This window comes from Croceivirga thetidis (assembly GCF_012272815.1).
GTDB lineage: Bacteria > Bacteroidota > Bacteroidia > Flavobacteriales > Flavobacteriaceae > Croceivirga > Croceivirga thetidis.
Genome location: NZ_JAAWWL010000001.1, coordinates 885,496 through 942,816, shown reverse-complemented (window position 1 = coordinate 942,816; position 57,321 = coordinate 885,496). Strand labels below are relative to the sequence as shown.

60 protein-coding genes (2 of these 60 cut by a window edge) are annotated in these 57,321 nt (G+C 39.1%); 36 read left to right on the top strand and 24 right to left on the bottom strand.

Going from position 1 to position 57,321, the window contains the following annotated elements:
* Positions 1-885: the 3' portion of a murein hydrolase activator EnvC family protein gene (locus HCU67_RS04300; RefSeq protein WP_168551345.1), read on the top strand. Its footprint begins 342 nt before the window's first position; 885 of the gene's 1,227 nt are visible here — the last part of the coding sequence; its start codon lies beyond the left edge, outside the window; the stop codon is at positions 883-885.
* 72 nt (positions 886-957) lie between these two features.
* Positions 958-1,794, top strand: coding sequence for an aldo/keto reductase (locus HCU67_RS04295; protein WP_168551344.1), 837 nt, complete (start codon positions 958-960; stop codon positions 1,792-1,794).
* Here HCU67_RS04295 and HCU67_RS04290 read toward each other — a convergent pair.
* A complete protein-coding gene (locus tag HCU67_RS04290; RefSeq protein ID WP_168551343.1) occupies positions 1,791-2,303 on the bottom strand; it encodes an acyl-CoA thioesterase in 513 nt (170 codons plus the stop codon). The genes HCU67_RS04295 and HCU67_RS04290 overlap by 4 nt on opposite strands.
* Positions 2,304-2,361: 58 nt before the next feature.
* Positions 2,362-3,309: an HU domain-containing protein gene (locus HCU67_RS04285; protein WP_168551342.1), complete on the bottom strand. Its 948-nt coding sequence runs from the start codon at positions 3,307-3,309 to the stop codon at positions 2,362-2,364.
* A gap of 102 nt (positions 3,310-3,411) precedes the next feature.
* Here HCU67_RS04285 and dprA point away from each other — a divergent pair, with 102 nt between their 5' ends.
* On the top strand, positions 3,412-4,515 hold the full coding sequence (gene dprA, locus HCU67_RS04280) for a DNA-processing protein DprA (protein ID WP_168551341.1): 1,104 nt from the start codon (positions 3,412-3,414) through the stop codon (positions 4,513-4,515).
* Here dprA and trpS read toward each other — a convergent pair.
* Both trpS and HCU67_RS04270 read right to left on the bottom strand, forming a co-directional pair.
* The gene (trpS, locus tag HCU67_RS04275; RefSeq protein WP_168551340.1) at positions 4,512-5,480 is read right to left on the bottom strand and encodes a tryptophan--tRNA ligase; all 969 of its coding nucleotides are present in this window, start codon (positions 5,478-5,480) and stop codon (positions 4,512-4,514) included. The two genes, dprA and trpS, sit on opposite strands and share 4 nt — an antisense overlap.
* A gap of 88 nt (positions 5,481-5,568) precedes the next feature.
* Positions 5,569-5,814, bottom strand: coding sequence for a GlsB/YeaQ/YmgE family stress response membrane protein (locus tag HCU67_RS04270; RefSeq protein ID WP_210423620.1), 246 nt, complete (start codon positions 5,812-5,814; stop codon positions 5,569-5,571).
* Positions 5,815-6,052: 238 nt separating this feature from the next.
* Here HCU67_RS04270 and HCU67_RS04265 point away from each other — a divergent pair, with 238 nt between their 5' ends.
* On the top strand, positions 6,053-6,622 hold the full coding sequence (locus tag HCU67_RS04265) for a lysophospholipid acyltransferase family protein (protein ID WP_345890688.1): 570 nt from the start codon (positions 6,053-6,055) through the stop codon (positions 6,620-6,622).
* Positions 6,623-6,672: 50 nt separating this feature from the next.
* Here the strand turns inward: HCU67_RS04265 and HCU67_RS04260 are convergent, their stop codons facing one another.
* The 4 genes from HCU67_RS04260 to recA all read right to left on the bottom strand — a co-directional run bounded on the left by HCU67_RS04260 (position 6,673) and on the right by recA (position 10,240).
* Positions 6,673-8,145: a midas domain-containing protein gene (locus HCU67_RS04260; RefSeq protein WP_168551338.1), complete on the bottom strand. Its 1,473-nt coding sequence runs from the start codon at positions 8,143-8,145 to the stop codon at positions 6,673-6,675.
* A gap of 10 nt (positions 8,146-8,155) precedes the next feature.
* Positions 8,156-8,686: an RNA polymerase sigma factor gene (locus tag HCU67_RS04255; RefSeq protein ID WP_168551337.1), complete on the bottom strand. Its 531-nt coding sequence runs from the start codon at positions 8,684-8,686 to the stop codon at positions 8,156-8,158.
* Between the two features lie 27 nt (positions 8,687-8,713).
* Positions 8,714-9,145: a hypothetical protein gene (locus HCU67_RS04250; protein WP_168551336.1), complete on the bottom strand. Its 432-nt coding sequence runs from the start codon at positions 9,143-9,145 to the stop codon at positions 8,714-8,716.
* Positions 9,146-9,232: 87 nt separating this feature from the next.
* Complete coding sequence (gene recA, locus HCU67_RS04245; protein WP_168551335.1) at positions 9,233-10,240, bottom strand: recombinase RecA; 1,008 nt, start codon at positions 10,238-10,240, stop codon at positions 9,233-9,235.
* Between the two features lie 236 nt (positions 10,241-10,476).
* Here recA and trhO point away from each other — a divergent pair, with 236 nt between their 5' ends.
* The 8 genes from trhO to HCU67_RS04205 all read left to right on the top strand — a co-directional run bounded on the left by trhO (position 10,477) and on the right by HCU67_RS04205 (position 19,206).
* The gene (gene trhO, locus HCU67_RS04240; protein WP_168551334.1) at positions 10,477-11,508 is read left to right on the top strand and encodes an oxygen-dependent tRNA uridine(34) hydroxylase TrhO; all 1,032 of its coding nucleotides are present in this window, start codon (positions 10,477-10,479) and stop codon (positions 11,506-11,508) included.
* A gap of 98 nt (positions 11,509-11,606) precedes the next feature.
* Complete coding sequence (locus HCU67_RS04235) at positions 11,607-12,779, top strand: PSP1 domain-containing protein (RefSeq protein WP_168551333.1); 1,173 nt, start codon at positions 11,607-11,609, stop codon at positions 12,777-12,779.
* Positions 12,772-13,260 carry a gliding motility lipoprotein GldH gene (locus HCU67_RS04230; protein ID WP_168551332.1) on the top strand — a complete coding sequence of 163 codons (489 nt, stop codon included), beginning with the start codon at positions 12,772-12,774 and terminating at the stop codon, positions 13,258-13,260. The genes HCU67_RS04235 and HCU67_RS04230 overlap by 8 nt, the downstream gene beginning before the upstream one ends.
* Before the next feature lies 1 nt (position 13,261).
* Positions 13,262-15,595 carry a penicillin-binding protein 1A gene (locus HCU67_RS04225; RefSeq protein ID WP_168551331.1) on the top strand — a complete coding sequence of 778 codons (2,334 nt, stop codon included), beginning with the start codon at positions 13,262-13,264 and terminating at the stop codon, positions 15,593-15,595.
* 17 nt (positions 15,596-15,612) lie between these two features.
* Positions 15,613-16,320, top strand: coding sequence for a CoA transferase subunit A (locus tag HCU67_RS04220; protein WP_168551330.1), 708 nt, complete (start codon positions 15,613-15,615; stop codon positions 16,318-16,320).
* Positions 16,313-16,966 carry a 3-oxoacid CoA-transferase subunit B gene (locus HCU67_RS04215; RefSeq protein ID WP_168551329.1) on the top strand — a complete coding sequence of 218 codons (654 nt, stop codon included), beginning with the start codon at positions 16,313-16,315 and terminating at the stop codon, positions 16,964-16,966. The genes HCU67_RS04220 and HCU67_RS04215 overlap by 8 nt, the downstream gene beginning before the upstream one ends.
* A 564-nt stretch (positions 16,967-17,530) precedes the next feature.
* Entirely contained in the window at positions 17,531-18,046 is a 516-nt protein-coding gene (locus HCU67_RS04210; RefSeq protein ID WP_168551328.1) for a GNAT family N-acetyltransferase, read from the top strand.
* Complete coding sequence (locus HCU67_RS04205) at positions 18,043-19,206, top strand: serine hydrolase domain-containing protein (protein WP_168551327.1); 1,164 nt, start codon at positions 18,043-18,045, stop codon at positions 19,204-19,206. Before HCU67_RS04210 ends, HCU67_RS04205 begins: the two co-directional genes overlap by 4 nt.
* Here HCU67_RS04205 and HCU67_RS04200 read toward each other — a convergent pair.
* From HCU67_RS04200 to HCU67_RS04180, 5 genes are all read right to left on the bottom strand, one after another.
* A complete protein-coding gene (locus HCU67_RS04200) occupies positions 19,203-20,336 on the bottom strand; it encodes a methionine aminotransferase (RefSeq protein ID WP_168551326.1) in 1,134 nt (377 codons plus the stop codon). The genes HCU67_RS04205 and HCU67_RS04200 overlap by 4 nt on opposite strands.
* A complete protein-coding gene (locus HCU67_RS04195) occupies positions 20,333-20,803 on the bottom strand; it encodes a very short patch repair endonuclease (protein ID WP_168551325.1) in 471 nt (156 codons plus the stop codon). Before HCU67_RS04195 ends, HCU67_RS04200 begins: the two co-directional genes overlap by 4 nt.
* Before the next feature lie 77 nt (positions 20,804-20,880).
* A complete protein-coding gene (locus tag HCU67_RS04190) occupies positions 20,881-21,627 on the bottom strand; it encodes a succinate dehydrogenase/fumarate reductase iron-sulfur subunit (RefSeq protein ID WP_168551324.1) in 747 nt (248 codons plus the stop codon).
* Between the two features lie 8 nt (positions 21,628-21,635).
* Positions 21,636-23,639 carry a fumarate reductase/succinate dehydrogenase flavoprotein subunit gene (locus HCU67_RS04185; RefSeq protein WP_168551323.1) on the bottom strand — a complete coding sequence of 668 codons (2,004 nt, stop codon included), beginning with the start codon at positions 23,637-23,639 and terminating at the stop codon, positions 21,636-21,638.
* Between the two features lie 3 nt (positions 23,640-23,642).
* Positions 23,643-24,311, bottom strand: a complete 669-nt coding sequence (locus tag HCU67_RS04180; RefSeq protein WP_168551322.1) for a succinate dehydrogenase cytochrome b subunit — start codon at positions 24,309-24,311, stop codon at positions 23,643-23,645.
* A gap of 225 nt (positions 24,312-24,536) precedes the next feature.
* Here HCU67_RS04180 and HCU67_RS04175 point away from each other — a divergent pair, with 225 nt between their 5' ends.
* Together HCU67_RS04175 and HCU67_RS04170 are read left to right on the top strand one after the other, a co-directional pair.
* Complete coding sequence (locus HCU67_RS04175) at positions 24,537-25,427, top strand: RimK family alpha-L-glutamate ligase (RefSeq protein WP_168551321.1); 891 nt, start codon at positions 24,537-24,539, stop codon at positions 25,425-25,427.
* Positions 25,405-26,361: a succinylglutamate desuccinylase/aspartoacylase family protein gene (locus HCU67_RS04170; protein ID WP_168551320.1), complete on the top strand. Its 957-nt coding sequence runs from the start codon at positions 25,405-25,407 to the stop codon at positions 26,359-26,361. The genes HCU67_RS04175 and HCU67_RS04170 overlap by 23 nt, the downstream gene beginning before the upstream one ends.
* Here HCU67_RS04170 and HCU67_RS04165 read toward each other — a convergent pair.
* The 4 genes from HCU67_RS04165 to HCU67_RS04150 form a co-directional block, all read right to left on the bottom strand.
* Positions 26,341-26,799: a hypothetical protein gene (locus HCU67_RS04165; protein ID WP_168551319.1), complete on the bottom strand. Its 459-nt coding sequence runs from the start codon at positions 26,797-26,799 to the stop codon at positions 26,341-26,343. The two genes, HCU67_RS04170 and HCU67_RS04165, sit on opposite strands and share 21 nt — an antisense overlap.
* A 92-nt stretch (positions 26,800-26,891) precedes the next feature.
* Complete coding sequence (locus tag HCU67_RS04160; protein WP_168551318.1) at positions 26,892-27,230, bottom strand: cupin domain-containing protein; 339 nt, start codon at positions 27,228-27,230, stop codon at positions 26,892-26,894.
* A complete protein-coding gene (locus tag HCU67_RS04155; protein WP_168551317.1) occupies positions 27,227-27,616 on the bottom strand; it encodes a DUF2721 domain-containing protein in 390 nt (129 codons plus the stop codon). The genes HCU67_RS04160 and HCU67_RS04155 overlap by 4 nt, the downstream gene beginning before the upstream one ends.
* Entirely contained in the window at positions 27,616-30,456 is a 2,841-nt protein-coding gene (locus HCU67_RS04150; RefSeq protein WP_168551316.1) for a glycosyl hydrolase, read from the bottom strand. Before HCU67_RS04150 ends, HCU67_RS04155 begins: the two co-directional genes overlap by 1 nt.
* A gap of 376 nt (positions 30,457-30,832) precedes the next feature.
* On the opposite strand from HCU67_RS04150, the gene HCU67_RS04145 reads away from it, so the two are divergent.
* A complete protein-coding gene (locus tag HCU67_RS04145; protein ID WP_168551315.1) occupies positions 30,833-31,114 on the top strand; it encodes a hypothetical protein in 282 nt (93 codons plus the stop codon).
* Positions 31,115-31,202: 88 nt separating this feature from the next.
* Positions 31,203-32,495 (top strand): aminopeptidase P family protein, encoded by a 1,293-nt coding sequence (locus HCU67_RS04140; RefSeq protein ID WP_168551314.1) that lies wholly within the window; start codon positions 31,203-31,205, stop codon positions 32,493-32,495.
* Positions 32,496-32,589: 94 nt separating this feature from the next.
* Here the strand turns inward: HCU67_RS04140 and HCU67_RS04135 are convergent, their stop codons facing one another.
* Positions 32,590-33,228, bottom strand: a complete 639-nt coding sequence (locus tag HCU67_RS04135; protein WP_168551313.1) for a fasciclin domain-containing protein — start codon at positions 33,226-33,228, stop codon at positions 32,590-32,592.
* A gap of 105 nt (positions 33,229-33,333) precedes the next feature.
* On the bottom strand, positions 33,334-34,620 hold the full coding sequence (gene brnQ, locus HCU67_RS04130; RefSeq protein ID WP_168551312.1) for a branched-chain amino acid transport system II carrier protein: 1,287 nt from the start codon (positions 34,618-34,620) through the stop codon (positions 33,334-33,336).
* A 223-nt stretch (positions 34,621-34,843) separates the two neighbouring features.
* Here brnQ and HCU67_RS04125 point away from each other — a divergent pair, with 223 nt between their 5' ends.
* Complete coding sequence (locus HCU67_RS04125; protein ID WP_168551311.1) at positions 34,844-35,101, top strand: hypothetical protein; 258 nt, start codon at positions 34,844-34,846, stop codon at positions 35,099-35,101.
* Here HCU67_RS04125 and thiL read toward each other — a convergent pair.
* A complete protein-coding gene (gene thiL, locus HCU67_RS04120) occupies positions 35,098-36,147 on the bottom strand; it encodes a thiamine-phosphate kinase (protein WP_168551310.1) in 1,050 nt (349 codons plus the stop codon). The two genes, HCU67_RS04125 and thiL, sit on opposite strands and share 4 nt — an antisense overlap.
* 54 nt (positions 36,148-36,201) lie before the next feature.
* On the opposite strand from thiL, the gene HCU67_RS04115 reads away from it, so the two are divergent.
* From HCU67_RS04115 to HCU67_RS04045, 15 genes are all read left to right on the top strand, one after another.
* Entirely contained in the window at positions 36,202-37,482 is a 1,281-nt protein-coding gene (locus HCU67_RS04115; RefSeq protein ID WP_246865698.1) for a choice-of-anchor B family protein, read from the top strand.
* A gap of 4 nt (positions 37,483-37,486) precedes the next feature.
* Entirely contained in the window at positions 37,487-38,833 is a 1,347-nt protein-coding gene (locus HCU67_RS04110) for a hypothetical protein (RefSeq protein WP_168551309.1), read from the top strand.
* A gap of 111 nt (positions 38,834-38,944) precedes the next feature.
* On the top strand, positions 38,945-39,274 hold the full coding sequence (locus HCU67_RS04105; protein ID WP_168551308.1) for a HesB/IscA family protein: 330 nt from the start codon (positions 38,945-38,947) through the stop codon (positions 39,272-39,274).
* A gap of 14 nt (positions 39,275-39,288) precedes the next feature.
* Positions 39,289-40,734, top strand: a complete 1,446-nt coding sequence (gene sufB, locus HCU67_RS04100; protein WP_168551307.1) for a Fe-S cluster assembly protein SufB — start codon at positions 39,289-39,291, stop codon at positions 40,732-40,734.
* Between the two features lie 14 nt (positions 40,735-40,748).
* Positions 40,749-41,501 carry a Fe-S cluster assembly ATPase SufC gene (gene sufC, locus HCU67_RS04095; protein WP_168551306.1) on the top strand — a complete coding sequence of 251 codons (753 nt, stop codon included), beginning with the start codon at positions 40,749-40,751 and terminating at the stop codon, positions 41,499-41,501.
* Position 41,502: 1 nt separating this feature from the next.
* The gene (sufD, locus tag HCU67_RS04090) at positions 41,503-42,819 is read left to right on the top strand and encodes a Fe-S cluster assembly protein SufD (RefSeq protein WP_168551305.1); all 1,317 of its coding nucleotides are present in this window, start codon (positions 41,503-41,505) and stop codon (positions 42,817-42,819) included.
* A gap of 34 nt (positions 42,820-42,853) precedes the next feature.
* Positions 42,854-43,498: a porin family protein gene (locus tag HCU67_RS04085; RefSeq protein WP_168551304.1), complete on the top strand. Its 645-nt coding sequence runs from the start codon at positions 42,854-42,856 to the stop codon at positions 43,496-43,498.
* Between the two features lie 109 nt (positions 43,499-43,607).
* A complete protein-coding gene (locus HCU67_RS04080) occupies positions 43,608-44,198 on the top strand; it encodes an outer membrane protein (protein ID WP_168551303.1) in 591 nt (196 codons plus the stop codon).
* Positions 44,199-44,259: 61 nt separating this feature from the next.
* Complete coding sequence (locus HCU67_RS04075) at positions 44,260-45,474, top strand: aminotransferase class V-fold PLP-dependent enzyme (RefSeq protein ID WP_168551302.1); 1,215 nt, start codon at positions 44,260-44,262, stop codon at positions 45,472-45,474.
* A gap of 60 nt (positions 45,475-45,534) precedes the next feature.
* On the top strand, positions 45,535-46,464 hold the full coding sequence (locus tag HCU67_RS04070) for a PorP/SprF family type IX secretion system membrane protein (RefSeq protein WP_168551301.1): 930 nt from the start codon (positions 45,535-45,537) through the stop codon (positions 46,462-46,464).
* Positions 46,465-46,574: 110 nt separating this feature from the next.
* Positions 46,575-46,997 (top strand): SufE family protein, encoded by a 423-nt coding sequence (locus HCU67_RS04065; protein ID WP_168551300.1) that lies wholly within the window; start codon positions 46,575-46,577, stop codon positions 46,995-46,997.
* A gap of 1 nt (position 46,998) precedes the next feature.
* Positions 46,999-47,328 (top strand): iron-sulfur cluster assembly protein, encoded by a 330-nt coding sequence (locus HCU67_RS04060; RefSeq protein WP_168551299.1) that lies wholly within the window; start codon positions 46,999-47,001, stop codon positions 47,326-47,328.
* Positions 47,329-47,352: 24 nt separating this feature from the next.
* On the top strand, positions 47,353-47,721 hold the full coding sequence (locus HCU67_RS04055; RefSeq protein ID WP_168551298.1) for a four helix bundle protein: 369 nt from the start codon (positions 47,353-47,355) through the stop codon (positions 47,719-47,721).
* A 20-nt stretch (positions 47,722-47,741) separates the two neighbouring features.
* Positions 47,742-48,245, top strand: coding sequence for a DUF2480 family protein (locus HCU67_RS04050; RefSeq protein WP_168551297.1), 504 nt, complete (start codon positions 47,742-47,744; stop codon positions 48,243-48,245).
* 63 nt (positions 48,246-48,308) lie between these two features.
* Positions 48,309-49,235: a DUF3078 domain-containing protein gene (locus HCU67_RS04045; protein ID WP_168551296.1), complete on the top strand. Its 927-nt coding sequence runs from the start codon at positions 48,309-48,311 to the stop codon at positions 49,233-49,235.
* A 230-nt stretch (positions 49,236-49,465) separates the two neighbouring features.
* On the opposite strand, the gene hflX is transcribed toward HCU67_RS04045, so the two are convergent.
* Entirely contained in the window at positions 49,466-50,680 is a 1,215-nt protein-coding gene (hflX, locus tag HCU67_RS04040; RefSeq protein WP_168551295.1) for a GTPase HflX, read from the bottom strand.
* Positions 50,681-50,768: 88 nt separating this feature from the next.
* Here hflX and HCU67_RS04035 point away from each other — a divergent pair, with 88 nt between their 5' ends.
* The 3 genes from HCU67_RS04035 to HCU67_RS04025 all read left to right on the top strand — a co-directional run bounded on the left by HCU67_RS04035 (position 50,769) and on the right by HCU67_RS04025 (position 54,840).
* Positions 50,769-51,545 (top strand): TMEM175 family protein, encoded by a 777-nt coding sequence (locus tag HCU67_RS04035; protein ID WP_168551294.1) that lies wholly within the window; start codon positions 50,769-50,771, stop codon positions 51,543-51,545.
* A gap of 29 nt (positions 51,546-51,574) precedes the next feature.
* Positions 51,575-52,519, top strand: coding sequence for an endonuclease/exonuclease/phosphatase family protein (locus HCU67_RS04030; RefSeq protein WP_168551293.1), 945 nt, complete (start codon positions 51,575-51,577; stop codon positions 52,517-52,519).
* A gap of 140 nt (positions 52,520-52,659) precedes the next feature.
* Positions 52,660-54,840, top strand: a complete 2,181-nt coding sequence (locus HCU67_RS04025; protein ID WP_168551292.1) for a S8 family serine peptidase — start codon at positions 52,660-52,662, stop codon at positions 54,838-54,840.
* Here HCU67_RS04025 and HCU67_RS04020 read toward each other — a convergent pair.
* Both HCU67_RS04020 and HCU67_RS04015 read right to left on the bottom strand, forming a co-directional pair.
* Positions 54,837-55,196: a VOC family protein gene (locus HCU67_RS04020; protein ID WP_168551291.1), complete on the bottom strand. Its 360-nt coding sequence runs from the start codon at positions 55,194-55,196 to the stop codon at positions 54,837-54,839. The two genes, HCU67_RS04025 and HCU67_RS04020, sit on opposite strands and share 4 nt — an antisense overlap.
* Positions 55,197-55,910 (bottom strand): 3'-5' exonuclease, encoded by a 714-nt coding sequence (locus tag HCU67_RS04015; protein WP_168551290.1) that lies wholly within the window; start codon positions 55,908-55,910, stop codon positions 55,197-55,199.
* A gap of 52 nt (positions 55,911-55,962) precedes the next feature.
* On the opposite strand from HCU67_RS04015, the gene HCU67_RS04010 reads away from it, so the two are divergent.
* Positions 55,963-57,069 carry a hypothetical protein gene (locus tag HCU67_RS04010; RefSeq protein ID WP_168551289.1) on the top strand — a complete coding sequence of 369 codons (1,107 nt, stop codon included), beginning with the start codon at positions 55,963-55,965 and terminating at the stop codon, positions 57,067-57,069.
* Positions 57,070-57,236: 167 nt separating this feature from the next.
* On the opposite strand, the gene HCU67_RS04005 is transcribed toward HCU67_RS04010, so the two are convergent.
* Positions 57,237-57,321, bottom strand: the 3' end of a protein-coding gene (locus HCU67_RS04005) for a 3-keto-alpha-glucoside-1,2-lyase-like domain-containing protein (RefSeq protein WP_168551288.1). The gene runs 554 nt beyond the window's last position; the window shows 85 of its 639 coding nt (coding positions 555-639); its start codon lies beyond the right edge, outside the window; its stop codon occupies positions 57,237-57,239.

Here is a 57,321-nt window from a genome sequence, read left to right as displayed (position 1 = left end):
GCCCAGATTATCAAAAAGTCATATCAAAATAAAAATGAGCAAAACCGTTTGATGTTCCTTTTATCATCCGATGGGTTTTGGCAAGCTTATAAGCGAATGCAATACCTTCAACAATATGCCAATTATAGAAAGCAACAAGGAGAAGATATTGTACAGAAAACAGCTTCTTTGACGCAACTCAACAAAGATTTAGTTGACCAGCGCAAAGTAAAAGAGCAACTTTTAACAGAAAATAGGGCACAGAAAAACTCTTTGGATAAGGAAATCAACTCGCAAAAAGATCTGTTATCCAGTATTCGGAAAAACGAAAGCAAATATGCGGCCCAAATTAGTGAGCGCAAGAAAGAAGAACGTAGAATAGATCGTGAAATTGAAAGGTTGATTAGAAGTGCCATAGCAAGTTCAAATAAGGCTTCAGGAAGCAGCAGCACCTCTTCTTTTGAATTGACACCAGAGGCCAAGGCCTTAGCCTCTGATTTTGTATCTAATAGAGGTAAATTAATATGGCCTGTAGAGAAGGGGATAAAAAGCCAAGGTTTTGGGGTATATACTGATAAAGTCTATCCGACAATAAAACATCGGAATAATGGAGTAACCATAACAACCGAAAAAGGAGCAAAAGCAAGAGCTGTATTCAAGGGTGAAGTGGCTGCGATAATCACCAATAAATTAGGAAAAAAAGGAGTTTTGGTTAGACATGGTAATTATGTTAGCATGTATTATAACCTTTCTCAAATCTATGTTCAAAAAGGCGATCAGGTAGCAGCAAAGGAGGAACTTGGCGAAATTTATACCAATCAGTTTAGTAATTCCACGAAGCTCAAATTTTACCTTTATCAAGACACCAAGAAGTTAAACCCTGAAGATTGGATTTTTCAATTATAAAATCAATTTTGGGTTAATACTTTTAGACCTACTTTTTAGAATCGCCAAGAGTGACACTATAAATTTTTAAGCATGAAAAAGATTACAGATATACAGGGAACATTTACGCTCAATAACGGTGTTGAAATGCCCTATTTTGGGCTAGGGGTATATCTCTCAAAAGATGGTCAAGAAGTTGTTAATGCCGTAAAATGGGCAATAGAAACGGGATATCGGCATATCGATACCGCATCTATTTATAATAATGAAGAAGGGGTAGGTGAAGGAATACGACAAAGTGGTGTTCCTCGAGAAGAACTGTTTGTAGTGAGCAAGGTTTGGAATAGTGATCAAGGCTATGACGAAACTTTAAAGGCTTATGATGCTAGTTTAAAGCGATTGAAGCTGGAATATCTTGATCTTTATCTTGTACACTGGCCAGTTGCTGGTAAATATAAAGACACATGGAAAGCTTTAGAAAAGATATATGCTGAAGGAAGGGTAAAGGCTATAGGTGTAAGTAATTTTCTGCAACATCATCTCGAAGATTTACTTTCGGTTTCTAAAGTAGTGCCCGCTGTGAATCAAATGGAATTTCATCCATATTTGGTGCAGCAAGAACTTATTGATTTTTGTGTGGCAAATCAAATTCAATATGAGGCATGGTCCCCAATGATGCAGGGTAAGATATTCGATATGGACGAATTCAAAAGTTTGGCTGAAAAGTATCAAAAAACCATAGCGCAAATTGTTTTGCGATGGGATTTGCAAAAGGGAGTTGTCACGATTCCGAAGTCTTCGAAGAAGGACCGTATAATTGGCAATGCCGATATATTTGATTTTGAATTATCAGATGAAGACACGAAAATGCTCGATGCACTTCACCAGGGTAAGCGTTTTGGTCCTGACCCAGACAATTTTGACTTTTAATTCATAAATAGTGCCCGGAGTTCAGTTGCCTCATTGGGCTTAAGCTTACCTGCAAGGACCAAACTGAGTTGTTTTCTTCGCAATGCCGCTTCGAATCGTTCTTTTTCTAGGTCCGATTCTGGTTCTAATTTTGGTACGTCGGTTGGAGTACCGGTATCATCTACCGCAACAAAGGTATAAATAGCCTCATTTGCTTTAACCCTTTCACCGCTAATGCGGTCTTCAATCCAAACATCAATAAAGATTTCCATCGAAGTTTTAAAAGCTCTTGAAACAGCCGCTTCAACTGTAACAACACTTCCCAAAGGCACGGAACGGTTAAAGGCGACATGATTCACTGAAGCGGTGACCGTAATTCGGCGGCTATGTCTTCTTGCTGCAATACTGGCTGCACGATCCATACGAGCCAATAATTCGCCGCCAAATAAATTATTTAAAGGATTGGTTTCGCTAGGTAGAACCATATCGGTCATAATGGTTCTCGAATCGCTAGGGGTCTTGCTCTGCATTTTCAATATTTTGGCAAAGATATTTAAGAATGCATGGCTTTATCTAAAAGCTTGCTTCTTATTTCTTGATAAGTATCCAAGCATCGGAAGCAATATTCTTGCGAATCTCTCGAAGCTTGTTTAGGGCCAACGATTTATCGTTAGAAGATTCGAAGGATACTTGATGCAGGCCGAAAGAATTCGTGCCAATGTACGAAGCATCGAAACCAGCTTCCTGAAGCATTTGCACTTTCTTATCAGCATTGGCTTTTGAACGAAAAGCCCCAGCTATTATAAAGTATTTTGGGCCTTGGGTTACCCTCTTAACTTTCAAGTGCAAGGGTGGCAATTCCAATGGTGAAGTATCAAAAAATGTTGCCTGCTGTAATTGGTTGGTTACCTGAACAGCAGCTTTTTGTTCTAAGGCAATTTTGTTTTGGCCATATTCTTTGTATCCCAAATATCCCGAGGTACCCATAGAAACCATTAGCAGTAGTATGGCGGCATATTTCATCCACGGTCTAAGAGTAGATTCTTTTCGTTTTTCAGGGGTGATTTTTAATGGAACGGAAGCTTCCAATTGCACAACCTCCTTCTTCAACGATTCCCTTTTGATTGGAATGGCCGCAACAGTTGATAAGCCAAAAGAAGATGCTAGATAATTGGTATCGTTTTTTGGCGTAAAGACTAATGCCTTGTCTTGACTCATTTGCAACACACCTAAATTCACCAACCTTAATTTTTCACCTGCATTTAATTTCTGCTTCCATTCTTTTATGGTCAATTGTACTTTAGTAAGGGCCTCATTGTATTCCAATTTTTTTGCCTTTGCAATGTGATTGACCAAAAGACCGTCGTTTGAAGATAAATGTTCATTAAACGAAATAGATTTGGAAGGGGGCAGAAGAAGGTTTGATTCCTTCTCAAATTGTGCGTGGGTGGTGTTGGCTAAAAACCCTCCAAAATCAGGCAAAATCACACAGTTATGATGGTACAGTAATTCAGTGATGTATTGTTCTACACGCATAACTACAAATATTGGAAAAAAATAAGGCGCTCCAAAAGGATAACCCCAACTTTTTTCAACTAGTGGCAAATATGTACATTGTAAGACCAATGAAACCTAACCATGCAGGAACAAGAATTACTGGCACTTTTAAGACTCCAAAATATACCAAAGGTTGGCAGTGTCAATGCAAAAAAGTTATTGGATAGATGTGGTTCTGCAACTGCGGTATTTAAGGAGAGAAAGTCTGCGCTTCGAAAGATTGATGGCATTGGAGAAGTTGTAATTAGTGGGTTATGGGACAAACAACATCTAGAAGAGGCAGAAGATGAACTAAAGGTCATACAAAAACAAGAAATTGAAGTACTCGGTTTCCACGAAGATGAATATCCACATCATTTAAAGCATTGTATTGATGGTCCAATTTTATTATTCAAAAGAGGGGATATTGATTTAAAGGGAAAAAGAATATTAAGTATTGTCGGTACCCGAAATATGACCAGTTATGGGCAAGCGTTTATTGAAGATTTTATTTCTCAATTAAGCCCGCTCGATCCAGTTATTGTAAGTGGTTTTGCATACGGGGTAGATATTTTTGCTCAGCGAATAGCCCTCGAGAACAAGTTGCAAACTATTGGATGTTTGGCACATGGCTTAAACCAAATTTATCCTAAAGTTCATAAAAAGTACGTAAAACAAGTAGAGTCAAACGGTGGTTTCTTTACCGAATTCTGGAGTACCAGTAATCCTGACAGGGAGAATTTTTTAAAACGCAATCGGATAATTGCAGGAATGAGCGAAGCCACGATTGTAATTGAGTCTGCTGAAAAAGGAGGTAGTCTTGTAACGGCCAATATCGCACATAGTTATAACAGAGATGTTTTTGCGGTTCCGGGCAGGAACTCAGATAAGTTCAGCAAGGGATGCAATAATCTTATAAAACAACAAAAAGCTCAAATGCTAACCTCCGCAGCTGATTTGGTTTATAATTTAGGATGGAAACTTGAAGAAGCTAAAAAGGTAGCAACTCAAAAGCAACTGTTTGTCGAACTAAACGATACCGAAAAAAGCATTTATAAATTTCTTCAGAGCAATGGTAAAGAACAGCTTGACATTATAGCCTTGGAATGTCAAATGCCGATTTTTCAAGTTTCTTCAACGCTGTTGAACATGGAAATGAAAGGAGTAATACGCCCTTTGCCCGGAAAATTATTTGAAGCTATTTAATACCCTATCTTTTCACGTACCCTATTTAATACGCCATCGGCAACTTTAGCCGCTTTTTCGGCACCAATAGCTAAAGCCTCATCAACCAAATTCAAATTATTCATGTAGTAATCGAACTTTTCACGTGGTTCTTCAAACTTTTGAAGTAGTAGTTCGTACAAGGCTTGTTTTGCGTGGCCGTAGCCATAATTTCCGGCCAAATAATTTGCGGTCATATCTTCTAAAAGTTCCTGTGAACCAAGTAGTTTATAGAGTGCAAATACATTGTCCTTAGATGGGTCTTTTGGATCTTCCATCGGAGTGCTATCAGTTACGATACCCATTACTTGCTTCCGTAATTTCTTGTCTGGTTGAAAGATGTCAATGATGTTGCCCTTACTCTTACTCATTTTCTCGCCATCAGTACCCGGAACATACATGGTGCTTTCCTGCAGTTTGGTCTCTGGCAATACAAAAGTTTCACCGAATTTGTTATGGAAACGGGAGGCTACGTCTCTGGTCATTTCTAAATGTTGAGACTGATCTTTACCAACAGGAACTATATCAGCATCGTATAACAAAATATCAGCGGCCATCAACATTGGATAGGTGAATAGACCTGAATTCACATCTTCTAACCGATCGGATTTATCTTTAAATGAATGGGCCAATGTCAATCGTTGATACGGAAAGAAACAACTGAGATACCATGCCAATTCCGTCACTTGAGGGACATCGCTTTGTCTATAAAACACAGTTTTTTCAACATCTAATCCAAATGCCAGCCAAGTTGCTGCAGTGGCGTAGGTATTATTTCTTAGTTCCGAACCATTTTTGATTTGGGTAAGGGAATGCATATCCGCAATAAAAAGAAAAGAGTCATTCTCTGGATTTTCGGCCATTTCAATTGCCGGAAGAATAGCCCCAAGAATATTTCCTAAATGCGGGGTGCCTGTGCTCTGGATTCCTGTTAAAATTCGCGCCATTCAAAAAAAATTAAGTCGTAAATGTACCATTCCCCTCAAAATAAAAAAAGCGGCAGAGGCCGCTTTGGATTTACTTTTTAAAATGAACCTATTTTTTAAATAGTCCTGCAACAAATAGCACCACAATGGCACCAATGACACCTGTAATCAGGTCACCAACAATACCCGACCCAATATGTAATCCGAGTACTCCAAAAAGCCAATTGCCAACAGCGCCACCTACAATACCTAAAATAATATTGATTAGGGCGCCAAAACCTCCTCCTTTCATGATTTTACCGGCTAGCCAACCTGCAATAGCGCCAATAAGTAAGGCATAAATTAAACCTCCCATAATTTTAGTTTTAAATTGGTTACTGATTAAAGATAGCTAAAAATTCTACTTTTGCCGGGTGTTGAAAGTACTTAAAAACATTGGCCACGCACTGTATAGAATCTGGTTTTTTATCCTGGTTGCTGTACCAATGATTACATTTTCATTACCCTTATTTTTAGCCACAATCAACCCTAAAACGTATCGACAGTTTTTTTGGATGGCCCGTAATCTTTGGGCGAAGCCAATCTTGTTTGGTATGGGACTAATTCCCAAAATAACTTGGGCTGAAAAAATAGATCGTGATAAAAGTTACATGCTTATTTCAAACCATACGAGCATGATAGATATTATGTTGATGCTTTATGTCAGCAAAAATCCATTTGTATTCGTGGGTAAAAAGGAATTGGAAAAGCTACCGATTTTTGGATTCTTCTATAAGCGCGTCTGCATTTTGGTTGATAGGAAAAGTCCTCGAAGCAGGGCTGAGGTTTTTAAAAGTGTTAGAAAAAGACTGGATGACGGATTAAGTATTTGCATTTTTCCTGAGGGAGGTGTTCCTGAGAAAAACATCCTCTTGGATCATTTTAAGGACGGAGCCTTTAGAATGGCCATCGAACATAAGATACCAGTAGTGCCAATGACTTTTTACGATTGTAAGGAGCATTTTCCATGGGAGTTTTTTAGCGGATATCCCGGCAGGCTAAGGGTAAAAGTGCATCAATTGATTGAAACGGGTATACTTGAGCTCGAAGACACTAGAACTTTACGCAATGAATCTCGAAACACCATTTTGAATGAATTGAATAAAAAAAGCGTTCCTGTTTAAAGAACGCTTTTTTTGGTTGCAACAAGTGTTGCAAAACCTAACCAACTTCATTAAAATTTAAAACTCAACCCACTGTAAACGCCTACTGAATAAGGATTAAAATTACCCGCACTTTCTGTAAAAGTATTCAGTTGATATTTAAAGATAGGTTCAACATTTAATTGAATTTTATCGGTGAATTGATAATTAAGTCCGAACCCAACATTCGTACTGAAATTGACCGAATTCACATTATTAGCTTCGCCCATTTCGGTTATAAGTCCGTCTTGAGATTCAAGTGAAACGGAATTATCCACCAAAAAAAGTGAACTGATACCACCAATTAAATTGACACCAAACTTTTTGTCAACCAAGGCGTAGTTCAATTCCATAGGAACTTCAAAATAACCCAATTGCTGTACCATACTACCATTAAGGGCTGGATTGGTATTTGCTGCTAACTCCGCATTTGCTGTTGGGCCATCACTTAAACTTTCGGTTCCAGAACTTTTTCTGCTTTGTACGACCAATGATCTAGATGTGCTGTTGTAATCGATATTATCAATCATGGCATTCGTTGAGCCTTCTACAGATGATGAAAATTGTATGTCTTCTGTGCCATAGCCCATATTTACGCGATGAACACCAGACCTAATCTTTAAGCGCTTCCCAACTTCATAACCAACAGCAACACCATAGCTTAAATTCACTTTACCAGCCTTTCCATTTTCGCTGAAATTGGAATGAATTGGTGAGCCTTGCCCGATAGCGTTGAAATAAACCGGCGCCACAGAAGGACTTATGCTCCATTTTCCAGGAATAATTTCTGCTACTTCAGTCTCGTCACTGTTCTTTAGTTGCTCCTCAATCGCTTCATAAATTGATTTTTTTTCTGATTTTTCATCAGAATCAGTAATGGCCTCTTCCGTTTTACTTTCTTGGAATTTTGCTTGTTGCTTTTGGTTTTCTTGAACGGCAACGGCATTGTCTGACATTAAATCGTCTGTAGGTTTCTCAAAGTTCAATTCAGGTGAATGTTCCTTTTTCCCTTGCTCTTTTTGACGTTCTTCAACCTGCTGTTCTGCACCTACTTCTGAACTTGCTAGTCCATCATTTTTGTTAGTGGTCAAAAATTGATTACTCGGTGCTAAAGGTGTGTTTTGATTTTCAGAATCCTTAGTCGATTCTTCAATCTGAGAATCTTTTTCGGTTTCTACCAACTCATCGGATATGTCATTCACAGAAGCAGGATTCACTTCATTTGTAGGTAATTCTACTTCATCCTCTTGCTTTTGGGAATTGACCTCTGTGTTGGTGACCGGATTTTGATTTAAGTTTTCATCTACTTCAAAAGGATTGAAAAGCAATACGGCAAAAATCAAAATGGCCGCAGCAGTACCGACGCCCCACCAAATGGGGATTACCCGTTTCTTTTGCTTTTTGTTCAGAGAAGCTTCGATTCTGCCCCATACCTGTTCATCAGGGGTAGGGGAAAAGTCCTCGAGCTTTTTTTGAAACAATTTGTCTAAGTTGTTTTGATCCATTTCAATGCAATTAAGCAATGTTTATATTTTCCTTTTCCAATTTTTCTTTCAAAATCATTCTAGCTCTTGCCAAGTTTGATTTTGATGTACCTGTTGAGGTGCCCAACATTTCCCCTATTTCCTTGTGGGTGTACCCATCAAGAACATAGAGATTAAAGGTGAGCCGGTATTTATTGGGTAACTCTTGAATGTAATTCAAAAGCGTTGATAAGCTGATATTACTGTGGTCCACTTCTAAATCAGCTTCGTCGCCAATATTTTCAGAGACAACTTTCAGATGTCTCTCTTTTCTGTATTTCTGCATTATGGTGTTCACCGTAATGCGCTTCATCCAACCTTCAAAAGAACCCTTGTGGTTGAACTGCCCGATTTTATCATATATGGTCATGAAGCTGTCGTGAAGATTATCCTCAGCCTCAGTTTTGTTCTTGGAGTACTTTAGGCATATGCCATACAAAATACCCGAATATTTTCGGTACAGTTCTTCTTGGGCCATTCTTTGACCTTTTTTACAGTTAACTATGAGCTCTTCAATACTCATATGGGGTTTACGCAGGTTTTTGCTTGCTTATTGGTTGGTTGTATCGTCTACTACTTCTATTTCATATTCAACATAAATTGGTTGTTGGGTATTATCCCTTCCACTATAGAACCGAAAAAGATAGGATTCGCTATTCAATACGGTAAAGTAAAGCGTAGCCTCAACCAAATCATTTGTGCTGTTGCAATCGTCATTTGTGAAAACGGTACCAATGGCAACAACATTTCGCGTGCTATCATCGGGGGAGAGCACATCAAAACCTTCAAAGAAGGTACAATCATCCGGGCGTCTATAACTCACCGCAATTGAATGGGTCTGGCCCATGATGAAGTTTTCTGGAAAATCAGCACTTACCACTTCTAAGTTAATGAAGTAGAAATTTTCGCCTGAATCCAATTCACATCCAAAGAGAAATAGAACCAAAGAAAACGCAACCAAAAACTTACTAATCCTTCGCATTTACTGCTTTTTTCTTGGTTAAAGATGCTTTTTAAAGAACTTGGTTGCGTTCTTTTTATTATCTGGAATTTCTTTTAAAATTCTAAGTTATTTGGAAAGCGCTGCAATTGCTTCTTTGATTTTACCTTCAACCTCTTCAGCGAGTTCTGGATTGTCCTCTAATAAAGTCTTAACGGCGTCTCTTCCCTGACCAAGTTTTGAGTCACCATAACTGAACCATGACCCACTTTTTTTGATGATTTCATAGGATACTCCCATATCCAATATCTCACCAACTTTCGAAATACCTTCACCATACATGATGTCAAATTCAGCCGTCCGAAAAGGAGGTGCAACTTTGTTTTTCACAACCTTAACTCGGGTCTTATTACCCATGACTTCACCATCGGTATTTTTTATTTGAGAAGACCTTCTGATATCAAGGCGTACTGAAGCATAAAACTTCAATGCATTACCTCCAGTTGTTGTCTCAGGATTACCGAACATAACGCCGATTTTTTCACGCAATTGGTTGATGAAAATTACGGTACAGTTGGTCTTGCTTATCGTAGAGGTTAACTTTCGTAGGGCTTGTGACATCAATCGAGCGTGTAGTCCCATTTTTGAATCGCCCATCTCACCTTCAATTTCGCTTTTTGGGGTCAAAGCGGCAACAGAATCAATAATGACGATATCAATGGCACCAGAGCGAATTAAATTATCTGCTATTTCCAATGCTTGTTCACCGTGGTCCGGTTGAGAAATAATAAGGTCATCGATATCAACACCTAATTTTTGTGCATAAAACCTGTCAAATGCATGTTCTGCGTCAATAAATGCCGCAATACCTCCTGCTTTTTGTGCTTCGGCCATTGCATGTAATGTAAGTGTGGTTTTACCTGATGATTCAGGACCATATATCTCAATAACCCTACCTCTCGGAAAACCGCCTACACCCAATGCCAAATCCAGCCCTAGGGAACCTGAAGATATTACTTCAACATCTTCAACATTACTGTCACCCATTTTCATGACCGCACCTTTTCCATAGGTCTTGTCCAGTTTATCCAGGGTCAGCTTTAGCGCTTTTAATTTGGCATCTTTTTCTTTGCTCATTTCCATAAAAATTTAAAGGACTAAAATACCACTTCTTTTATATTTTAAGTTTTGCAACGCAACCTTTTTGTTAGCTCAGTATCTATGCTAATGACTAATTCAAATTACTGTCCCCAATTCTGTTTATATCACAACTATTCAGTCTATGAAAAAGAAAGTTTGTGATTAGGCATCCTTATTGTAGGATGCCTTTTTTATTTTTGCAGAGAATTCTTCAACTTAAACATTGGTATAGCATGCAACTGTACAATACTTTGAGTGCGAAGGAAAGAGAAAAGTTAATTGAGGAAGCCGGCAAAGACCGACTGACCATCTCTTTCTATCAGTACGCGCACATAAAAAACACCTCTATTTTTAGAAATCATATGTTCTTGGCCTGGGATGCCCTTGAGGTACTTGGCCGAATCTATGTAGCCAAAGAAGGTATAAATGCCCAATTATCGGTACCCGCTGAAAACTTTAATTCATTTAAGGAACATCTAGATAGTATTTCCTTTTTAGAAAATGTTCGATTAAATATTGCCATTGAACAAGACAATAAATCTTTCTTAAAATTGAAGGTGAAAGTCAGGGAAAAAATTGTTGCTGATGGGCTGAACGATAGCACCTTTGATGTCACCAATAAAGGGATTCATGTTGGGGCCGAAAAGTTCAATGAACTTATTGAAGACCCGAACGCGGTTGTCGTCGATATGCGAAATCACTATGAAAGCGAGATTGGTCATTTCAAAAATGCCGTTACACCTGATGTTGATACTTTTAGGGACTCCCTCGACATAATAGAAGCTGATCTCTCTCAACATAAGGAAGACAAAAAATTGGTGATGTACTGTACAGGAGGAATACGTTGTGAAAAAGCCAGTGCATATTATAAACACAAAGGGTTCAAGCAGGTATATCAATTAGAAGGGGGTATTATAGAGTATACCAGACAGGTTCGGGAAAAAGAACTTGAGAACAAGTTTTTGGGAAAGAACTTTGTATTCGATCACAGAAGGGGCGAACGTATTTCGGAAGATGTAATCGCAAACTGCCATCAATGTGGCAAGCCTTGCGACACCCATGTTAATTGTGCCAATGAAGCCTGTCATTTATTATTCATCCAATGTGAAGAATGTGCAGCTGCCATGGACAACTGTTGTTCTGATGAATGCAAAGAGGTCAAAGCGCTTCCTTTCGATGAACAAAAAAGACTTCGGAAAGGAAAACACGCCAGTAATAAAATCTTTAAAAAAGGGCGTTCAGAAGTTCTTAAATTCAAGAAATAGCAAAAATCTTCGGTATAATTTGTGGTATATTTACTGAACGATTTTTATGAACCCAGTTGGTCCCATTGTTGATTTCGGACCAATCAAAGATATACAATATGGCATGTGGCAGTTGTTCAACCGGTAAGGATGGACAACCGCGTGGCTGCAAGAACAATGGAACTTGTGGCTCTGATGGTTGTAACAAGCTTACCGTTTTCAATTGGCTTTCCAATATGGCTCCCCCAAACGGACAGAAACCTTTTAACTGTGTTGAGGTCCGTTTCAAAAACAGTCGAAAAGAATTTTATAGAATAACCGAAGGTAAGCCCCCAACCATTGGTGATGTTGTAGCGACACAAGCCAAATCTGGACATGATGTTGGCATTGTAACATTGACCGGAGAACTGGTTAAGGTCCAAATGCGGAAGAAAAAAGTAAATCCCGAAGATGAAAATCTTCCTAAAATTTACCGTAAAGCCTCCCAGAGAGACATTGATATTTGGCAAAAAAGTAGGTCCCGCGAAGAAGACATCCAAAAAAGGGCTAGAGAAATCGCAATCTCGTTGAATCTACAAATGAAACTGAGCGACGTTGAGTTTCAAGGTGATGGTTCCAAAGCAACATTTTATTATACGGCTGAAGATCGGGTTGATTTCCGGCAATTAATTAAAGACATGGCCAAGGCCTTTGGCATTCGTATTGAAATGCGTCAAATTGGGTATCGCCAAGAAGCGCAACGCTTAGGAGGTATTGGATCTTGTGGCAGGGAACTCTGTTGTTCTACTTGGTTGACTGATTTTCGTTCGGTCAGTACGGCCTCTGCACGTTACCAACAACTTGCTCTGAACCCACAAAAATTGGCAGGTCAGTGCGGCAAGTTAAAGTGTTGTCTGAATTACGAGTTGGATACGTATTTGGAGGCATTGAAAGATTTTCCTTCACAAGATGCAAAATTAGCAACCGAAAAAGGTGTCGCCTTTTGCCAAAAAGCCGATATTTTCAAAGAGACGCTATGGTATTCGTACAAAGGTGATGTTGCGAATTGGTATGCATTGAAAAAAGAACAAGTTCAAGAAATACTAGCGATTAACAAATCTGGAAAAAAAATTACCAGTTTGGAAGAATATGCAAGTGAGAACGAGAAAGAAAATGACGACGCCTTATTGTTTGAAAATGTGGTTGGGCAAGATAGCCTAAATCGTTTCGATAGGCCGAAAAGAAGCAAGGCTCGAAAAGGGAAATCGAAGAACCGTAAACACCGTAATAAAAAGAAATCCAACAATGCTTAAGAAATTATTTTTTGGATTTTTACTCGTTATGTTGGTTTCTTGTTCAGAAGAAGGAAAGGTGTTTCATGAGTATCAAAATCTAGCTAATGGTTCATGGGCCGCTAATGATACCTTGTCTTTTGATATGCCAAAATTTGACCCTGCCGACAACTATAACCTCTTTTTGAACGTAAGAAATGATGAGGGATATCCTTTTAGCAATCTATTCCTTATCACCTATCTTGATTCACCAAGCGGCCAAGTTTTGATTGATACCCTTGAGTACCAAATGGCCGAACCTACCGGAGAATGGTTAGGCGTTGGTATGGGGAGTGTAAAAGAGAGTAAACTCTGGTATAAAGAATCTTTTCAATTCAAAGATTCGGGTAATTACAAACTTCGGGTTCGACAAGCAATGCGCAAAAATGGAGAGGCCGAAGGTTTAGCAGCCCTTAATGGAATCACAGATTTTGGATTGGAAATACAAAAAGTAACACAGTAGTATGAAGGCGTTGTTAAATCAGGCAAAGGGGTTTTTAAAATACATCAAATGGTTCTGGATTCTCTTTGGATCTGGAATATTGTTAATGGTGCTTGTCTTTTTATTGGCCTCTTGGGGTGTTTTTGGGAAACTGCCCACTTTTGAAATATTGGAAAACCCCCAAACAAAACTGGCTACTGAATTTATATCTTCAGATGGTGAGACACTAGGTAAGATATTTTTGGAAGACAATAGAACTGATGTTTCCTATGATGCCATTCCAGAACATGTAGTAAATGCATTAATTGCCACGGAAGATGCTCGTTTTGAAGACCACGCAGGCATTGATGCTCGAGGTACAATTAGGGCATTTGCATTTTTAGGGAAAAAAGGTGGTGCCAGTACCATATCCCAACAGTTGGCAAGACAACTTTTTGTTGGACTCAAGCGCAGGGATTTGGTAGGAAGATTGACCCAAAAAATAAAAGAATGGGTTATAGCCACACGGTTGGAGCGTAATTATACCAAAGAGGAAATCATAGCCATGTACTTTAATATCTATGATTTTGGAAATAATGCTGATGGTATACGTTCGGCTGCTCGAATATATTTTGGAAAAGAACCACAAGACTTACGGGTAGAAGAGGGTGCCATGCTCGTGGGGATGTTTAAAAACTCATCTCTTTATAATCCACGACCCCATAGAAACCCAGAGGGGACCAGAAATCGAAGAAACGTAGTATTGGCACAGATGTCAAAATATGGTTATCTCGATAAGAAAATCAAAGACTCCCTTCAAGAATTACCGTTAAAAATCAATTTTAACCCTGAATCCCATAATGAAGGGTTAGCAACCTATTTTAGGATGTATATGCAACGTTTTTGGCTAAGAAATTGGGTTAAAAACAACCCCAAGCCGGATGGTTCTGAATACAACATTTATCTAGATGGTTTGAAAATTTACACCACCATTGATTCTAGAATGCAAAAAAATGCTGAAGAAGCTGTGGTAGAACATATGAAAAGGTTGCAAGCCGAATTTTTTGTTCAAAACACCCCCGAAAGAAACCCAACCACGCCATTTCTTGATTTGGAAGATTTTCAGATAGAAAATATTATTGAAAGGGCGATGAAAACCTCAGAAAGATGGCGATCAATGGATAGACGAGGGATTTCCGAAAACGAAATTCGTGCATCGTTCAGAAAAGAAACAGAAATGAAGGTTTTTGATTGGAATAGTGATTCGTATGAGAAAGATACAATCATGACACCTATAGATTCCATCAAGTATTATAAAACATTCCTCAGAACAGCAATGATGTCAATGGAGCCCCAAACCGGCCATGTAAAAGCCTGGGTAGGCGGTGTGGATTATAAACATTTCCAATACGATAATGTTATTCAAGGAGCGAGACAAGCAGGTTCTACGTTCAAACCTTTTGTATATGCGGCAGCAATTGATCAATTACGATACTCTCCTTGTGATTCGTTACCTGACACACAGTATTGTATAGAAGCTGGCAAACATGGTAATGTGGATATTTGGTGTCCTAAAAACTCAGATGGCAAATACTCTTTAGAGAAGAAAACCCTCAAAAATGCCCTTGCTAATTCCGTTAATACGATAACGGCTCAATTGATAGATCAAGTGGGGCCTGGATCGGTAGTTGACATCGCTAAAAACATGGGCTTAAGCAGAGAAATGTTGGAAGTGCCTTCAATTGCATTGGGAACCCCAGATATGAATGTGTTTGAAATGGTCGGAGCTTATGGCACATTTGCTAATCAAGGCGTTTATGTTGAGCCTGTACTGATTACCCGTATTGAAGATAGAAACGGTGCAGTTTTATACGAATATGTCCCAAAAACCAGGGATGTGTTAAGTAAAGATGTAGCGTATACCATGGTCAATCTCATGCAGGGTGTTACTGAGGCAGGTTCAGGTACTCGTCTCAGGCATGCCTGGGCAGGCAAAAACCATGTCTACGAAGAGGTTGTAACCGGTTATCCATATCAATTTACGAACCCGATTGCAGGTAAAACCGGAACCACCCAAAATCAAAGTGATGGTTGGTTCATGGGCATGGTGCCCAATTTGGTTACTGGAGTTTGGGTAGGAGGAGAGGAACGTGCTACCCATTTTAAAACCTTGAATTATGGTCAAGGCGCCACAATGGCACTTCCTATATGGGCACTTTATATGAAAGCCAATTATGCCAATGAAGAACTTTCAATTTCTACTGATGCTTTCGAAGAACCTGAAGACCTGTCAATAAATGTTGACTGCACAAAAGTTGTTGAGAAACAGAAAAAGGAAGTTGATGTCGAAGACGATTTAGAAGAACTTGATTTTTAGCGCAAAGTAGAAATAGGATGATTAAGAAAACTGTTGCAGACGTCCATAAAGCTTTAGCTGGTGTTGAAAGCGGTATGACTTTAATGCTAGGGGGCTTCGGATTATGTGGTATTCCTGAAAATGCTATTGCTGAATTGGTAAGACTTGGGGTTAACAATTTGACCTGTATATCAAACAATGCTGGCGTTGACGATTTTGGCCTTGGTTTACTACTACAAGAGAAACAGATAAAAAAAATGATTTCTTCTTATGTCGGTGAAAACGATGAGTTCGAACGTCAAATGCTCAGTGGAGAGTTAGAGGTTGAACTTACCCCTCAAGGTACCTTAGCAGAAAAATGTAGGGCGGCACAAGCTGGATTCCCGGCATTTTACACACCTGCTGGCTTTGGAACCGAAGTAGCCGAAGGCAAAGAAACACGTGAGTTTGATGGTAAAATGCATGTTTTAGAACCGGCGTTTAAGGCTGACTTTGCTTTTGTAAAGGCTTGGAAAGGAGATGAGGCAGGAAACTTGATTTTTAAGGGCACTGCCAGAAACTTTAATCCATGTATGTGTGGAGCGGCCACAATAACAGTAGTCGAAGTTGAGGAGTTACTACCGGCCGGAAGCCTTGATCCAAATCAAATTCATATACCAGGAATCTTCGTTCAACGTATTTTTCAAGGAGAGAAATATGAGAAGAGAATCGAACAACGAACGGTAAGAACACGTAATAATGCTTGACAAAAACGGAATTGCCAAACGTATAGCCCAGGAAGTTAAAGATGGTTACTATGTTAATCTTGGTATTGGTATACCCACTTTGGTAGCCAACTTTGTACGTGAGGATATTAGTGTTGAATTTCAAAGTGAGAACGGTGTTTTAGGCATGGGTCCCTTTCCTTTTGAAGGGGAAGAAGACGCTGATATCATCAATGCCGGAAAGCAGACTATAACGACTTTGCCCGGAGCTTCTTTTTTTGATTCTGCAACGAGTTTTAGTATGATTCGTGGAAAACACGTTGACCTCACAATTTTAGGTGCTATGGAGGTTGCAGAGAACGGAGATATAGCAAATTGGAAGATTCCAGGTAAAATGGTCAAAGGTATGGGTGGAGCAATGGATCTTGTTGCTTCAGCTGATAACATCATTGTAGCAATGATGCATACCAACAAAGCAGGTAAATCCAAATTACTACAACAGTGTTCCCTTCCGCTTACAGGAGTAGGTTGTGTAACAAAAATCGTAACCAATTTGGCCGTTTTAGGAGTGGAAAATGGAGCATTTCATTTATTGGAAAGGGCCCCTGGGGTTAGTGTGGAAGATATCAAAAATGCAACTGAAGGCACCTTGATTACCCCATCAGAAGTACCTGAAATGGCACTATAACGTTTGCGTGAAAGTTCAAGCCAAATTTTATCGGTAAAAGCAATAAAAAATCCGCTAAGACGTTAGGTTAATCCCCAATTGATATTTATCTTTTGGCGAGAATTTTTAACCTACAAAACTCTTAACAATGTTTTCTAAATTTAATCAAGGATCTGTTGAAGAAGAGCTTCAGGTCTACCGCAGTGATTTCTATAGCGGATTTAAGATGTTGGTCAGAAAATTGTTTATGCTATAACCAAGATTTTCCAACACTACTCAACAAAAAAATTAGGACTGTATTTCAGTCCTTTTTTTATGGAATACAACAGTTTCGAATCACTTTGCAACATAGTTTTTGAATTTAAAAGGTTTTAAAATAGATTTAGGTGTTCCCAAATCAATAGTAAGATGCAAAATTCAATCTATCGTGATTCGATGAGTGAGCATCTTTCATCAAAACGAAAAGGGCAGTATGTTAGGGCTCTTTTTGTATTAACACGAAAGCTGTTCATGATTTGAACCTTTATGCTAGCTCAAAAAAGCGAATCTAATTGGATTCGCTTTTTTGTTTTCCTATTTTGAGCTATGGACTTAAAATTCGAATTGGTCACCATTGACTCCTTGAAATTACTTCAACAAATAGGCAAAAAGACTTTCACAGACGCCTTTAAATCACAAAATAATCCTGAAGATTTTGGCTCTTATATTGAAAGTGCATTTTCAATGAAAACCTTACGTAAAGAATTAACTACCAATGGCACAGCGTTCTTTTTTGTTAGAAATGAAAATATGATAGTTGGTTACTTTAAAATCAATGAATTTGATGCTCAAACCGAGTTAAAGGAACAGGTTGGAATTGAATTGGAACGAATATACGTTTTGAAAGAGTTTCAATCAAAAGGCATTGGAAAGAGAATTTTGAAAAACGTTGAAAAACTTTGTCATGAAAAGTTTAAGGATTATCTCTGGTTAGGGGTTTGGGAGAAAAATAAAAAAGCAATCAAATTTTATCAGAAAAATGGATTCGTTAAGTTTGGGGAACACCCATACTATATTGGGAATGACAAACAGACGGATTGGTTAATGAAGAAAACACTATGAGAATGAATAGAACAAGTACCCTACTTTTAGCATTACTGTTGCTTCCATTTTGTATTAGCGCACAAGAACGATTTTTTCCAGAGCGCAATCAAGAATGGCAAACTATCGAAACTGATAAAGCTGGATTTGATAATTCTAAATTGATTGAAGCAATCAACTTTGCTGAAGAAAATGAGTATTCTGGATCAAGAGATTTAAGAAGGGCAATTTTGAAAGGATTTGAGCGCGAACCATTCCATGAAATTTTGGGGCCAACAAAAAAAAGAGGTGGACCAGCAGGGATGATTCTCAAAGATGGGTTTTTGGTAAAGAGCTGGGGTGATATCAATAGGGTCGATATGACTTTTAGTGTAACCAAGAGTTTTCTTTCTACTGTAGCTGGATTGGCAGTAGATCGAAATTTAATAGCTAATGTAAATGATAAGGTAGGACAATATGTTTGGGATGGTACTTTTCGTGGCGCTCATAATGAAAAAATCACATGGGCAAATCTATTGCAACAAAACTCTGATTGGTCGGGAGAACTTTTCGGAATTAAAGATTGGGCTGATCGGCCTCCTCGTGAAGGGGATTTAGACGATTGGAAATTTCGCGAATTGGTCGAACCTGGCACAAAGATGGAATACAACGATGTTCGGGTAAACGTCCTTGCTTATTCATTGACACAAGTTTGGCGCAAGCCATTGCCCCTAGTGCTGAAAGAAAACCTAATGGATAATATAGGTGCAAGTACTACTTGGCGTTGGTTTGGTTATGAACATGCGTGGACCACTGTAGACGGATTAAAAATGAAATCTGTTACCGGGGGTGGTCACTCAGGTGGAGGCATCTTTATTTCAACTGAAGATATGGCCAGGTTCGGATTGCTTTTTCTTAATGATGGAAACTGGAATGGAAAACAAATCATAAGTGAGAATTGGATTCAAATGGCAGTTACCCCTTCAAAACCAAATCCAAATTACGGGTTTATGTGGTGGTTGAACGAAAAAGAAGGAAATCGACACTGGGAAGGCCTGTCTGAAAACATCTTTTATGCTGCTGGTTTCGGAGGTAATTTTATAGTAGTAGATAAAGAAAACGGTTTAGTGGTGGTTACACGCTGGTTAGAACCAAGTAAAATCGGTGAGTTTATGCGAAAAGTGAACGCATCACTACGTTAAATAGCGTTCAATATCTCTGCGGCCTTATCTAAGGTTTGGTTCGTTTTAGCAAAGCAAAATCTTAGCTGCTTATGGTCAATTCCATTATGATTAAAAACTGAAATTGGTATGCTTGCAATCTTATAATCAGTAATTAGTCTTGTAGCGAATTCAATATCAGGTTCATCTGTGATTTTATCATATTGCAAAAGTTGAAAGTAGGTTCCTGAAGCGGGAGAAAAAGTGAATCTGCTAGATTTGATTGCTTCCAAAAAATAGTCCCGTTTTTGCTGATAGAATTGGTTTAATTGCAAATAGTGTTCTTCATTTTTTAAATAGTTGGCTATTGCTTTTTGCATTGGATGGTTCACTGCAAAAACAACAAATTGATGTACTTTTTGAAATTCCTGCATTAATTCCTTTGGAGCGACACAATATCCCAATTTCCATCCTGTAACATGAAAAGTCTTTCCAAATGAAGCACAGATAAGGCTACGCTTAGCCAGTTCAGGATATCTGGCAATACTCTCGTGACGCTGACCATCAAAAACCAAATGTTCATATACCTCATCGCTGAGTACAATTACTGATCTGTCCTTAAGGATTACTTCCAATTCCAAAAGGTCGGCATTGCTCAAAATTGCTCCAGAAGGGTTATGTGGTGAGTTAATGATGACCATTTTGGTTTTGGAGCTCAAAGCTGCCTTAAATGATTCCCAATTAATCGAATGGTCTTTTTTCAATTGTACAGGAACGATTTTTCCACCATTCAAGATTACAGATGGTTCATAGGCATCATAGGCAGGTTTAAAAATTATCACCTCATCATCGGATTTTATAAAAGCCGAAATAGCTGTAAATATTGCTTGAGTCGCCCCAGCAGTAAGCGTAATTTCATTTACAGGATGATATGCTCTTCCATACAGCGATTCAATTTTCTGGGCTATGGTTTCCCGTAATTCAAAATCACCTTGCATCGGAGCATATTGATTATGCCCCTTTTTTAAAGCTTCGGAAACGAGTTCAATTAATTTAGGATCAACATCAAAATTTGGAAAGCCCTGTGAGAGATTTACGGCTTTGTACTCGTTCGCCAATTGACTAATGGTGGTAAAAATTGAGTGACCGACATTGGGCAACTTTGATGTCATTTATTTTTCTTTAAGTGATTCAAAACCTTTGTTAGGCAAGACTCTAGATTTTTGTCAACTTCTTTTTGCCAGAACCTAAAAACAGTAAAACCCAATTTTTGGAGTTCGGCATTAACTTCAGAATCACGTTGAATATTTCGTTCAATCTTTGGAATCCAGAATTCTCGATTTGATTTTATTTTTTCCCTCCGTTCCGGCCAATTGTAGCCATGCCAGAATTCTCCATCGATAAAGATGGCAGTCTTATGTTTTTTCAGAAGGATGTCTGGCCTGCCTATCAGTTTTTTGTAGTCGATACGATAGCGATAGCCTTCAGCCCAAAGTGCCTTTCGTAATGCCAGTTCAGGTTTGGTATTCTTGCCTCGAATCTTTGACATTATCTTTGAGCGTTCAGGAGTGGTATAGAATCCCGATTGTTCATTAAAACGTGGAACTTTTATACGTTCTTGAGAATAAGACTTTGCCATTGTCCAAAATACAAAAATCCCGGATGTAGATATTAATCCGGGATTTTGATTCTATTTGAAATAAAGTGGATAGAAAATTATCCAATTATACTGGCAGATAAATATTCCCTGTTCATTCGGGCAATATTTTCCAATGATATTCCTTTAGGGCATTCTACTTCGCAGGCTCCGGTATTCGTACAGTTTCCAAATCCTTCCAAGTCCATTTGACGCACCATATTCAATACACGCTCGGTCGCTTCGACTCGACCTTGCGGTAATAGTGCGAATTGAGAAACCTTGGCCGAGGTGAATAGCATGGCACTGGCATTTTTACATGCGGCAACACAGGCACCACAACCAATACAAGTAGCAGCATTAAAAGAGGCATCAGCCGCTTCTTTTTCGATTGGAATCGCATTGGCGTCAACAGGTCTTCCAGAAGTATTGACTGAAATATAACCACCTGCTTGTTGTATGCGATCAAAAGCAGTTCTATCTACAATAAGGTCCTTAATTACAGGAAAAGCTTTTGCTCTCCATGGTTCAATTACGATGGTATCACCATCATTAAAACTCCTCATATGTAATTGACAAACCGTAATTTTTGAATCAGGCCCATGTGGGCGACCATTTATCATTAATGAGCAAGTTCCGCAGATGCCTTCACGACAGTCGTGGTCAAATTCAACAGGCTCTTCGCCTTTTGAAATTAATTCTTCATTTAGAACGTCTAGCATTTCCAAAAAAGACATATCGCTTTCTACACCCTCTAGAGTATAGTCAACCATACTCCCTTTGGTGTCAGCGTTCTTTTGTCTCCAAATCTTCAGATAAATCTTCATAGCAATTGTTATTTGTAAGATCTTGTTTTTACTTCAATATTTTCATAAACCAAGTCTTCTTTGTGAAGTTTGGCTTTACTTGGTTCTCCTTTATATTCCCAGGCAGAAACATATTTGTAATTTTTATCATCACGTAAAGCTTCACCTTCTGGGGTTTGATATTCCTCTCTAAAATGACCTCCACACGATTCGTTTCTATTTAAAGCATCAAGTGCAAAAAGTTCTCCCAATTCTAGAAAGTCAGCTACACGACCGGCTTTTTCCAATTCTTGGTTTTTGCCATCAGCGACACCGGTAACTTTTACATTTTCCCAGAAATCTTTTCGTAGCTCTGCAATTTCTTTAACGGCTTCTTTCAATTCCTTTTCATTACGAGCCATACCACATTTATTCCACATGATTTTACCTAATTTTTTGTGGTAGTAATCAACGGAATTTAGTCCATTTGCAGACATCAATTTTTCAATTCGGCCCCTAACATTTTGCTCGGCTTCATCAAATTCTTTGGTGTCTGTGGATATAGGTCCAGTTCTAATATCATCGCTTAGGTAATCTCCAATAGTGTAAGGAAGTACAAAATACCCATCGGCAAGTCCTTGCATTAGTGCCGATGCTCCAAGACGGTTCGCACCATGATCACTAAAATTTGCTTCTCCGGCCGCGTAGCAACCCGGGATTGTGGTCATCAGATTGTAATCTACCCAAAGACCTCCCATAGTGTAGTGTACGGCTGGATAAATCATCATAGGGGTTTTGTACGGATTTTGATCTACAATTTTTTCATACATCTGAAAAAGGTTTCCATACTTGGCCTCTACGACTTCTTCACCTAATTTTCGAACGGTAGCGTCATCAGGATTTTTCATCCCAGAGGTCAAAGCCTTTTCACGACCGTAGCGCATAATGGCTGCATCAAAATCAAGGTAAACTGCTTCACCAGTTTTATTGACTCCAAAACCAGCATCACAACGTTCTTTAGCTGCTCGAGAAGCGACATCTCTGGGGACGAGGTTTCCAAATGCTGGATATCTTCTTTCCAGATAATAGTCCCGGTCTTCTTCAGCTATCTCGGTTGGTTTCAATTTTCCAGCTCGTATAGCTTCAGCATCTTCTTTCTTTGCTGGCACCCAAATACGACCATCATTTCGTAATGATTCTGACATTAAGGTCAGTTTCGACTGATGGTCACCCGAAACTGGAATACAAGTTGGGTGTATTTGTGTGAAACAAGGATTAGCAAAGTACGCACCTTTCTTATGTGCTTTCCAAGCGGCCATTACATTGGCCCCCATACAGTAAGTCGAAAGGAAAAATAAGTTCCCATAACCTCCCGTGGCTAGAACGACTGCGTGTGCAGCGTGTCGCTCAATTTCTCCAGTCACTAAATTTCTTGCAATAATTCCGCGTGCCTTTCCATCCACAAGAACCAAATCCAACATTTCGTGCCTTGTGAACGATTTGATTTTACCGCGTTGAATTTGTCTGTTCATTGCAGCATAAGCACCCAAAAGCAATTGTTGTCCGGTTTGTCCCTTTGCGTAAAAAGTTCTCGAAACCAAAACACCGCCGAAGGATCTATTGTCCAAAAGACCGCCATACTCGCGTGCAAAAGGAACACCCTGAGCAACACATTGGTCAATAATATTCGTAGAAACTTCTGCCAAACGGTGCACATTAGCTTCCCTTGAGCGATAGTCGCCTCCTTTTACCGTATCGTAAAAAAGGCGGTATACACTGTCGCCATCACCTTGGTAATTTTTTGCTGCGTTAACCCCTCCCTGTGCGGCAATGGAATGCGCCCTTCTAGGAGAATCTTGATAACAAAAAGTTTTGACGTTGTAACCCAATTCTGCCAGGGTTGCAGCCGCGGAACCTCCTGCTAAACCAGTACCCACAACGATAACATCGATGTTTCGTTTGTTGGCTGGATTAACCAGGTCAATTTCATTTTTATGTTTGGTCCATTTATCGGCCAGTGGGCCTGATGGAATTTTCGAATCCAATACTGCCATTTTTTAGTGTGTTATTGGGTTAAGGTGGTGGTAAATTGCAATAATTGCGAAGCCAATTGGAATCACCACCGAAAATATTTTTGTAAATGTTTTGATTGCCGCAGTGTATTTGTTGTTCACACCCATGCTTTGGAATGAAGAAGCGAATCCATGCCATAGATGTAATGCCAGAAGAGCAAACGAAACAACATAAATTACGGTTCTCCAGAAAGGCTCAAATTTGACCACCGTCTCTTCGTGATATCGTGTTGGGTCTTCGGCGAGCCCCTGCACATATTTGTAACTCATTTCATGTACCCAGAAGTCGTACATGTGCAAGCCTAAAAATGCCAAAACCACGAGCCCGGAATAAATCATATTTCTAGAAACCCAAGGTGCATTTGCACTGCCTTTGTATTTGACATAAGAAACTCCACGGGCATTTCTATTCTGAATCTCTAGAATAAATCCCATAATAAAATGGATAATGACCCCAGCAATTAATACAGGTTGTAAAATGTATTGTACAACTGGATTGTAACCCATAAAATGAGACCACGAGTTAAAGGTGTCGGGTGCCACCACAGATGTAATATTTATGGTAAAGTGTTGAAGTAGAAAAAAGACCAAAAAAAGACCCGAAAGTGCCATTACAAATTTTCGGGCCAAAGAGGATTTTATAAGTCCGCTCATTATGATAAAGTTTTCAACAAATTTACGGCACAGGTAATTCTTTAACAAGAAATCTACGATTAACAACTTCTTATTTAGAAGCGTTTTAAGGAGATTGAATTCTTGTTGAACCAAAAGTTACAATAAACTCAATTTGAGTATTAATCATTGAACAAAAGTTGATTTATAAATACATGTGGAAGAATCGTTTTTTTCCGATATTGTGAATAATCTGATTTGCCTAAAATGGATATTGCCTTGCTCTCCGTTAGCCTCGGAGTTCATTCCACTCGAAGAATTGCTCAAGAAGCTGAAGCTTTAGGCCATTATGTTGAGTTAATAGACCATACAAAATGTTCTGTAAAGCTCGGAGAAGGCCAACCCAAGATCTTTATTGGTGAAGAAGACATCACCAACGAATTTGACGCCATAATCCCAAGAATTGGAACCAAAGTAACCCGGCACGGCGCTGCAATTGTAAAGCAGTTTGAGATGAACGATATTTTTAGCACTGCCCGTTCATTGGGGATTACACGTGCACGTAATAAGGTGAGAACCCTGCAGATTATGGCACGAAAAGGAATTCCCATACCAGAAACCTTATTTTCCATAAACCCAGACAATATTGGTGACCAACTACGAATATTGGGTGGTGCACCTGTTATTATAAAACTGCAGGAGGGAACCCAAGGCCGTGGAGTGATTTTGGCAGAAAGTCAAAAATCGGCTAAGTCAATTATCGATACCTTCTACAAGATGGATACCAGTATTTTGATGCAACGTTTTATAGAGGAAGCCAATGGTGAAGACATTCGAATTATCGTGGTGGGCAGTAAGGTTGTTGCAAGTATGAAACGAACAAGTCAATTGGATGATTTTCGCTCAAATGTTCACCGGGGTGGAGATACCGTTGCAGTTCAAATCTCTCCAAAAGAAGCCAAAATAGCGGTTAATGCAGCAAAATATCTTGGGTTGGGCGTGGCCGGAGTAGATTTAATGCGGTCTAAAAATGGCCCTGTTTTGATAGAAGTGAACGCATCGCCTGGTTTAAAGGGCATCGAACACGCAACAAATATCAATGTAGCAAAACACATTATACAGTTCGTAGAAAGAAATGTTGGGAGAAGACGAAAATAAAGTCATTACGATAAATGGGGATAAGATTCCTCCGGGAGAATCTAAACTGGTTAAAATCAACATTGCCCGATTACCAACCGGAACGTTAATCGATATTCCAGTACATGTTTTTAATGCAAAAAAGCCTGGGCCGGTAGTATTGATTCAAGCCGGTTTGCATGGTGATGAAATAAATGGAGTGGAAACCTTGCGCCGTATGTTGGAAGGGGAATCTTTTAAATTGAATAAAGGCGCAGTTGTGGTGGTACCCATTGTAAATATTTTTGGATTTATTCACTTTTCTAGGGATGTTCCTGACGGTAAAGATGTAAACCGAAGTTTTCCTGGCCGCAAGAGTGGTTCATTGGCCAGTAGGATAGCCTATCATTATACCAATGAGATTTTACCTCAAATTGATTTTGGTATTGATTTGCACACCGGAGGAGGTCAACGAAATAATTTTCCACAAGTTCGTTATACCGAGGGAGATAAGTTAAGTGCAGAGGTTGCAAGTAGTTTTGAAGCACCTTTTCAATTTGCCTCAAAGCTTATTTCTGGATCTTTTCGTAAAGCCTCATTTAAAATGGGAAAATCAATTCTTGTTTATGAAGCTGGAGAAAGTATGCGTTTCGATGAAAATGCTATTGAAACTGCTTGTGCTGGAATACGTAATGTTTTAAAGTACTTTGACATGCTAGGCACTCCTCAAATTAAAACAAACCAATCGGTACATTTGGAGGTTACCAGATGGCTAAGAGCTCCAAGGGCCGGCATGTTTGTACCAAAAATTAAGAATGGAACCAAAATAATGAAAGGACAGGTATTGGGATTGGTGTCAGATACTTTTGCGAAAAAAAGTAAATCGATAAAGTCACCACTAGACGGCTATGTGTTTTGTATCAATCACCAAGCTGTGGTCAATCAGGGTGATGCCCTATTCCATATCGGAAGATAGGGAAGTACCGTTCTGGTTTGTTGCCCGATGGACTTCAATTTTTTTTAGCGACCATTCAATGGCCTCCTCCAAATCATAGAATTTTTTAATCGTGTTGCCAAAAAAGACCTTTTCCATAATCAAACTTGCAAAACTGCCTTTTGTATCACCAACTACGGAGTAAAATAAAAGTTGATGGCGATTTGAAAAGAATTTGCTCCAATCTGCTGGAACAACATAGTACTTATTGATTCGATTCGAGATATACGCGATTGGCAGGTCTTTACCGAAAACCTCATGAGCGGCATCAATTGCGCGTTTGCCCATCTCCCAATTAAAGGTGATACCTTCATTAAGTTCTCCTATAACAAGGCCGTTAAAAAAATAGAACTTACCGAAATGGTACTCCCGTATTTCGCGTATGTTTTTGAAGTGGGATGTGTCAACGACACGCTTCATCGTTAATTAATGTTGGTTTAATCCCTTAAAAATACAGATTAACCCCAATAAAGCAATGGAATTCTCGGCAAGAAACTGGGTATTTTCGTTAGTCAGTCTAATGCAATACCAAAATATAACCACTCAACGGGCTTGGTAAAGGGGTTTGATTGTCGATGCATTTCACCAGCTTCAATGGTAATACAATGCCCTTTTTCAAGTATCAAAGTTTTTTCTTCAACGGTAAATTCAGCCTTTCCCTTTTGAATATAAAACACTTCGGTCATGGTATCATGTTTGTGCAAATCAACTTTTTGTCCAGGCAAGAAAATAGCAGAACCAAACATCATAAGTTGGGGTATTTCACCAGCGGATATCATGGTCTTTTTTTTGATTTCTTTATTGTGGCTCACGCCAAGTTCGGGCAACTCTTGATGTTTAACAAGTCTCATTTATCCATATTATTCAATTGAATTCCAAGGGCCTTCGTTGATAATTGCACTTCAATCAAGGAGAGTAGTAGTGAAATCATTAAAAAAATGAGACTTATGCCGAAAATGATATTTGCCCAAACATCAAATTCCACATAAATCAAGAACATGGTCACGGCAGCCAAAAGAAAACTTATAATAGCAGTCGCCTGCATATTTTTAATAATGTTCAAGCGTTTTCTGAGCGATTCAATTTGCAGTTTTAAAGGGCTCGATTGCGAATCTTCAAATTGGGCATGCAGTTGACGAATCAAAGCTGCAATTGCCAAATACCTGGCGTTGTAGGCCAGCATAGTCAATGAAATTGCAGGAAATAAAAGTGCGGGAATGCTAAGTGATAATTGCATTACTCAATCTCAAATTGAATGGAATCCATATTGCCACTGCCCGAAATTTCAACAGTATAGGTTCCTTTTGGCAAATAGGTTTTCCCGTTATTGGCTTCTTTTAATTGCTTTTTATTTCGCTTTAAAAAATTCTTTTTTCCTTCTTTTGAAAAGGCAACATCATAAGATAAAATGTTGATTCCTTTATCTGCATCAAGTTGGGTAGAACTTACTTCAACGCCGTCTGCTGTTTTTACAGATGCGGTGCATTGTCCTGCTGAGGTACAGTAAAAAGGAATATCAAGCCCAGGGGTATTCGGTTCGCCCCAGCTGCTCCAACTATTGCCCCATCTTTTTGAGTGTTTAATTGATCCAACGTCAAAAACCGTAAGCGCTTTTTTAATGAGACCAGCCGAAATTTTTTGTAAAGTCGAAATATCGGCTCTATAAATACTACGGCCGTGTGTGCCAACTAATAAATCTTTGGCCTCGGGTTGGATAACTAGATCATGAACAGCGACATTTGGCATTCCATTTTGCATTAAGTGCCAAGATTTACCAAGATCAATTGAGGCATAAAGTCCATTGTCCGTTCCAACGAATATTAAATTTTCATTTTCAGGGTCTTCTACCAATGCATTTACAGGTGATGTTGGAATACCACTTGAAATGTTCGCCCAGGTTTTTCCATAATCATCACTCATAAAAACAAGTGGCGTAAAATTATCCCACCGATACCCATTTAAGGTAACAAATACACGTTCTTTTTTGTGTTTTGAAGCTGCTACTTCACTTACCCACATGTCTTTAGGCAAGTTTGTTGAGATGTTGTCCCAGCTTCCACCGGCATTTTTTGAAATATGAACTAGGCCATCGTCGGAGCCTACATAAAGTAAACCAAATTGAAATGGCGATTCTGAAATTGTAGTGATGGTACCATATGCCACATTTCCCTTCTTGCCTCCCTTAGTGAGGTCATTTGAAATCGTAGACCAATCGTCACCTTGGTTCATTGATCTATGTAACTTGTTTCCACCCAAGTATAAAATATCTTGATTGTGGGGTGATAATAGAATTGGAGTTTGCCAGTTGAATCGGTAGGGATTTTCACCTAGCTCATGTTTGGGTTGAATGCGTTTTCTGGCCCCACTTTTTAAATTCAGTCGAAAATAATTGCCGAATTGAAATCCTGTGTAGACAATATTGTGGTCACGATTGTCAATTTGAACTTGCATACCATCACCACCCATAATCCCTTTCCAAGGATTTTCGCCTGAAGACTGCCAACGGTTACTTTCTTCAGTGTTGTGGGCGCCCATCCAAACCCCATTATCCTGTAGGCCACCATAGACATTGTAAGGTTCTTGATTATCCACGTTTATGGCATAAAATTGACCTACTGAAGGGGAGTTGTTTTTCATCCAGACCTTACCATCATTGTACGTGATATTAACACCACCATCGTTACCATTGATAAGATGACCAGGTTTTTTAGGGTTTATCCAAAGGGCATGATGGTCAGAGTGTACATTTTCTTTACTGATTGAAGTAAAGGTAGCGCCACCATCTGCTGACATTATTAAGGGGACCCCTGCTAGGTATATTTTGTCCTTATCCGAAGGGTCAACCCTTATCTGCGCAAAATAGTAGCCATAACTGTAAAAAAGATCATCAATGTAATTTTGGTTGGTTTTCTGCCAAGTTTTTCCTGCATCGACACTTCTATAAACCTCTGCACCAATTACGGGCGTATCGAACAACTGCGAGTTTGCATTTTCAAGATATTTAGCCAAGTCTATGGGTTGAACTACACCATCCCGAACCATGTTTTTCACATTGTTGGCCTTATATTTTTCTTGGAATCCATTGTTTTTTAAAAATTGATTGAGTTTACCATCACTTAATGCTAGAAAGGTGGCCTTATCCATGGTTTTGAAATCATCTTTTTCAAGTCCTTCTGACTTACTGGCCATTGTTTTCTTTTCCCTTCGATACTGGTTATCGTGTACAGCATAGATGGTACTTTCATCAAAAACAGCCAGACCAATACGCCCGACACCCTCTCCTTGAGGGAATCCACTTTCAGCCGTACTTATTAATGTCCAGTTAGCTCCACCATCATTGCTTTTGTAGATACCCGAACCATTTCCGTTACCAATAAAATCCCATGCTTTTCTATCTTTTTGCCAAGCAGCGGCATACTGGGTGTAGAAGTTATTGGGGTCGACTGCAACATCAATAATTCCAGTATTATCATCAACGAATAAGGTTTTATTCCAGGTCTTACCACCATCAATGGTCTTGTAAATACCACGTTCTTGATTAGGAGAATACAAGTGGCCCGTTACCCCAACCACAACGTCGTTTGGATTTTTCGGATTAATTATAATTCGACCAATGTGGTGAGAATCGGCCAAGCCCATATTTTCCCATGATTTTCCATTATTAGTGGACTTTAGAATTCCAATTCCGGCATAACTTGAGCGAGACGCATTGTTTTCACCGGTTCCGACCCAAATGGTACCACTGTTCCAATGCACAGCGATATCCCCAATATTTTGGGTTTCACTATTGTCCATAATTGGTGTGAACGAAATACCATTATCAGAAGTATGCCACAATCCACCTGAGGCATAAGCAACATAAAATTCGGTTGCATCTAAAGGATTTACGTCCAAATCCACAACGCGACCACTCATTATTGCTGGCCCTATGTTTTTGAGTGGGATGTTTTTCAGCAATGAACTCTCGGCCATTGCAATTTTTTGCTTTGCAGCATTTTCAAGATTGTCTGCCGATGTCGGATTTATTTGTGCTAAACAAAAAGTGGAAGTTAATAGAAGACAAATAAGATATTTCATGGATGGTGTGATTTAAAAAGGGAAGGTATGAAGAAAAGGAATCAGAACAAATTGTGATAAATGGAACAATTTGTATCAAATTCGAGAAAAATAATTTTTGGTATTGTGATTTTTGAAAAAACCTACGTTATTTACGGCTTAACTCGTAAGAAATATTATTCCACTTAATAGGAATTAAAAGGCATATGTACTTTCAAAGTACAATACAAAGCAACGTCTAAATAACGTGCAACCAAAGTGAGACTATAAGGAGCCCTTCAAGGCTCCTTTTTTTTGTTAGAATACTGATAAGTAGGCAGATAAAATCTTAAAAAATTGTGAAAATGATAATTTTTATGTTTATTTATTATCAAGTAACCACATAAACTATAAAGAAATGGAAGAGTATTTACCGCTTATTATTCAATTGGTATCAGGAGCCGTAGGAGGTAATTTAGCAGGAAAGCTATTACCAAAACTTAATTTGGGCACTTTGGGTAATTCAATCTCAGGTATTCTAGGAGGGGGCCTCGGGGGCTACCTTTTGGGTATGTTGGGATTAGGTACTGATGGCGGAATGGACCTTTCGGGCATTTTGGGCAGTGTTGCAGGTGGTGGCGTCGGCGGTGGCGTTATTATGGCAATAATCGGCGCCATTAAAAGTGCCATGGCAAAGTAATATTAGCAATACTTAAAAAAGTAAAGGAGTCTTTTAAGGCTCCTTTTTTATTTGTTCAAATTGGTACATTTGAACAAACGCAATGGCAATGAAATACCTACCCATCCCAAACACACTTTTTAGGAAGAACCGACAAAAATTTATGGCGCAAATGATGCCCAAAAGCATTGCGGTCTTCAACTCGAACGATACTTATCCTACCAGTGCAGATGGCACCATGCCATTTGAACAGCATAGTGATATTTTTTATTTGTGTGGAGCTGACCAAGAAGAAACAATTTTAGTGTTGTTCCCTGATGCCATGGATTCCAAACACCGTGAAGTACTTTTTGTTCGAGAAACCAATGAACACATCTCGGTTTGGGAAGGTGCAAAGTTGACAAAAGAACAGGCAAAGGCAGTTTCTGGAATAGAAACAATTCATTGGTTAAGTGAGTTTAATAAGGTCTTTTTTGACTTAATGACCGAGGCACATACCATTTATTTCAATACAAATGAACACTATCGACAAGCAGTAGAGACCCAAACCAGGGAGGACCGTTTTATTGAGAAGTGCAAGAGTGAATTTAAAGCCCATTCGGTTGCAAAGAGTAATCCTATTTTACAGCAAATTCGAGGAGTAAAAGAGGCAGAGGAATTGGAATTAATGCAAAAGGCCTGTGATATTACCGAAAAGGGATTTCGTAGAATTTTGGCTTTTACAAAACCCGGTGTTTGGGAGTATGAATTAGAAGCCGAATACCTGCATGAATTCATTAGAAATAGAAGTAAAGGATTTGCGTATACACCGATTATTGCTTCAGGAAATAATGCCAACGTATTGCACTACATAGAAAACAATCAGCAATGTAAGGCAGGTGATTTGATTTTGATGGATGTTGGTGCTGAATATGCCAATTACTCTAGCGATATGACAAGGACCATACCTGTAAGTGGTAAATTCACAGCGCGGCAAAAAGAAGTATACAATGCCGTACTTCACGTAAAGAATGAGGCTACAAAAATGTTGGTGCCCGGAACAATTTGGGCTGATTATCATAAAGAAGTCGGTAAAATCATGACTTCAGAATTATTAGGACTCGGTTTGTTGGATAAGGCAGACGTTCAAAATGAAAATCCAGAAAAACCAGCCTACAAAAAGTACTTTATGCATGGAACCAGCCATCACATAGGATTGGACACCCATGATTATGGTGAATTAAAAACCCCAATGAAAGCGAATATGGTTTTTACGGTTGAGCCGGGTATTTATATTCCAGAGGAAGGTTTTGGGATTCGTTTGGAAGATGATGTTGTTATTCAAGAATCAGGCGAACCCTTTAACCTCATGAAGAACATTCCTTTAGAAGCAGAGGAGATTGAGGAGCTTATGAATAAATAGAATCTTAACCATAATAGCTTTCAAATCTTTGAAAATCTTAATTACAAAAAAAGCGCCCACTTAGGCGCTTTTCCAAAATATAAATCTTCGAATCTTATTTGTTGTCTTCCATTTCTTCTGCTTCCTCTGCTGATGGCAAGGAAACTGTATCCGTTACATGAATAACACCGTTGGATTGAAAAACATTGGCTTGGGTTACCGTGGCCACATTGCCATTTTCATCTTGAATTTTTACACTTTTTCCATCTAACATGGCGGTTAAGGTACCACCATTCACTGTGGTCAATACTGCCTTTCCTTTTCCTTCTTTGATGGCTTCAATCACATCTTTTGCTTCGAACTTACCGGGTAAAACATGATAGGTAAGCACAGCTATCAATTGGTTTTTATTTGTTTCCTTCAATAGGGTTTCAACAGTACCTTCCGGTAATTTTTCAAAAGCGGCGTTGGTTGGAGCAAATACTGTAAATGGTCCTTCTCCAGATAAGGTTTCAACCAGTCCGGCAGCTTTTACGGCTGCTACCAGGGTGGTGTGATCTTCAGAGTTGACTGCATTTTCAATGATGTTTTTTGTGGGAAGCATTTCAGCACCTCCTACCATTACGGCTTTTTCCATCATTTTTTCACCTTGCAATTTGGCTTTTCTCATATCCTCTTCTTGGGCAAAAGAAATTGAGGTTGCGGCTAATGCAGCAACCAAAGCGATTGATTTGATTGTGTTGATCGTTTTCATATAAGTGTTTTTGAATTTCCTTATATCTACGACATGGAAAACGCTATAGTTTTCTTACAAGTTGACTTTAGTAAGGAATTAACACCGTGTTAAAATTCCTACTATTTATAATTTATTTTCTTGAGTGTTTACCTGGTAAAATGCATTGGAAAATATAAAGGTGACTAAGGCTGGAATCATCCACCCCAAATGAAATTTGGATAATGGAATCAAATTTTGAAGAGCCAAAATGCTGTTGCCATAACCAAGACTGCCAATGAAATCAGGGATACTAAAGATAATGGTAGCCATAACCACAGCTTTAAAAACAGCTGTAGAGGCATATTTTTCTGGTACTACATTTAACAATATCAGCACAATAGTCACAGGATAAATGAACATAAGTGCTGGAAGGGCAACTGCTATGATGTAGCCCACATCAAATTGACCCATCAAAACCCCTAAGACACACCCAATCACCGCAGTAATTTTATATGCCAGTTGTGAATCATGGAATCTGCCTTTAATATAATCCGCAGTACCCGTAACTATACCGACGGCAGTCGTAAAACAGGCCAAACTAACAAGAATACTCAAAAACAGAGTGGCAGTCGTACCCAAAGTTAATTTGCTTATTCCGCTGAGTAACGCTGTTCGGGTTACATCCAGTTCAAAATTCGTTTGGGTGAGCGCTCCCGTAAGAATCAAGCCAACGTACATCAATAGAAGTCCAAATGCTGCAACTAAGCTTCCACCAATAATCAACCTTTTTTTATCAGCTTTGGAGTAGTCTTTAAATTTCAAGTTGATACTAATAATAATGACTCCGCCAACGACTACTGCACCTATCGCATCAAAGGTTTGGTAACCTTCTAAAATGCCTGCAGAGAAGGAATTCTCGAACTGGGTTGGATCAAAAGAAAAATCGAATCCAAAAAGTGCTTCAATAATTATTGCCATTAACAATAGAATTATGGCTGGCGTCAATAGCTTGCCGATTACGTCCAAAATTTTAGAACGGTTCAAAACGAAAATTAAGACCAGAATAAAATATAGAATACTGGTTAACCATGGAGAACTATTGAAAATTGGTTGAATCGCCATTTCATGAGTTACAGAGGCTGTTCTTGGCGAAGGCAGTGTAATTGATATAAGATAAACTAGTAGACAGTAAACCAAACTGAACGTTGGTGATACTTTCTTGCCAAAGTCAAAAAGTGTGCCCTGTAATTTGGCGTGAGCCAATAGACCCAATAAAGGAATAAAAACAGCCGAAAGGCAAAAACCTATAGCTACTATCCACCAAGATTCCCCAGCATTAAGGCCTAAAAAAGGTGGAAGAATTAAATTTCCAGCACCAAAAAAGAGCGAGAAAAGGGCGAAGCCAATCAGCAGTACACTTTTTTTATTCATAATTATTTGTTAATATCGTCTAAAGTCGTATTTTCCAGCGTATTAGAATTTGAGTATTTAAATTTTTAGAGCGGGAGCTCTACTTAATTGAAAGTAACAACTAACTTAATTTATTTTCTTCGCTACTAACGGTTATTAAAACTCCATAACTTTTTAACCCCAATTGGATCAAAACCGCTTACCCCAAAAATCGAAGATATGTAACTAAAACCTAAATAGGCTAATGACAAATTCCGCATCCCCCAAAGGCAATAAAATCACTGGGGTATATTGCCAAATATTTGGCCACAATTATGTGGTTTCCAAACAAATCACTCGACATATAAAAGAATACAAGTGCACCAACTGTCAAAAAGAAGTGACAACGGCACCTAATGGCAAATTGGAACCTTTGACCTCCAGATTAAAAGAGATAAACTATGAGGTGCACAAATTATATCAAAGACGAAGTAAGCGACAGAAAAAACAAAAAGTTGCTTAATCTCCGTTAAAAGAATTCCAACCTCTGGCCGTAATCGGAATTTTTTCGTTCGCTCTGGTTACCAAATGAATCCCTTCAGAATGGTCCGTCATATGACCTATGATGGTTAGATTGGGATTTCCCTTGATTTTAGTAAAATCGTCTTGACCAATCGTAAATAATAGTTCGTAGTCTTCACCTCCACTTAGGGCAATCATTGTGCTATCCATTTGAAATTCTTCGGCAGACGAAATCACTGTTGGATCCAATGGAATTTTATCTTCAAATAGATTACACCCAACAGTACTTTCTTTACATAGATGTAGAATTTCAGAAGAAAGCCCGTCGCTGATATCAATCATCGCCGTGGGCCTTACTTCAAGTTTTTCTAATAATTCAACAATGTCTTTTCGCGCCTCAGGTTTGAGTTGACGTTCAACTATGTAGGAATAAGGATCTAAATCAGGCTGGTTATTCGGATTTACTTTAAACACCTCCTTTTCCCTTTCCAAAACCTGAAGACCAAGATACGCTCCGCCTAAATCACCTGAAACCACCAATAGATCATTAGGTTTGGCATTGGAACGGTACACAATATTTTCAGTATTCGAAACACCAAGGGCGGTGACGCTTATTAGCATGCCTTTATTAGAGGAAGTGGTATCACCACCAATTAGGTCAATACCATAAACTTTACAGGCCGTGGCCACGCCAGCATAAAATTCTTCTAGAGCTTCAAGAGGGAACCTATTGGATACGGCAATTGAAACTGTTATTTGGGTGGCTATGGAATTCATCGCATAGATATCGGATAGATTCACAATCACTGATTTGTAACCTAGGTGTTTTAAAGGCATGTAGGACAAATCAAAATGAACACCCTCTACCAATAAATCAGTCGAAACTATGGTCTTTTGACCTTCATGGTCCAATATCGCAGCATCATCACCAATACCTTTTACCGTTGATTTATGGTTTAATTCAAATCCTTTAGTAAGATGGTTGATTAGCTCAAATTCACCTAAATTTTCGATTGAGGTTCGTTCTTGATTTTTGTTTTCTAGCATTTGGCAAAGTTAAGGGCTTAATTAAATTGTACCTTTAATAAAAAATTGATCCCCATGAAATTATTTTTCAACCTCTTGTTGTGCTTGGTTATGTGCTGTATTGTTTCTTGCAGTGGAAGCGATGATTCTGGTAATATTAATGATATCATCGGTATGTCCGATGACGATCCGTCGTCCGATGATGATCCTATGACATCTGACGATGACCCCATGACAACCGGAGCCCAACCTTGTCAAGGTGGGATGGCCGGTATTTATCCCTGTAATGGTTTTGGCCTCTTGGGTTTGGTAACTTTATCTGAAATGGACGCCAATTCGGCAAACGATGTTTGGGGTTGGACCGATAGCACGACGGGTAATGAGTATGCGTTGGCAGGTTTGGATAATGGCACTGCCTTTATTGATATAAGCGGTGATGATCCAATTTTTTTGGGTAAGTTACCAACAGCAACTTCTTCAAGTACTTGGCGCGATATTAAAATTTTTGGTGATTATGCCTTCATTGTTTCTGAGGCTAACAATCATGGTATGCAAGTTTTTGACCTTACCAAGCTGAGAAACGTAACTACACCCCAAAATTTTTCTTCCGATGCACGATATACCGGTATTGGCAATGCACACAACATTGTGATAAATGAAGAAATGGGATTTGCGTATCCCGTAGGTACTGCCCGAGGAGATGCCTTTAATGGAGGTGTCCATTTTATCGATATTTCAGACCCAATGAATCCTAGCGGTGTAGGTGGTTATGGTGACAGTGGTTATAGCCATGACGGTCAAGTGGTTACCTACAACGGCCCAGACACTGATTATTCGGGTCGCGAAATCTATGTCGGCTCAAATGAAAATAGGGTTGTGATTGTTGATATTACTGACAAATCCAATCCTACTACAATAGCTGACTTGGGGTACAGCCAGTTGGGCTACACCCATCAAGGATGGTTCACAGATGACCATCGCTATTTTATTCTTGGGGATGAGGTGGATGAAATCAATTTTGGATTTAATTCAAGAACCCTGGTCTTTGATTTTGAGAATTTAGACAGCCCGGTTTTGCACACTGAATATTTAGGCCCAACTGCGGCAATTGACCACAATGGTTACGTATTTGGTAATGAATATTACCTAGCGAACTACACTGCCGGAATGCGTCTTATTGACATTTCAGATATAGCAAATGAAAACCTGACTGAAGTTGGTTTCTTTGATACTTTTCCTTCGAACAATACTGCCAGTTTTAATGGTGTTTGGAGTGTATACCCATATTTTGATAGTGGCAAAGTTCTAATTAATGATAGTAATACAGGACTTTTTATTGTCAAAAAAACAGAGTAAGGCAATGAAAAAGTTATGGGCTTTTTTAGTTGGCTTATTGGCCATTTCGTGTATTGATGACAGTTATACAGTTGAAGGTGTAGACAGCACTCCCTCCGATTTTACAAATGTAATTTGGATCAAAAATTTTGCCGGTTCTGGCGATGATAGTCCTCGTTCAATTATTGAAACCAAAGATGGCGGTTTCGCGGTATTTGGTTTCACCAATAGTACTGACGGCGATTTGTCTGAAAAATCACTTATCGTCAATGATTATTGGCTATTAAAATTTGATAGCGCCTCGAATTTAGAATGGCAAAAGACTTATGGTGGTAGTGGAGATGATCGCGGTCAAGCAATTATCCAAACTTCAGATGGGGGCTACGCCATTACTGGATACGCACAAAGCGATGATGGAGACGCTAGTAATAACGAAGGGTTTCATGACAACTGGATTTTAAAGTTGGATGGTACGGGAAATATTCTATGGGAAAAAAGTTTTGGTTTTTCAGGCCACGACCACTCTTACGATTTGGTCGAAACCGTTGATGGAGGTTTCTTTTTTTCTGGCTTTCTTGATGTCACATCTTCGAATGGTGCAGGGGCAACTGACAAATCGAGTTTATCTGCCCACGGAGTTGGAGAATTTTGGGGGACAAAAGTCGATAACAGTGGTGAATTGAATTGGAGAAAATACTTTGGCGGAACCAACAACGATAGGGCACACGGGGTTGTTGAAGGACATGATGGTGGTTATGTAATGGCTGGTTTTACAGAAAGTGAGGATTTTGATATTACGAATTCAAAGGGGAGTTATGATTTTTGGGTGGTCAAAGTCGATAAAAACGGATTATTAGAATGGGAAGAATCACTCGGTGGAACAGGAATAGAACAGGCCCAAGATATCGCTAGAACTTCAGATGGTGGATATGTAATAGTGGGAAGCACATTCAGTAACGATATTCAAGTAACCAAAAATAATGGCGAATCAGATGTCTGGTTGGTAAAATTAAATGGTGAAGGAGCATTGCAATGGCAAAAAAGTTTTGGGGGCAGTGCTTTTGATAATGGGAATAGTGTGAAACTTACTGCGGACGGTGGTTTTTTGATTGCCGGCACGACCAAGAGTTTTGATGGTGATGCCACACAAAATTTTGGTGAAAACGACTTTTGGTTACTCAAAACGGATTCCGAGGGTCAACTACTTTGGCAACAGAGCTTTGGCGGGCTTGGTCTCGATTTTGCATACGACGCTATTGAGACTTCTGAAGGCGATTACATAATGGTTGGTGAGTCGGCAAGTAAAGACCTTCCAGATACTGAAAACAAAGGAGGCCTCGACCTACTTATCGTTAAGCTTTCACAAGACTAGTTCTCAATAAGTAAAGCTTATTTGATCATTCGTTATAATAATGTTAGGAAAACCCTATAAATGCTACTTATAGGGTATATTTGTGCACTTTTCCAATAATATCGTTAAACAATGATAAAAGTATCTGATAACGCTAAACAAAAAGTAGTCAATTTAATGACTGAGGAGGGCTTTGATGCAAGCAAGGATTTTGTTCGTGTCGGAGTTAAGAGCGGTGGTTGCAGTGGGTTATCTTATGAATTGAAATTTGATGATAATGCCGCGGAAGATGATAAGGTATTCGAGGATAATTCGGTTAGAATCATAGTTGACAAAAAGAGTTTTCTTTATCTGGTTGGAACAACGCTAGAGTATTCTGGCGGATTGAACGGCAAAGGGTTTGTTTTTAACAATCCAAACGCCCAACGTACCTGTGGGTGCGGTGAGAGTTTTTCACTTTAAAGTAGTACGAGAACATGGCCTACACTGAAGAAGAATTAAAAAAAGAATTAGAGACCAAGGAGTATGAGTATGGCTTCTATACCGATATAGAGGCAGACACCCTGCCCAAAGGCCTCAACGAAGATATCGTTCGGGCAATTTCTAAAAAGAAAGAGGAACCGGAATGGATGACCGAATGGCGATTGGATGCCTTTCGAGAGTGGCAAAAAATGGAAGAGCCCGAATGGGCCAACGTGACCTATCAGAAGCCAAATTTCCAAGATATCTCATACTATTCTGCGCCAAATAGCAAACCCAAATACAATAGCCTTGATGAGGTTGACCCTGAACTTTTGGACACCTTCAAAAGATTGGGAATTTCATTGGATGAACAAAAGAAATTGGCTGGGGTTGCGGTTGATGTCGTGATGGATTCGGTTTCTGTTGCTACGACTTTCAAAAAGACCTTGGCAGAAAAGGGGATTATTTTCTGTTCAATTTCAGAAGCCATTCAGGAACATCCTGAACTGGTCAAAAAATATATTGGCTCAGTTGTCCCTAAGAAAGATAATTTTTACGCAGCACTGAATTCGGCAGTTTTCTCTGACGGTAGTTTCTGTTACATTCCGAAAGGCGTACGCTGCCCAATGGAGTTGTCAACCTATTTTAGGATTAATCAAGCTGGTACGGGTCAATTTGAAAGAACTTTGGTCATAGCAGATGAGGGCAGTTACGTAAGTTATTTAGAAGGATGTACCGCTCCGATGCGTGATGAAAATCAATTGCATGCCGCCGTTGTTGAATTGATTGCTTTAGACAACGCAGAGATAAAATATTCAACAGTACAAAACTGGTTTCCTGGTGACAAAGAAGGAAAAGGAGGGGTTTTCAATTTCGTGACCAAAAGAGGTCTTTGTGAGTCCAATGCTAAAATCTCTTGGACCCAAGTTGAAACTGGTTCAGCGGTTACTTGGAAGTATCCATCTTGTGTGTTGAAAGGTGATAATTCCATCGGTGAATTTTACTCCATCGCAGTAACCAATAACTTTCAGCAGGCTGATACTGGTACTAAGATGATTCATCTTGGGAAGAATACACGAAGTACCATTATTTCAAAGGGGATCTCAGCAGGTAAATCTCAGAATAGCTATCGAGGCTTGGTTCAGGTGAACAGCAGAGCTGAAAATGCCCGAAATTTTTCACAATGCGATTCCTTATTGATGGGTAATGAGTGTGGAGCACACACCTTTCCGTATATCGAAACAAAAAACAAATCTGCTCAAATTGAGCATGAAGCTACAACTAGTAAGATTGGAGAAGACCAAATCTTTTATTGCAATCAACGGGGCATTGATACTGAAAAAGCCATTGCTTTAATCGTAAATGGATTTAGTAAAGAGGTCTTGAACAAATTACCTATGGAGTTTGCTGTTGAAGCACAAAAACTATTGGAAATAAGCCTTGAAGGCTCAGTTGGATAATAAATCAATCAGAGATGCTTAAGATAAATGATTTACATGCCGGTATTGAAGGCAAGAAAATATTAAAAGGAATCAACCTAGAGGTAAAGCCTGGTGAAGTTCATGCCATTATGGGCCCAAACGGTTCAGGTAAAAGTACGTTGGCTTCGGTTGTTGCTGGTAAAGAGGATTTCGACATCAAAAAGGGTTCTATTGAATTAGAGGGTGAAGATTTAGAAGAGTTGGCTCCTGAAGAGCGCGCCCACAAAGGAATCTTCTTATCCTTTCAATACCCTGTAGAAATACCAGGGGTTACCGTAACAAATTTCATTAAGACCGCTATTAATGAATCAAGAAAGGCAAGAGGCCTGGAGGACATGCCTGCCAACCAAATGTTGAAATTGATTCGTGAGAAAGCTGAATTATTGGAAATTGATAGAAAGTTCTTGTCCCGTTCATTAAATGAAGGATTTTCTGGTGGCGAGAAAAAACGAAATGAAATTTTTCAAATGGCCATGATGGAGCCAAAATTGGCCATCCTAGATGAAACGGATTCTGGTCTTGATATTGATGCACTTCGAATTGTGGCCAATGGTGTCAATAAACTTCGAAGTGAAGACAATGCCATTATTGTCATTACACACTATCAGCGTTTGTTGGAATATATCGTACCTGATTTTGTTCATGTTTTACATGATGGTAAAATCGTGAAATCTGGCACGAAAGAACTTGCGCTGGAATTAGAGGAAAAAGGTTACGATTGGATCAAACAAGAAACAGTTGTTTAAAATGGATTTGAAAGAGAAATTAATATCATCTTTCATGGCTTTTGAAGATCATGTAAACGTCAATGACGTGGTCCATGACATTCGTTCAGAAGCCATCAAGAACTTTGAGACCAAGGGTTTTCCTTCGAAAAAAGAAGAAGGTTGGAAATACACCTCTTTAAATAGTCTTCAAAAGGTTGACTTCAGTGTTTTCCCAAAGCAAGAAAACACCTTGGAATATAAAGACGTCAAGAAGTATTTTCTACATGAAATCGATACCTATAAAATAGTCTTTGTCGATGGTATTTACAGTAGCTATCTTTCTGAAACTACGCATGATGGTGTTGATGTTTGTTTGATGAGTTCTGCCTTGAACAAACCAGAATACAGACAAATAATTGAATTGTATTTCAACAAGGTAGCCTCAAAAGATGAGTCATTGACCTCTTTGAATACTGCCTTCAGTAAAGAAGGGGCTTACATTTACATTCCAAAGAACAAGGCTCCCAGAAAGCCTATTCAAATAATTCATCTTGCAACGGGTAATGAGGCGGCTTTGCTATTACAACCTCGAAACCTTGTTATTGCTGAGGAGAATGCAGAATTACAAATCATCGAACGTCATCAGAGTTTAACCTCAAATGAGGTGTTCACCAATTCAGTGACTGAAATTTTTGCAGCAAAAGACGCCAGGGTTGATTATTACAAGGTGCAAAACGATAATGAGCATGCTTCATTAGTCGACAACACCTACATTGACCAAAAAGACAGTAGTGTTGTACGCGTGCATACCTTTTCTTTTGGTGGAAAGCTGACGCGAAACAACCTTAACTTTTACCAAAATGGCGAACGTATAGATTCCACCATGAAAGGTGTAACCATTCTTGATGGAAAACAACACGTTGACCATTACACTTTGGTACATCACGCACAGCCAAATTGCGAGAGCCATCAAGATTATAAAGGAATTTATGATGATAGGTCAACCGGTGTTTTCAACGGTAAAATTTTGGTGGATAAAATTGCCCAAAAAACAGACGCTTTTCAACAAAACAACAACGTTTTAATAAGCGATAAGGCCACCATCAATACCAAGCCGCAGTTGGAAATTTTTGCTGATGATGTAAAATGTTCTCATGGCTGTACCATAGGACAGTTGGATGACGAAGCCCTATTTTATCTCCAATCACGAGGTATTCCTAAGAAAGAAGCTTCGGCACTTTTGATGTACGCTTTTGCAAATAACGTCTTGGAAAGCGTTCGAATACCTGAATTAAAGACAAGGGTAAATAAAATCATCGCCAATAAGTTAGGTGTTCGACTAGGGTTCGAATTGTAATAATCAAGCGTACAAGGAAATCAGGTCGCAATTTATGATGACAAAAGTCAAACTGCTTTTCGTCCTAATACTACTTAACTCAGTTTTGGTATTTGCGCAGGATAGCAGATTTGGTATTAAGGCTGGACCAAACTATTCTTCTGTTGTTGGAGACTTGACCGAAGGTTTGAAATTCCGATTTTCAGGTCATGTAGGTGTCTTTATGGAATTTGATTTATCCTACAAGCTTAAGTTTCAACCTGAATTGTTGTATTCTTCCCAGGGATTTCAATTTAGTTCAGATTTATCCTCAATAGAAAATCCGAATTCATCAGTCGACCAGAACGACTTCAGAAACGACGTGCAGTTGAACTTTATTACCGTTCCTTTACTTATGAAGTTTGGTATTAATGACAAGCTTGATGCGCAAGTTGGGCCACAGTTTGGTTTTCTCATCAATCAAATAACGAAGACCAAAAATCTGAATGAAAGTAATGGTGCCTCGAATGACCGTATGGTTCAAAATGGTAATTTTCAATTGGATTATGGGGCGACGCTTGGCCTTGGTTATGCTATCAGTGATAAATTGTCGCTTTCACCAAGGGCTTACATCGGACTTCGAAATCGGCTAAATAGTTTGGGGGGCAATCTCTATAATGTCAATGTAGCCTTGCAACTTTCCATCGGGTATCTCTTTTAGAAAAGAGCGGTTACTAAACTTTCTACATTCCATTATTTAACCTTCTGTTAGATAACTTCAGTATAATTTATCCCTAGCTTTAGATTAGACGAATTCTAAAACAGTGACCATGAAGTTAAAATTACTTGTTCTTTTATCGATAGTACTATGTTCGATTTCATTTGCTCAAGAAAAAAAATGGAATGTCGAAGCCAATTACACCTTAGTACCAGGAGATGGTGTTTTTGGTGAAGACAATTTCATTGATGTAGGTGCCAAATTCAGGTTTGCCAAAATAGGAGTCTTTGGATTAGGTTTTGGTATAAATGCAGGCTTTTCGAGGGTCAATGTTGAGAATACAGGTTTTGAAAGTCGAACTGATAATACTCATTTGATTCAACCTCGGGTTTTCACCGAACTTATGATTCCAGGAGCACAAAAATTGCGACCATACTTGGGCCTTGGCTATAGTTATGTAAATGTTCTATCGAACTACACCTTTGAAAATGGGGGTCAAGGTTCGAATACAGGAATTGATTATGGTTTTAATTTTAATCTGGGTATTTCCTATAATATCAGCAATCGCTTTTTTGTTCAGGCGCAATATGATTTTATTGATTTAACACCGAACGTAGAAGTTCCGGAAGGGGTTATACTGCTCTCACAAGATATTAAGGGCAATATCAATAATATAAGATTGGGAATAGGGTATAGATTTTAAGTATCTTAAAAGTTCTAGGCCTGGATTTCGGTAATTATCTTTGTAGCTTAGAAAATTCCGAATGTTCGATATAGCTAAAATCCGAAATGATTTTCCGATACTCAAAAGGGAAGTCAACGGCAAACCGCTAGTATATTTTGATAATGCGGCAACTTCGCAAACACCGCAACAGGTGATTGATGTTATTGTTGATTATTACCAGAATTACAATGCCAATATTCATCGCGGCGTTCATTCGTTATCTCAAGAAGCAACCGATGCTTACGAGCAGGCACGTCAAAAAATACAGGAGCATTTCAATATTGCGAAGTCACATGAAGTAATTTTTACTTCTGGTACCACAGATGCAATCAACCTTGTTGCAAACGGATTTGCTGCATTTATTAAGCAAGGAGATGAGGTGCTGGTTTCTGCACTGGAGCATCATAGCAACATTGTGCCTTGGCAAATGCTTTGTGAAAAGACCGGGGCTCAACTCAAGGTAATCCCAATGGGTACAGACGGCCAGCTCAAAATGGACATTTTTCACGAGTTACTTTCTGACAAAACAAGACTTGTCTTTTGTAACCATGTCTCCAATGCATTAGGAACCATAAATCCCATAAAAGAAATTATCGATGCTGCCCATAAAGTTGGGGCAGCCGTTTTGATTGATGGCGCACAAGCAGCACCACATATTAAGGCTGATGTTCAAGAACTTGATGTAGATTTCTATACAGTTTCTGCCCATAAAATGTGTGGACCTACGGGTGTTGGTATATTGTACGGCAAGGAAGATTGGTTGAACAAACTACCGCCATACCAAGGTGGGGGCGAAATGATTGCTGAGGTGACTTTTGAAGAAACCACCTATGCAGACCTGCCACATAAATTTGAAGCAGGTACACCCAATATTGCTGGTGGCATTGCTTTTGGGGCAGCATTGGATTACATGAATGCTGTCGGGTTTGGGGCAATTGCCAGTTATGAGAATGATTTGTTGGAATATGCCACCAAAAAACTGTTGGAAATCGATGGGCTCAAAATTTATGGTCCATTGGAAGGTAAGGCGTCCGTGATATCATTTAACATTCAAGGAATTCATCCCTACGATATCGGGACTATTTTAGACAAGTTGGGTATCGCGGTTAGAACGGGTCATCATTGTGCACAGCCTATAATGGACTTCTATCAAATACCTGGTACTGTACGGGCAAGCTTTAGCTTTTACAATACCAAAGAAGAAATTGATGTTTTGGTTGAAGGGGTAAAAAAGGCCCGAATGATGTTGCAATAATCACCTGTCCCTGATGCAATATCAGGGTATTTCTAGTCGTTTGTTCATCAATACCAACCTATGAACTTCAGACTACTCTACTTTTTCTTCTTATTGGTTGTTTCCACCCTGCAAGCCCAGATTTATAACGAAGCAGAGCGAATCGAGTATTCCCAATACATGTACAATTCGTTCACGGTTAATCCAGCTATGACGGGTATTGAAGGCACACCAAATTTTACTATCAATTACCGAACAGAGCTAATACGCGATTTTAACCACTACACTAGAGAGTCTGCCTTGGTGAGCTTTCCGGCCAAAAAAAATATCGCCTTTGGCTTTTCCATTATAAATGATGAGTTTGATAATATTCAATATACTTACTTTGATTTGGCTTCTGCCTATGTTTTAAAATTGGGTGGTAATGCTGATTTATCATTCGGTTTGAAGGTAAGGGGCAATTTATTGGACCACCGCTTTCCAGAAACTGCCATACAACCACTTCAAAATTTTTACGATGGTCTTGTCAATCGTTTTGTTTTTAATATCGGGGCAGGAGCTGTTTATAGCAATGATTGGTTTTTTGCCGGCGTCTCTATTCCCAGTTTTTTAAGTACGGTGCATTATGACATTGCTGCACTGGCGGTTGATACCAGAAATCTGCCTGTGGTCTTTCATTCGGGCTATGTCTTTTTTCTGAATAAAGACATTTCTTTCATGCCGATGGTATACTCAAGGATTCAAAATAGTGAGACAACGGATATTGATGTTGCAGCCAATTTTTTGTTTCAAGATAAGGTTGGGCTCAATGCGGTTTACCGCTTCGGTGACCATTACGCCGTATTTGCTAATTTCCAAGTCTTTAAATCGCTACTTATCAGTCTTGGGTATGGCAACCAAACCAGCATTCGCACTGAAGGTAGTGCCACTAGTAATGATGGTATTTTTCAAATCACCTTGCGATACGAAAGTGTCTTAAAAAGAGGAAATAAGCTTTTTACTCGATTTTGATTTTCTTCACAATTCAAGTGAATTCAACCGGGCATTTGGCAAATGTGTAAGGTTTTCCCAAACCTTTTGACTTCCTATTGGTTGCGTCGTATTTTTACAAAAATTTTCGAATGACCATTTCAGAAATTCAAGAAGAGATTGTAGATGAATTTTCAATGTTCGATGATTGGATGCAGAAGTATGAATACATCATCGATATGGGAAAGTCACTTCCTTTGATTGAAGAACAATATAAGGTGGATGATAATATCATAAAAGGGTGTCAAAGTAAAGTTTGGGTTCATGCTGAATTGGAAGGTGATAAGTTGGTCTTTACGGCAGATAGCGATGCGATAATCACCAAAGGAATTATTTCGGTATTGGTTCGTGCCTTTAGCAATCAAAAGCCTCAAGATATTATTGAAGCCAATACTGATTTTATAGATGAAATTGGTCTCAAGGAACATTTGTCACCAACTAGGGCGAATGGACTGGTAAGCATGGTCAAACAATTAAAACTGTATGCTGTTGCTTACCAAACACAATTGAATTAATATGAATGAAGAAGTAACTATCGATACTGCAGAATTAGGGGAGAAAATCGTAAAGGTTTTAAAAACCATTTATGACCCTGAAATTCCTGTGGACATATATGAATTAGGACTGATTTATGACGTTTTGGTCAATGAAGATTACGAAGTAAAAATCCTTATGACCTTGACCTCACCTAATTGCCCTGTGGCAGAAACATTACCGGTTGAGGTAGAGGAAAAAGTAAAGTCTATAAATGAGATAAAAGACGCCGAGGTTGAGATTACTTTTGACCCTACTTGGACCCAAGACTTAATGAGCGAAGAAGCCAAACTTGAGTTAGGACTGCTCTAGCGGATATCAGAATTCAGTTTTCAGATGTCAGCAGATAAAGGTTTTGAGCAGATTATTTCATGGCAGAAAGCCAGAGAGCTAAACAAGCTGGTTTATGAGATAACGCGACAGACAGAGTTTTCAAAAGACTTCGGCTTAAGAGACCAAATAAGGAGAGCTTCTATTTCAATTTCATCGAATATTGCTGAAGGATTCGGACGAAAATCTGATAAAGAGTTTACCTATTTTTTGAATATTGCTAAGGCTTCGTGCTATGAGGTAAAATCACAACTTTATCTTGCGCTTGATATCGAATATTTGAGCGAAAAGGATTTTGATAAAGCCTATAGTTTATGTGATGAGATTTCAAGGACTATATTTGGTTTAATTAAACATCTAAATGCTAAAATCTGATTTCTTAATTCTGAAATCTTATGTCTGAAATAATAAATAGAGTTGCTCAAAGCAAACTTGTAACTTTCGATTTGGAAGAATTTTACCCTCCAGGCGAACGTTTGCTTTTTGATATTAAAGATTGGCTTTATGAAGGCTTGATTCTTCGCGAAAAAGAATTTCGGGACCATGTTTCAAATCATGACTGGAGCCAGTATGGAGGTAAGCATCTTGCATTGAATTGCAGCTCAGATGCCATAATCCCGGGATGGGCATACATGCTCATTAAAACAAAACTCCAACCTTTTGCTAAGAACGTGGTTGTTGGTAGTTTGGAGCAACTTGAAACAACGATATACCAATCAATACTACAAGATTTAGACGTCGCCGAATTTCGAGACAAACCGGTTATTATTAAAGGATGTTCTCACAAACCAGTGCCCCAAAACGCCTACCTAATGGCAATTGATAAAATTCAACCCGTCGCTAAGAGTATTATGTACGGAGAAGCCTGTTCTTCGGTCCCACTGTATAAAAAAAAGTGATTCTTTTTCCTTACAAGTGACTATTCATACATTTGCGGTTCTAAACGATAAACACTTTAGACCATGAAAAAAATCGTATTTGCATTACTTGCAGGAATAGTATCATTTAGTTCATTCGCACAAACAGAAGAAGAACTAAAGGCTCAATTGGCCGAGAAAAATGATTCAATTGCCGCTATAAATGCCCAGGCTGCCCCAATTCAAGCAAGGGCAGACGCCTTACAAGCTCAAATTGATGCTTTACCTGGGTGGCGAACAGGAGCTTTCGGAACCATAGGCGGAAGTCTTTCAAATTTTAATAACTGGTTTGCACAAGGATCTCCCAACAACAGCTCAGGTAATATTGGTATTACCGGTAACGCTTTTGCCAACCTTGTTGAGGACAAGTTTTTTTGGAATAACTCTTTGAATTTAAATTTGGGTTGGGTAAAACTTGATGACAAGGATATCGACACAGATTCTGAAGACTTCGAAGCTTTGACCGATGTATTTCAAGTGACCTCTTTGTATGGTAGAAAATTAAGCAGCAAGTTTGCGATATCTGCACTTGGAGAGTACAGAACCACACTATTGAATAACTTCAACAATCCTGGGTATTTGGATTTAGGTCTGGGTGGTACTTGGACCCCTGTTCCTGATATGGTAGTTGTGATACATCCTTTAAACTACAATTTTGTGTTTGCCGATAACGACGCAGTATTTCAGTCATCTCTAGGTGCTAAGATTGTGGCAGACTATACCCGTAAGATCGGTGCTGTAGGATTTAAAACAAACCTTTCTGCCTTTATGAGCTACGAAACCAGTGATTTGAGCAACTGGACATGGACCAATAATTTTTCTTATACCTTATGGAAAGGCATTGGCGTAGGGTTTGATTTCGGTCTTCGTAATAGTAGGCAAGAAGCTGCCAATTTTCAAGGCGTTGCATTGGAAGATGCAGACAATAAATTACAGTCGTTTTATACAGTTGGTTTGAGCTATTCGTTTTAATAGCCAAAAAACACATAAAATTAAAAGCCCTGACCATTGGTCAGGGCTTTTTTTTGGTTCAGTTAAGATATAGTTTGTTTGGTTTTGAGTTTACAATGTGATTCGGGGGGTACATCGTAACACAGGTCGAATATACCTCAGATGATTGGTTGCACATTTTTTTTGATGTGAAGAAAACCTTTTTTGTTGTCTATACAAATTTTGAATTTTTCTGTCAGAAAAGTTAAATTCTAACTGTATTCATCAAGATTTTCAGGATATAAGAAGTTGTTATACGGAAAGCGAGTTACGTGAATGTCTCGAACCTTCTTATATACTTTATTTCTAAACTCGTCAAGGTTTTCCTTGTTTAGGGCAGAAATGAACAAAGCATCTTCTCCGATTTTCCCAAACCATGTTTTTTTCCATTCTTCCAATGTAAAATGAGCAGTGGTCCTTTCGGTAACCAAATCATCTTCTTCAATTTCTTCAGGTCGGTACTGATCGATTTTATTAAAAACCATCACCGTAGGTTTAGTAACACTTTTGATCTCATCCAAAATTTTATTGACGGATTCAATATGTTCTTCAAAGTTCGGATGCGAAATGTCTACTACATGCAGCAACAAATCTGCTTCACGAACCTCGTCTAAGGTGCTTTTGAAACTTTCAACCAATTGTGTTGGTAGCTTTCGAATGAATCCAACGGTATCACTTAAAAGGAAGGGAAGGTTGCCAATCACCACTTTGCGAACCGTAGTATCAAGGGTCGCAAACAACTTGTTTTCAGCAAAGACTTCACTCTTACTGATAACGTTCATTAAAGTTGACTTTCCCACATTGGTATAGCCCACAAGGGCGACACGTACCAAAGCGCCTCTATTACCGCGCTGTGTTTCCATCTGGCGGTCAATTTTGGTCAACTTCTTTTTGAGTAGAGCAATCCTGTCTCGAACGATTCGCCTATCCGTTTCGATTTCGGTCTCACCCGGCCCACGCATTCCAATACCTCCTCGTTGACGCTCCAAGTGCGTCCACAATCCTGTTAAACGGGGTAATAGATATTCGTATTGGGCCAACTCAACCTGTGTTCTGGCATAGCTGGTTTGCGCACGTTGGGCAAAGATGTCCAAAATCAGACCAGTCCTATCCAATATCTTACAGCGCAATAATTTTTCAATGTTATTCTGTTGGGCAGGTGTTAATTCATCGTCAAAAATTACAGAGCCGATATCATTTTCTTTGACATAGCGCTGTACTTCTTCCATTTTCCCACTTCCGATATAGGTTTTTGGGTTGGGAATATCAACCTTTTGAACATATCGTTTTGTGACCTCACCACCGGCAGTGTACGTCAGAAATTCCAGTTCATCTAGATATTCATCAACCTTATCCGCATCTTGCGATTTATTGATGACACCTATGAGGACCGTTTTTTCGTAGTTTATTGATTTCTGTTCAAGCATTGAAATTGAGCAAAGTGCAAAGCTAAGCAATGTTTGCAGGTGAATTTTGTAAATTTCATTCCTAACTAGTCACTAACCGCTCAATTCAATGAAGAAAAGATTACTGGATACCTCCAAGAAAGTTTCCAATGATGGATTTCGTTATAGGGGACTTCAAACCACTCGTTTGGAAAATCTCTCTGACGCAGTTTTTGGTTTTGCGATAACCTTACTTGTTATTTCCTCCGAAGTACCCAGCAGTTATTTGGAGCTTCAAGTATCCATGTATGGATTTCTAGGGTTTATTTTTTGTACGATGTTATTGCTTGGTTTATGGAACAACCATAGCAATTTCTTCCTGCATTATGGTTTGGAAGATAAGGTTACGAAAGCGCTCAACTCCCTGTTTTTGTTTGTTTTACTTTTTTATGTTTATCCACTCAAATATCTTTTCTCTTATTTGGGAACTGCAATCTATGTCAGTATTAAAGATGCAATGGGCGATAATTCCGAGGCATTTAGACAGACTGTATTATCTCTTTCATCAAAACAATTGAGCATAGCGGAATGGGAAGATTTAATGATAAGGTTTGGGTTTGGATTATTCTTTATATACCTAATGCTCATGTTAATGCACATCAATGCCCTCAAAAAGGCAAAACAATTGGAATTGGACAAAAAGGAAGAATTTATTACCAAGACCTTTATCTACCAATACCTTATTTTGATGGGGGTGACAATCATCTCGATGTTGGTGGTTGTTGTTTTTGATGGTAGGGCTGCCCCTTATGCAGGAATGGTATATCTTTTAACCGCGGTTCTACTGCCTTTGCATAAACGGCTAAGAACCAAAAAGAGAAAGGCCTTATGGGGAATTACGGAGTAATTAAAACCAAGGTCATAAGTTGATAAACGATGAAGAACGAATACTGTATTGCCTTTTACAACCTTGAAAACCTTTTTGATACCACGGACGACCCCCATACCTTGGATGATGATTTTACACCAAAGGGATTTAAAAAATGGAAAGACAATAGGTATCGTTCCAAATTGAACAAACTAGCGAAGGCTATTTCAAAAATAGGGGAAGAAGACGCTGACCAGCCTCCAGTTCTTATCGGTGTGGCAGAAGTTGAGAATAGCAAAGTGCTCAGAAAACTATTAAAGACCAAATATTTAGAGGATTTCCCCTATGACTTTGTACATTTTGATTCACCGGACGAACGCGGCATAGACACTGCGCTTATCTACAATACCGAATTCTTTGAACCCCTGCATACCGAAACCATACCCTTATTAATTGTCGACGAAGATGGCGATCGAGATTATACCAGAGATATTTTAATGGTCAGGGGCAAACTCAATGGCGAAGAAATAACCGTTTTTGTCAATCATTGGCCCTCTAGAAGGGATGGCGCTAAAGAAACGGAGCAAAAACGTATTACGGCTGCTCAAACCATATTGGATAAAATAGCGCTAGTAAAAAATTATGGGGTAGCGGATAATTTTATAATCATGGGTGATTTTAATGATGACCCCAATTCAACAAGTATTCAAACCCTAATGGATTCGGGTATGTTCATCAACCCATCGAAAAAATTACTGTCCCCATTCTCGGGAAGTGCCAATTACAAAGGGGAATGGACTTTGTTTGATCAGATATTGATTTCACATAGTTTTTTAAATCATGAGCCTGGAACACACACTTTCGAAAAGGCTTCGATTTTTGCACCAAAATTTTTGAGGGAGTGGAAGGGCAAATACAAGGGCAACCCGTTCCGGACATTTGCAGGTAAAAAGTACATAGGCGGTTATAGTGACCATTTTCCTGTTTACGTTGTTCTAGAATTGAACGATTGAAATTTTCACAACGACTTTAAGAAGCTTCACAACAGTTCAATCACTTTTTTTGTGCATTTCATCGAAAGAAATTGACATTTTGCCGACGTTTTTCTGAAGTAGGATAAGTTTGTCTTCCCAAATCTTTCTTAACCTACGTTATGGATAACGGTAAAAATCCTCCCAAATCAGGATTCTTATTGATTGTATTTTTCAGCCTGTTTGCCTCAATACCTACATACGGGCAGACGGCTGAAAAATCCATAACTACTTCTTTTTTTAACGAGCAAGGACTTCAAAGGCTCAAGAAAAAATTTCAGAAAGAAAATAATTCCAACCAATTGAAATTGCATGCTTCCTTTTTTAAGGATGCGGGCACAATTTCAAAAGCCAATGGTCAGTCTTCTTCTTTGAGGAATATAGCGGAAGATGGCACTGCTATTTTTTATACAACCTATGCTTTGCCCAAAGAATTGGGGGCTACAAAAAACAGTACTTTCTATAGTCAAACTCTTGACTTGGGATTGTCTGGTTTTGGAATGAAATCGGGTGTTTGGGATGCCGGAATGGCCCTAGAGACCCATCAAGAATTTGATTCAAGAATTCGCAACACAGATTTAAGTTCAGAAATAGATACCCATGCAACAATGGTTACCGGCGTCATAGCTTCAACCGGAATAAATGAACGGGCCAAAGGTGTTGCTTTTGAATCTGAGTTAATCACGAACGATTGGATTTCAGATAGAATAGAAGTCATTACCGAAATCGAAAATGGAATGTTGGTTTCCAACCATTCTTATGGCATTAAAACAGAGAATATTCCCGATTGGTATTTCGGAGCCTATTTGCCAATTTCCCGCAATTGGGATGAAATTATGTACAATGCTCCGTATTATCTAATGGTTGCAGCAGCAGGTAATGGTCAAAATTTAGAACACAACCAAAATCCAACTTACGGAAAAACAGAAGACGGATTTGATTTGTTGGTTGGTTTTGCAACATCAAAAAATGGATTGGTGGTTACCGGCGCCAATACTGAATATAACAGTCAAGGAATCCTTAGTGAAGCGGGGCTTACCAACTATAGCAGTTTTGGGCCTACCGACGACGGCAGGGTCAAACCGGACATCGCGGGGAACGGACAATTAATTTTCACCACAGCTGCAAACACTGAATCTAGCTACAGCAGTTCAATGGGCACATCAATGGCTGCCCCAGGGGTGAGTGGTTCTTTGGTCTTGCTTCAAGAGCTGCATCAAAACCTTTTTGATGGTTTAATGAAATCCTCCTCTTTGAAAGGGCTGGTATTACATACAGCAGACGATGTTTATGAACCGGGACCGGATTATAAATTAGGTTGGGGCGTATTAAATACAAAAAGGGCAGCTGACTTCTTAGAAAAAAGGGATTTCAGCACGTTATTATTGGAGGAGTCACTTCAGCAATCGGAAACTAAATCCTACCAAATAGAATCTAATGGTTCAGAGGCGCTCCGCGTTTCCCTTTCTTGGACAGATCCTGAAGGTGATTTGTCTCCATCTGGTATTCCCAATTCCGGGGTGGCGACTTTGGTCAATGACCTTGATATCAGAATTGAAAAAGATGGTAAGCTATTCTTTCCTTTTAAGTTAGATCCATCAATCGCAAATACGCCAGCGTTAAAAGGAGATAACAATGTAGACCCTTTCGAATTGATTGCCATTGATGACGCCGATGGAACATATAAAATTACAATTTCGCACAAAGGCAACCTAAAATTTGGGAATCAGGACTTTTCATTGCTGGTCTCTGGAATCAAGCTGAACAGTTGTAGCCTAAATGCTCCTTCTGAATTAGAGTTCAATAAAACTACCGAATTGGGATGCGCATTCGTATGGGAAGAAACACCTGAAACCCTTTTTGAAGTACAATACAGAAAAGCAGATGATGTAGACTGGACCAATGATTTTACCTGGAAAAGCAGCTATTTTATTTCTGGACTTGAACATGGAAACCAATATCAATTTAAGGTACGTTCAATTTGTTCGCAAAGCCTGGAATCTGATTTTAGTGAAACAAAACAATTCGTTTTTGAAGGCGAAGAGTCGTACTTATCCGAAAATTCGGCATTGAGTCATTCGCTGCCGCTTCAGCTTTATCCAAATCCGACAGTTAATCAAATCAGTATCTCAGAAAGATTGGATGAAGAAACAAACTTTAAAATAACCGACCTAACAGGAAAAATCAAAAAACAGGGAATGGTCACAGGTGCAATTGATGTTAGTGACCTTTCAAGCGGTTTGTATATAATGACCACAACTACCCGAGAAGGAAGTCAAAGTGCAAAATTTCTTAAAAATTAAAGGTCTTGCACAATGTAAATGGCATTTCTATTTGGGTCATAAAACGCGAATTCATGGGTACCCCACGGGGTATTTAGCCGAAGGCTTTCTTTGGTGATGGTGCCTCTACCCATGAATTCTTTATAAATCGGTTCAATTTCTTTTACAAATAGTTTTATAACCGACCCTCCAAGTAATGGATCCTCTTTTGTATCGGCATGCCACTGCAAGTGAATGCATAGGTCGTCTCGTTTTATTCCCGCATACATATCATCGCCAAAGGCAAATTCAAAACCAGTGTATTTCTCGTGCCAAACGATATCTTTTTTAATATCCAAAGAAGGAAGTACGGGTTCTATTTGTAAAAGATTTGACATCTATACTTTTTTGATTTCTTCATCAACCAACAAATCATCCCCTCTAAGACGAAGAAAAACTTGGGCTGTGGTAACAACATCCAACTCGCAGTAGGTGACTATCCGATCCAAATCGTTTTCTTCATAAAAAACATCGCGTACCATACTACCGTCCATATCTTCTTTGGGTGAAGGAATGCCCAGCACATTCGCCATCAGTTTTAAAGAGGTATAGTGCTTATAATCGCCAAATTTCCAAAGTTCCATGGTGTCGAGATGCGGAACCTCCCATGGTTTTTTACCAAAGAGATCTAGTTTATAGGGTAGTTTGATTCCGTGAATTAGCATACGCCTCGCGATATACGGAAAATCGAATTCCTTGCCATTATGGGCACATAGCACATATTTCGGGGCACTGAAATGTTCAATCAGCAAATTTTTAAAGGCTTTCAGAAGCGTTATTTCATCCCCATGAAAACTGGTGGTCCTAAAATTTCGAACATCCCCTTTAAGCACAAAATAACCGACGGATATGCAGACGATTTTCCCAAATTCGGCCCATATTCCAGCACGGTCATAAAATTCTTCGGGTGAATATTCCTCCTTTCGTTGGTAAGCGGTCTTTTGTTCCCAAAGCAGTTGTTTTTCAGTACTTAATTCCCCGTAGTCTTGGTTTTCAGGTACCGTTTCAATATCAAGAAACAGGATATTATCTAAAATAATCTTGGTTAGCATCTAAGGAAATTAGTAAAATGAATTTAAATCGTAACTTTTGCGGTAAAAAGCTATGTTTCTCAAAAGAGTACTCCCGGCAGTGTTCGGGCTGATTCTCGTTGGTTGTAATCAAGATGATGAACCCGGGTTGATTCAAGAAGAACTATCTCCTACAAATTTTAGTGTTATTGGATTAACCACTGAAAGCGTTTTTCAATACGATTATGATGCTACTGCTGAAAGCGGAGAATTGACAAACCTCACCCTTGAGATAGGAGTTCCGGTTGATTACTTGACTTTACGGCAAACAGGTAATCTTCTGTCTTTTTACACTTTTGGTGAAGGTACATTTTCATTGTGGTTAAAAAACATTGAATCGGGTGAGACTGACATATATGCCGATTTTTTTGCAAACAGTGCTGGTCGTTCGTTCGCTTGGGGAATCAATGATGAAACCAATGTCTTTTTCGGCTTTTTTGGCCCAAATGGGGAGCGCAATTTAGGCATTCAAGATGTGGTGTTTTCAGGTGATTTGGACGGCGATTTGATAATTGATGAGAACATTGATTTTACCTATCAACCCCTACTATTTGAAGACAAGATTTATCTCACCTATCGAGATGAGGTGGGTAATTACAAGCTTACCTATTATGATACGGTTAGTAAAACAGCGAGTTCCATTGTGAATTTTGGTCCAGTCCCGATTAGCATTTTTACTTCTGAACTTGGTGAAATTGTGGTAATAAAAAATGGAGCAAACCCAACTTTAGAGCTGTTTGATGCCGATTCTTTGGTTTTTATTGAGAGTAAATCATTGCAGTTTGGAACTGCATTCAACCAAGGCCCAATTTATGGGGCCGTTTTTAAGGATGACAAATTGTATTATGCCTATCCATTTGTGCAACCGGCCCTATACGATGAAGGCCCCGCAATTTTTGACCTGGCAACGGGAGAGAATACCATATTCGATTTGGCTGCTATCGCACAGGGGGTAGAAGCAGAACTCGGGGTCGCCATTGGAATTACTTCCCAGATATATGATGCAGCAGCGGATGTGTTTCTTGTGGGCTATGCCAGTTTAGGCGATGATACAACCGGGGGAATTCTTCAAATTTCAACCGCGGGCGAACTAATAGCTAATATTTCGTTGCCCTTTTTTCCGAATTATATTGTTCTCTAATTTATAGATTCGCAAACCTTCCAGTAGAACGATAACCGACCCAAAAGCCGATTTTGCCTGTCGAAAATAATCAGTTGTAAAGCGCTGGCAAGCTATTGGCTTTTTCACCTTCTTGGCTGTTCAATACCAAGGCCACGAACAGCAACAAAAAGGAGCAACAAAAGAGCTTAGTCCTCATGGTGTTGTATGTTGAGGTTCTTAAACCAGCCTTCAGAATTATTGCCGACCCAAAAGCCCACTTGGCCACTTTTT

Excerpts from the sequence above, each read along its gene's own strand:
- HCU67_RS04260 (WP_168551338.1), bottom strand. The coding sequence starts at position 8,145 with ATGGATCAAAACAACTTAGACAAATTGTTTCAAAAAAAGCTCGAGGAC.
- trhO (WP_168551334.1), top strand. The coding sequence starts at position 10,477 with ATGCAACTGTACAATACTTTGAGTGCGAAGGAAAGAGAAAAGTTAATT.
- HCU67_RS04015 (WP_168551290.1), bottom strand. The coding sequence starts at position 55,910 with ATGCTAACCAAGATTATTTTAGATAATATCCTGTTTCTTGATATTGAA.
- HCU67_RS04070 (WP_168551301.1), top strand. The coding sequence starts at position 45,535 with ATGAACTTCAGACTACTCTACTTTTTCTTCTTATTGGTTGTTTCCACC.
- HCU67_RS04250 (WP_168551336.1), bottom strand. The coding sequence starts at position 9,145 with ATGCGAAGGATTAGTAAGTTTTTGGTTGCGTTTTCTTTGGTTCTATTT.
- HCU67_RS04285 (WP_168551342.1), bottom strand. The coding sequence starts at position 3,309 with ATGCGTGTAGAACAATACATCACTGAATTACTGTACCATCATAACTGT.
- HCU67_RS04010 (WP_168551289.1), top strand. The coding sequence starts at position 55,963 with ATGTTTCTCAAAAGAGTACTCCCGGCAGTGTTCGGGCTGATTCTCGTT.
- sufB (WP_168551307.1), top strand. The coding sequence starts at position 39,289 with ATGGCCTACACTGAAGAAGAATTAAAAAAAGAATTAGAGACCAAGGAG.
- HCU67_RS04145 (WP_168551315.1), top strand. The coding sequence starts at position 30,833 with ATGGAAGAGTATTTACCGCTTATTATTCAATTGGTATCAGGAGCCGTA.
- HCU67_RS04125 (WP_168551311.1), top strand. The coding sequence starts at position 34,844 with ATGACAAATTCCGCATCCCCCAAAGGCAATAAAATCACTGGGGTATAT.
- HCU67_RS04085 (WP_168551304.1), top strand. The coding sequence starts at position 42,854 with ATGATGACAAAAGTCAAACTGCTTTTCGTCCTAATACTACTTAACTCA.
- dprA (WP_168551341.1), top strand. The coding sequence starts at position 3,412 with ATGCAGGAACAAGAATTACTGGCACTTTTAAGACTCCAAAATATACCA.
- HCU67_RS04135 (WP_168551313.1), bottom strand. The coding sequence starts at position 33,228 with ATGAAAACGATCAACACAATCAAATCAATCGCTTTGGTTGCTGCATTA.
- HCU67_RS04265 (WP_345890688.1), top strand. The coding sequence starts at position 6,053 with ATGGGACTAATTCCCAAAATAACTTGGGCTGAAAAAATAGATCGTGAT.
- HCU67_RS04030 (WP_168551293.1), top strand. The coding sequence starts at position 51,575 with ATGAAGAACGAATACTGTATTGCCTTTTACAACCTTGAAAACCTTTTT.
- HCU67_RS04205 (WP_168551327.1), top strand. The coding sequence starts at position 18,043 with ATGAGAATGAATAGAACAAGTACCCTACTTTTAGCATTACTGTTGCTT.
- HCU67_RS04195 (WP_168551325.1), bottom strand. The coding sequence starts at position 20,803 with ATGGCAAAGTCTTATTCTCAAGAACGTATAAAAGTTCCACGTTTTAAT.
- HCU67_RS04215 (WP_168551329.1), top strand. The coding sequence starts at position 16,313 with ATGCTTGACAAAAACGGAATTGCCAAACGTATAGCCCAGGAAGTTAAA.
- thiL (WP_168551310.1), bottom strand. The coding sequence starts at position 36,147 with ATGCTAGAAAACAAAAATCAAGAACGAACCTCAATCGAAAATTTAGGT.
- HCU67_RS04185 (WP_168551323.1), bottom strand. The coding sequence starts at position 23,639 with ATGGCAGTATTGGATTCGAAAATTCCATCAGGCCCACTGGCCGATAAA.
- HCU67_RS04295 (WP_168551344.1), top strand. The coding sequence starts at position 958 with ATGAAAAAGATTACAGATATACAGGGAACATTTACGCTCAATAACGGT.
- HCU67_RS04175 (WP_168551321.1), top strand. The coding sequence starts at position 24,537 with ATGGATATTGCCTTGCTCTCCGTTAGCCTCGGAGTTCATTCCACTCGA.
- HCU67_RS04220 (WP_168551330.1), top strand. The coding sequence starts at position 15,613 with ATGATTAAGAAAACTGTTGCAGACGTCCATAAAGCTTTAGCTGGTGTT.
- HCU67_RS04230 (WP_168551332.1), top strand. The coding sequence starts at position 12,772 with ATGCTTAAGAAATTATTTTTTGGATTTTTACTCGTTATGTTGGTTTCT.
- HCU67_RS04045 (WP_168551296.1), top strand. The coding sequence starts at position 48,309 with ATGAAAAAAATCGTATTTGCATTACTTGCAGGAATAGTATCATTTAGT.
- HCU67_RS04020 (WP_168551291.1), bottom strand. The coding sequence starts at position 55,196 with ATGTCAAATCTTTTACAAATAGAACCCGTACTTCCTTCTTTGGATATT.
- HCU67_RS04200 (WP_168551326.1), bottom strand. The coding sequence starts at position 20,336 with ATGACATCAAAGTTGCCCAATGTCGGTCACTCAATTTTTACCACCATT.
- HCU67_RS04210 (WP_168551328.1), top strand. The coding sequence starts at position 17,531 with ATGGACTTAAAATTCGAATTGGTCACCATTGACTCCTTGAAATTACTT.
- HCU67_RS04115 (WP_246865698.1), top strand. The coding sequence starts at position 36,202 with ATGAAATTATTTTTCAACCTCTTGTTGTGCTTGGTTATGTGCTGTATT.
- HCU67_RS04110 (WP_168551309.1), top strand. The coding sequence starts at position 37,487 with ATGAAAAAGTTATGGGCTTTTTTAGTTGGCTTATTGGCCATTTCGTGT.
- HCU67_RS04225 (WP_168551331.1), top strand. The coding sequence starts at position 13,262 with ATGAAGGCGTTGTTAAATCAGGCAAAGGGGTTTTTAAAATACATCAAA.
- HCU67_RS04150 (WP_168551316.1), bottom strand. The coding sequence starts at position 30,456 with ATGAAATATCTTATTTGTCTTCTATTAACTTCCACTTTTTGTTTAGCA.
- HCU67_RS04035 (WP_168551294.1), top strand. The coding sequence starts at position 50,769 with ATGAAGAAAAGATTACTGGATACCTCCAAGAAAGTTTCCAATGATGGA.
- brnQ (WP_168551312.1), bottom strand. The coding sequence starts at position 34,620 with ATGAATAAAAAAAGTGTACTGCTGATTGGCTTCGCCCTTTTCTCGCTC.
- HCU67_RS04060 (WP_168551299.1), top strand. The coding sequence starts at position 46,999 with ATGAATGAAGAAGTAACTATCGATACTGCAGAATTAGGGGAGAAAATC.
- sufC (WP_168551306.1), top strand. The coding sequence starts at position 40,749 with ATGCTTAAGATAAATGATTTACATGCCGGTATTGAAGGCAAGAAAATA.
- HCU67_RS04170 (WP_168551320.1), top strand. The coding sequence starts at position 25,405 with ATGTTGGGAGAAGACGAAAATAAAGTCATTACGATAAATGGGGATAAG.
- HCU67_RS04255 (WP_168551337.1), bottom strand. The coding sequence starts at position 8,686 with ATGAGTATTGAAGAGCTCATAGTTAACTGTAAAAAAGGTCAAAGAATG.
- HCU67_RS04290 (WP_168551343.1), bottom strand. The coding sequence starts at position 2,303 with ATGCAGAGCAAGACCCCTAGCGATTCGAGAACCATTATGACCGATATG.
- HCU67_RS04080 (WP_168551303.1), top strand. The coding sequence starts at position 43,608 with ATGAAGTTAAAATTACTTGTTCTTTTATCGATAGTACTATGTTCGATT.
- HCU67_RS04050 (WP_168551297.1), top strand. The coding sequence starts at position 47,742 with ATGTCTGAAATAATAAATAGAGTTGCTCAAAGCAAACTTGTAACTTTC.
- HCU67_RS04235 (WP_168551333.1), top strand. The coding sequence starts at position 11,607 with ATGGCATGTGGCAGTTGTTCAACCGGTAAGGATGGACAACCGCGTGGC.
- trpS (WP_168551340.1), bottom strand. The coding sequence starts at position 5,480 with ATGGCGCGAATTTTAACAGGAATCCAGAGCACAGGCACCCCGCATTTA.
- HCU67_RS04055 (WP_168551298.1), top strand. The coding sequence starts at position 47,353 with ATGTCAGCAGATAAAGGTTTTGAGCAGATTATTTCATGGCAGAAAGCC.
- HCU67_RS04270 (WP_210423620.1), bottom strand. The coding sequence starts at position 5,814 with ATGGGAGGTTTAATTTATGCCTTACTTATTGGCGCTATTGCAGGTTGG.
- HCU67_RS04140 (WP_168551314.1), top strand. The coding sequence starts at position 31,203 with ATGAAATACCTACCCATCCCAAACACACTTTTTAGGAAGAACCGACAA.
- HCU67_RS04180 (WP_168551322.1), bottom strand. The coding sequence starts at position 24,311 with ATGAGCGGACTTATAAAATCCTCTTTGGCCCGAAAATTTGTAATGGCA.
- HCU67_RS04190 (WP_168551324.1), bottom strand. The coding sequence starts at position 21,627 with ATGAAGATTTATCTGAAGATTTGGAGACAAAAGAACGCTGACACCAAA.
- hflX (WP_168551295.1), bottom strand. The coding sequence starts at position 50,680 with ATGCTTGAACAGAAATCAATAAACTACGAAAAAACGGTCCTCATAGGT.
- HCU67_RS04165 (WP_168551319.1), bottom strand. The coding sequence starts at position 26,799 with ATGAAGCGTGTCGTTGACACATCCCACTTCAAAAACATACGCGAAATA.
- HCU67_RS04160 (WP_168551318.1), bottom strand. The coding sequence starts at position 27,230 with ATGAGACTTGTTAAACATCAAGAGTTGCCCGAACTTGGCGTGAGCCAC.
- HCU67_RS04075 (WP_168551302.1), top strand. The coding sequence starts at position 44,260 with ATGTTCGATATAGCTAAAATCCGAAATGATTTTCCGATACTCAAAAGG.
- HCU67_RS04025 (WP_168551292.1), top strand. The coding sequence starts at position 52,660 with ATGGATAACGGTAAAAATCCTCCCAAATCAGGATTCTTATTGATTGTA.
- HCU67_RS04155 (WP_168551317.1), bottom strand. The coding sequence starts at position 27,616 with ATGCAATTATCACTTAGCATTCCCGCACTTTTATTTCCTGCAATTTCA.
- sufD (WP_168551305.1), top strand. The coding sequence starts at position 41,503 with ATGGATTTGAAAGAGAAATTAATATCATCTTTCATGGCTTTTGAAGAT.
- HCU67_RS04065 (WP_168551300.1), top strand. The coding sequence starts at position 46,575 with ATGACCATTTCAGAAATTCAAGAAGAGATTGTAGATGAATTTTCAATG.
- recA (WP_168551335.1), bottom strand. The coding sequence starts at position 10,240 with ATGAGCAAAGAAAAAGATGCCAAATTAAAAGCGCTAAAGCTGACCCTG.
- HCU67_RS04105 (WP_168551308.1), top strand. The coding sequence starts at position 38,945 with ATGATAAAAGTATCTGATAACGCTAAACAAAAAGTAGTCAATTTAATG.